Annotated in this window: 56 protein-coding genes (2 of these 56 only partly in view); 33 read left to right on the top strand and 23 right to left on the bottom strand. The window is 46.7% G+C overall.

Annotated features, from left to right (window positions below):
- On the bottom strand, window positions 1–1122 hold the beginning of the coding sequence (locus Q1A08_RS04780; protein ID WP_299770343.1) for a hypothetical protein. 1557 nt of this gene lie to the left of the window's left edge; only the first 1122 of its 2679 coding nucleotides appear in the window; it begins with the start codon at window positions 1120–1122; its stop codon lies off the left edge, out of view.
- A gap of 263 nt (window positions 1123–1385) precedes the next feature.
- Between Q1A08_RS04780 and Q1A08_RS04775 the strand changes: the two genes are divergently transcribed.
- Window positions 1386–3086, top strand: coding sequence for an MFS transporter (locus Q1A08_RS04775; protein WP_299770341.1), 1701 nt, complete (start codon window positions 1386–1388; stop codon window positions 3084–3086).
- Between the two features lie 13 nt (window positions 3087–3099).
- On the opposite strand, the gene Q1A08_RS04770 is transcribed toward Q1A08_RS04775, so the two are convergent.
- The 6 genes from Q1A08_RS04770 to Q1A08_RS04745 all read right to left on the bottom strand — a co-directional run bounded on the left by Q1A08_RS04770 (window position 3100) and on the right by Q1A08_RS04745 (window position 8142).
- Window positions 3100–3423 (bottom strand): hypothetical protein, encoded by a 324-nt coding sequence (locus Q1A08_RS04770; RefSeq protein ID WP_299770339.1) that lies wholly within the window; start codon window positions 3421–3423, stop codon window positions 3100–3102.
- Window positions 3424–3444: 21 nt separating this feature from the next.
- The gene (locus Q1A08_RS04765; protein WP_299770337.1) at window positions 3445–4125 is read right to left on the bottom strand and encodes a class I SAM-dependent methyltransferase; all 681 of its coding nucleotides are present in this window, start codon (window positions 4123–4125) and stop codon (window positions 3445–3447) included.
- Between the two features lie 233 nt (window positions 4126–4358).
- Window positions 4359–4622, bottom strand: coding sequence for a Rho-binding antiterminator (locus tag Q1A08_RS04760; RefSeq protein ID WP_299770335.1), 264 nt, complete (start codon window positions 4620–4622; stop codon window positions 4359–4361).
- Window positions 4623–4742: 120 nt separating this feature from the next.
- Window positions 4743–5399, bottom strand: a complete 657-nt coding sequence (locus tag Q1A08_RS04755) for a GntR family transcriptional regulator (RefSeq protein WP_299770334.1) — start codon at window positions 5397–5399, stop codon at window positions 4743–4745.
- Between the two features lie 176 nt (window positions 5400–5575).
- Window positions 5576–7081: an aldehyde dehydrogenase (NADP(+)) gene (locus Q1A08_RS04750; RefSeq protein WP_299770331.1), complete on the bottom strand. Its 1506-nt coding sequence runs from the start codon at window positions 7079–7081 to the stop codon at window positions 5576–5578.
- A gap of 59 nt (window positions 7082–7140) precedes the next feature.
- Complete coding sequence (locus Q1A08_RS04745; protein WP_299770329.1) at window positions 7141–8142, bottom strand: 4-hydroxyproline epimerase; 1002 nt, start codon at window positions 8140–8142, stop codon at window positions 7141–7143.
- A gap of 209 nt (window positions 8143–8351) precedes the next feature.
- Between Q1A08_RS04745 and Q1A08_RS04740 the strand changes: the two genes are divergently transcribed.
- The 7 genes from Q1A08_RS04740 (at window position 8352) to Q1A08_RS04710 (ending at window position 13527) form a co-directional block, all read left to right on the top strand.
- Complete coding sequence (locus Q1A08_RS04740; protein ID WP_299770327.1) at window positions 8352–9398, top strand: proline racemase family protein; 1047 nt, start codon at window positions 8352–8354, stop codon at window positions 9396–9398.
- A 10-nt stretch (window positions 9399–9408) separates the two neighbouring features.
- Complete coding sequence (locus tag Q1A08_RS04735) at window positions 9409–10683, top strand: FAD-dependent oxidoreductase (RefSeq protein WP_299770325.1); 1275 nt, start codon at window positions 9409–9411, stop codon at window positions 10681–10683.
- A gap of 79 nt (window positions 10684–10762) precedes the next feature.
- Window positions 10763–11179, top strand: coding sequence for a hypothetical protein (locus Q1A08_RS04730; protein ID WP_299770323.1), 417 nt, complete (start codon window positions 10763–10765; stop codon window positions 11177–11179).
- Window positions 11172–11684, top strand: a complete 513-nt coding sequence (locus Q1A08_RS04725) for a GNAT family N-acetyltransferase (protein WP_299770321.1) — start codon at window positions 11172–11174, stop codon at window positions 11682–11684. Before Q1A08_RS04730 ends, Q1A08_RS04725 begins: the two co-directional genes overlap by 8 nt.
- A 44-nt stretch (window positions 11685–11728) precedes the next feature.
- Complete coding sequence (locus tag Q1A08_RS04720) at window positions 11729–12139, top strand: DUF1801 domain-containing protein (RefSeq protein ID WP_299770319.1); 411 nt, start codon at window positions 11729–11731, stop codon at window positions 12137–12139.
- 3 nt (window positions 12140–12142) lie between these two features.
- Entirely contained in the window at window positions 12143–12802 is a 660-nt protein-coding gene (locus Q1A08_RS04715; RefSeq protein ID WP_299770317.1) for an NAD-dependent epimerase/dehydratase family protein, read from the top strand.
- Window positions 12803–12813: 11 nt separating this feature from the next.
- The gene (locus Q1A08_RS04710; RefSeq protein ID WP_299770315.1) at window positions 12814–13527 is read left to right on the top strand and encodes an SIMPL domain-containing protein; all 714 of its coding nucleotides are present in this window, start codon (window positions 12814–12816) and stop codon (window positions 13525–13527) included.
- A gap of 32 nt (window positions 13528–13559) precedes the next feature.
- Here the strand turns inward: Q1A08_RS04710 and Q1A08_RS04705 are convergent, their stop codons facing one another.
- Complete coding sequence (locus tag Q1A08_RS04705) at window positions 13560–14711, bottom strand: SRPBCC family protein (protein ID WP_299770313.1); 1152 nt, start codon at window positions 14709–14711, stop codon at window positions 13560–13562.
- Window positions 14712–14725: 14 nt separating this feature from the next.
- Window positions 14726–15412, bottom strand: a complete 687-nt coding sequence (locus Q1A08_RS04700; protein ID WP_299770312.1) for a TetR/AcrR family transcriptional regulator — start codon at window positions 15410–15412, stop codon at window positions 14726–14728.
- A gap of 233 nt (window positions 15413–15645) precedes the next feature.
- Between Q1A08_RS04700 and Q1A08_RS04695 the strand changes: the two genes are divergently transcribed.
- Entirely contained in the window at window positions 15646–15837 is a 192-nt protein-coding gene (locus tag Q1A08_RS04695; RefSeq protein WP_299770311.1) for a hypothetical protein, read from the top strand.
- Window positions 15838–15908: 71 nt separating this feature from the next.
- Here Q1A08_RS04695 and Q1A08_RS04690 read toward each other — a convergent pair whose 3' ends face one another.
- The 4 genes from Q1A08_RS04690 to Q1A08_RS04675 form a co-directional block, all read right to left on the bottom strand.
- Window positions 15909–17204, bottom strand: coding sequence for an aminopeptidase P N-terminal domain-containing protein (locus Q1A08_RS04690; RefSeq protein WP_299770310.1), 1296 nt, complete (start codon window positions 17202–17204; stop codon window positions 15909–15911).
- 40 nt (window positions 17205–17244) lie between these two features.
- Entirely contained in the window at window positions 17245–18186 is a 942-nt protein-coding gene (locus tag Q1A08_RS04685) for an ornithine cyclodeaminase family protein (RefSeq protein WP_299770309.1), read from the bottom strand.
- 155 nt (window positions 18187–18341) lie between these two features.
- Window positions 18342–18695 (bottom strand): VOC family protein, encoded by a 354-nt coding sequence (locus Q1A08_RS04680; RefSeq protein ID WP_299770308.1) that lies wholly within the window; start codon window positions 18693–18695, stop codon window positions 18342–18344.
- 75 nt (window positions 18696–18770) lie between these two features.
- Window positions 18771–19607 (bottom strand): MBL fold metallo-hydrolase, encoded by an 837-nt coding sequence (locus Q1A08_RS04675; protein ID WP_299770307.1) that lies wholly within the window; start codon window positions 19605–19607, stop codon window positions 18771–18773.
- A 276-nt stretch (window positions 19608–19883) separates the two neighbouring features.
- On the opposite strand from Q1A08_RS04675, the gene Q1A08_RS04670 reads away from it, so the two are divergent.
- Entirely contained in the window at window positions 19884–22139 is a 2256-nt protein-coding gene (locus Q1A08_RS04670) for a hypothetical protein (protein ID WP_299770306.1), read from the top strand.
- 329 nt (window positions 22140–22468) lie between these two features.
- Entirely contained in the window at window positions 22469–24730 is a 2262-nt protein-coding gene (locus Q1A08_RS04665; RefSeq protein WP_299770304.1) for a hypothetical protein, read from the top strand.
- 64 nt (window positions 24731–24794) lie between these two features.
- Here Q1A08_RS04665 and ilvD read toward each other — a convergent pair whose 3' ends face one another.
- Both ilvD and Q1A08_RS04655 read right to left on the bottom strand, forming a co-directional pair.
- A complete protein-coding gene (gene ilvD / locus Q1A08_RS04660) occupies window positions 24795–26630 on the bottom strand; it encodes a dihydroxy-acid dehydratase (RefSeq protein WP_299771100.1) in 1836 nt (611 codons plus the stop codon).
- A 203-nt stretch (window positions 26631–26833) separates the two neighbouring features.
- Complete coding sequence (locus Q1A08_RS04655; protein WP_299770303.1) at window positions 26834–27607, bottom strand: exodeoxyribonuclease III; 774 nt, start codon at window positions 27605–27607, stop codon at window positions 26834–26836.
- Window positions 27608–27781: 174 nt separating this feature from the next.
- On the opposite strand from Q1A08_RS04655, the gene pyrE reads away from it, so the two are divergent.
- Both pyrE and Q1A08_RS04645 read left to right on the top strand, forming a co-directional pair.
- The gene (gene pyrE / locus Q1A08_RS04650) at window positions 27782–28423 is read left to right on the top strand and encodes an orotate phosphoribosyltransferase (RefSeq protein ID WP_299770302.1); all 642 of its coding nucleotides are present in this window, start codon (window positions 27782–27784) and stop codon (window positions 28421–28423) included.
- Between the two features lie 52 nt (window positions 28424–28475).
- Complete coding sequence (locus Q1A08_RS04645; protein ID WP_299770301.1) at window positions 28476–29087, top strand: hypothetical protein; 612 nt, start codon at window positions 28476–28478, stop codon at window positions 29085–29087.
- Window positions 29088–29095: 8 nt separating this feature from the next.
- Here Q1A08_RS04645 and slmA read toward each other — a convergent pair whose 3' ends face one another.
- The 4 genes from slmA to coaBC form a co-directional block, all read right to left on the bottom strand.
- On the bottom strand, window positions 29096–29689 hold the full coding sequence (slmA, locus tag Q1A08_RS04640) for a nucleoid occlusion factor SlmA (protein ID WP_299770300.1): 594 nt from the start codon (window positions 29687–29689) through the stop codon (window positions 29096–29098).
- Between the two features lie 278 nt (window positions 29690–29967).
- Window positions 29968–30870 (bottom strand): acetylglutamate kinase, encoded by a 903-nt coding sequence (argB, locus tag Q1A08_RS04635; RefSeq protein ID WP_299770299.1) that lies wholly within the window; start codon window positions 30868–30870, stop codon window positions 29968–29970.
- A 57-nt stretch (window positions 30871–30927) separates the two neighbouring features.
- Window positions 30928–33369 carry a phosphomannomutase/phosphoglucomutase gene (locus Q1A08_RS04630; protein WP_299770298.1) on the bottom strand — a complete coding sequence of 814 codons (2442 nt, stop codon included), beginning with the start codon at window positions 33367–33369 and terminating at the stop codon, window positions 30928–30930.
- Between the two features lie 108 nt (window positions 33370–33477).
- Window positions 33478–34689, bottom strand: coding sequence for a bifunctional phosphopantothenoylcysteine decarboxylase/phosphopantothenate--cysteine ligase CoaBC (gene coaBC / locus Q1A08_RS04625; RefSeq protein WP_299770297.1), 1212 nt, complete (start codon window positions 34687–34689; stop codon window positions 33478–33480).
- A 145-nt stretch (window positions 34690–34834) separates the two neighbouring features.
- On the opposite strand from coaBC, the gene radC reads away from it, so the two are divergent.
- From radC to mutM, 9 genes are all read left to right on the top strand, one after another.
- Entirely contained in the window at window positions 34835–35518 is a 684-nt protein-coding gene (radC, locus tag Q1A08_RS04620) for a DNA repair protein RadC (RefSeq protein ID WP_299770295.1), read from the top strand.
- A 312-nt stretch (window positions 35519–35830) separates the two neighbouring features.
- The gene (rpmB, locus tag Q1A08_RS04615; protein ID WP_299770294.1) at window positions 35831–36067 is read left to right on the top strand and encodes a 50S ribosomal protein L28; all 237 of its coding nucleotides are present in this window, start codon (window positions 35831–35833) and stop codon (window positions 36065–36067) included.
- 29 nt (window positions 36068–36096) lie between these two features.
- Window positions 36097–36252, top strand: coding sequence for a 50S ribosomal protein L33 (rpmG, locus tag Q1A08_RS04610; RefSeq protein ID WP_299770293.1), 156 nt, complete (start codon window positions 36097–36099; stop codon window positions 36250–36252).
- A gap of 511 nt (window positions 36253–36763) precedes the next feature.
- The gene (locus Q1A08_RS04605; RefSeq protein ID WP_299770292.1) at window positions 36764–37351 is read left to right on the top strand and encodes a TetR/AcrR family transcriptional regulator; all 588 of its coding nucleotides are present in this window, start codon (window positions 36764–36766) and stop codon (window positions 37349–37351) included.
- A gap of 39 nt (window positions 37352–37390) precedes the next feature.
- Window positions 37391–38488, top strand: a complete 1098-nt coding sequence (locus tag Q1A08_RS04600; RefSeq protein ID WP_299770290.1) for a DUF2855 family protein — start codon at window positions 37391–37393, stop codon at window positions 38486–38488.
- Between the two features lie 32 nt (window positions 38489–38520).
- Complete coding sequence (locus Q1A08_RS04595) at window positions 38521–39444, top strand: nitronate monooxygenase (RefSeq protein WP_299770288.1); 924 nt, start codon at window positions 38521–38523, stop codon at window positions 39442–39444.
- 423 nt (window positions 39445–39867) lie between these two features.
- On the top strand, window positions 39868–42372 hold the full coding sequence (locus Q1A08_RS04590) for a TonB-dependent receptor (protein ID WP_299770286.1): 2505 nt from the start codon (window positions 39868–39870) through the stop codon (window positions 42370–42372).
- A gap of 156 nt (window positions 42373–42528) precedes the next feature.
- Window positions 42529–44496 (top strand): diguanylate cyclase, encoded by a 1968-nt coding sequence (locus Q1A08_RS04585; protein ID WP_299771098.1) that lies wholly within the window; start codon window positions 42529–42531, stop codon window positions 44494–44496.
- A 63-nt stretch (window positions 44497–44559) separates the two neighbouring features.
- Entirely contained in the window at window positions 44560–45375 is an 816-nt protein-coding gene (mutM, locus tag Q1A08_RS04580; RefSeq protein ID WP_299770284.1) for a bifunctional DNA-formamidopyrimidine glycosylase/DNA-(apurinic or apyrimidinic site) lyase, read from the top strand.
- Window positions 45376–45401: 26 nt separating this feature from the next.
- Here mutM and coaD read toward each other — a convergent pair whose 3' ends face one another.
- Complete coding sequence (gene coaD / locus Q1A08_RS04575) at window positions 45402–45881, bottom strand: pantetheine-phosphate adenylyltransferase (protein ID WP_299770282.1); 480 nt, start codon at window positions 45879–45881, stop codon at window positions 45402–45404.
- Between the two features lie 110 nt (window positions 45882–45991).
- Window positions 45992–46573, bottom strand: coding sequence for a 16S rRNA (guanine(966)-N(2))-methyltransferase RsmD (gene rsmD / locus Q1A08_RS04570; RefSeq protein ID WP_299770280.1), 582 nt, complete (start codon window positions 46571–46573; stop codon window positions 45992–45994).
- Window positions 46574–46724: 151 nt separating this feature from the next.
- Here rsmD and ftsY point away from each other — a divergent pair, with 151 nt between their 5' ends.
- The 10 genes from ftsY to Q1A08_RS04520 all read left to right on the top strand — a co-directional run bounded on the left by ftsY (window position 46725) and on the right by Q1A08_RS04520 (window position 55214).
- A complete protein-coding gene (gene ftsY / locus Q1A08_RS04565) occupies window positions 46725–47975 on the top strand; it encodes a signal recognition particle-docking protein FtsY (RefSeq protein WP_299770278.1) in 1251 nt (416 codons plus the stop codon).
- 21 nt (window positions 47976–47996) lie between these two features.
- On the top strand, window positions 47997–48680 hold the full coding sequence (ftsE, locus tag Q1A08_RS04560; RefSeq protein WP_299770277.1) for a cell division ATP-binding protein FtsE: 684 nt from the start codon (window positions 47997–47999) through the stop codon (window positions 48678–48680).
- A complete protein-coding gene (gene ftsX / locus Q1A08_RS04555) occupies window positions 48677–49669 on the top strand; it encodes a permease-like cell division protein FtsX (protein ID WP_299770275.1) in 993 nt (330 codons plus the stop codon). Before ftsE ends, ftsX begins: the two co-directional genes overlap by 4 nt.
- Before the next feature lie 126 nt (window positions 49670–49795).
- The gene (gene rpoH / locus Q1A08_RS04550) at window positions 49796–50650 is read left to right on the top strand and encodes an RNA polymerase sigma factor RpoH (RefSeq protein WP_299770273.1); all 855 of its coding nucleotides are present in this window, start codon (window positions 49796–49798) and stop codon (window positions 50648–50650) included.
- 154 nt (window positions 50651–50804) lie between these two features.
- Entirely contained in the window at window positions 50805–51188 is a 384-nt protein-coding gene (locus Q1A08_RS04545) for a DUF423 domain-containing protein (RefSeq protein WP_299770271.1), read from the top strand.
- Between the two features lie 2 nt (window positions 51189–51190).
- Window positions 51191–51892, top strand: a complete 702-nt coding sequence (trmB, locus tag Q1A08_RS04540) for a tRNA (guanosine(46)-N7)-methyltransferase TrmB (protein WP_299770269.1) — start codon at window positions 51191–51193, stop codon at window positions 51890–51892.
- Between the two features lie 169 nt (window positions 51893–52061).
- Entirely contained in the window at window positions 52062–52718 is a 657-nt protein-coding gene (locus Q1A08_RS04535; RefSeq protein WP_299770267.1) for a DUF2959 domain-containing protein, read from the top strand.
- A 32-nt stretch (window positions 52719–52750) separates the two neighbouring features.
- The gene (locus Q1A08_RS04530; RefSeq protein ID WP_299770265.1) at window positions 52751–53860 is read left to right on the top strand and encodes an OmpA family protein; all 1110 of its coding nucleotides are present in this window, start codon (window positions 52751–52753) and stop codon (window positions 53858–53860) included.
- A 159-nt stretch (window positions 53861–54019) separates the two neighbouring features.
- The gene (elbB, locus tag Q1A08_RS04525; protein ID WP_299770263.1) at window positions 54020–54676 is read left to right on the top strand and encodes an isoprenoid biosynthesis glyoxalase ElbB; all 657 of its coding nucleotides are present in this window, start codon (window positions 54020–54022) and stop codon (window positions 54674–54676) included.
- Window positions 54677–54725: 49 nt separating this feature from the next.
- Window positions 54726–55214 (top strand): LEA type 2 family protein, encoded by a 489-nt coding sequence (locus Q1A08_RS04520; RefSeq protein WP_299770261.1) that lies wholly within the window; start codon window positions 54726–54728, stop codon window positions 55212–55214.
- Window positions 55215–55228: 14 nt separating this feature from the next.
- Here the strand turns inward: Q1A08_RS04520 and Q1A08_RS04515 are convergent, their stop codons facing one another.
- Complete coding sequence (locus Q1A08_RS04515; RefSeq protein ID WP_299770259.1) at window positions 55229–55735, bottom strand: type II secretion system protein; 507 nt, start codon at window positions 55733–55735, stop codon at window positions 55229–55231.
- Window positions 55736–55920: 185 nt separating this feature from the next.
- Between Q1A08_RS04515 and Q1A08_RS04510 the strand changes: the two genes are divergently transcribed.
- Window positions 55921–56259, top strand: coding sequence for a hypothetical protein (locus Q1A08_RS04510; protein WP_299770257.1), 339 nt, complete (start codon window positions 55921–55923; stop codon window positions 56257–56259).
- Between the two features lie 12 nt (window positions 56260–56271).
- Here Q1A08_RS04510 and Q1A08_RS04505 read toward each other — a convergent pair whose 3' ends face one another.
- Window positions 56272–57120, bottom strand: the 3' end of a protein-coding gene (locus Q1A08_RS04505; RefSeq protein WP_299770256.1) for an ATP-binding cassette domain-containing protein. The gene runs 1050 nt beyond the window's last position; only the last 849 of its 1899 coding nucleotides appear in the window; its start codon lies beyond the right edge, outside the window; the stop codon is at window positions 56272–56274.

The raw sequence follows: 57120 nt of genomic DNA, 5'->3' as shown, positions 1-57120 counted from the left end.
TGCCGGCCAATCTGGAAATACTTCTTTCAGTAAGTGGTTCGCAGTGGGCAGGGTCGCTTCTGAGTGGGGGTTGGCTGCCATCAATTTATCGCGGAACCAGGCAAAATACTGGGCGCGCTCTGGGTCGCTTAGCAAGAAATGAATGATGAAGAAATTCAATCCTCGCTTCAGCGCTGGGTTGTCATTAATTTCTGCAATGCTGGGTTCGCCGCCTGCATAATATTGTTTTAAACCGCTAATCAAATAGCTCATTGGGGCGCGGTCACGCACCATCACGGCGAGCTGCTGGCGCTTAGGATAATAGACATGGCTGGCGATAGAATCGGCTAAGCCTTCAGTGATCCAGTTCGGCGCCCAGGTCGAGTGGCCACTTAAGGCCATATGGAAGGCATGCATGGTTTCATGGATGACGATATAGCGTTGGTGTTGCTCTCGGCTAGACGGGAAGCTATATCCGGCGCGGTTATAAAACATGGTTTCGCCACCTGCGTTTTTATGCACGCCGCGTCTAAAGCCATCATCCAGCATGGTGTTGCGGGTGCTAACACGGCTTTTGCCGTAGACAACAGCAATACGCTGGTTTTCGATATTCGCCGGTTCAGCGCCAAACAACTCTACATAATGGGGGTAGGACATCTCCAATAGCTCGAGATAGAGCTTAACCTTTTCCTCGGGTAAATCACTTTTGATGGCAAAGTGCTTACTTACCCACCATTCATAGCCTGGGCTATTGGCTATCTTGCCGGCGCTATAGGTATAGGGGATCTTGCGGCCGACCTTGCGAATATCCATCTCCAGCAGGGTCGATAGACGCCCCTCTACCTTCACCTTGGCGTTCATTTGATCCGGCCTAGGTATGATGGCACTTACTGAAGATTGGGCAACCTCTGGGCTTTGGCTATGCTCTTTGGTACTTGATTGCTGGGGGCTGCAGGAGCTTAGGCCAAACGCTGTCAGCAGGCAGGCTGCAGTTAGGCTAAGCCTCTTAAAATAATGACTGGGCTGCAGGTCTATAAGCCGAGGAGTCAACTGCGACTTGGGCTGCACATCAGTTTTTGAAATACGGTCGTCATTGTCTAGCGATTTAGGATTGGAGCTGATCTTATTGTTCTGAGTCGCCATAGCGAAACCTTGCTTGTTGACTGGATTGTATATTTTATACAATATGCCTGTTTGTAGAACAAGAGCTGAAGCTTGGAATTGTGGCCTAGGCGCTATGTTGGTCAATGCTATGTTGGTCAATGCTATGTTCGTAAGTGCTGTGTTAGTGAGTGCTGTATTAGTAGGAGCTAGCGTAGAAGGAATGCACAGCTTGAGCTTGTTCAGTCTGAAAGCTATGGTCTTCGGGCGAAATTAACAATAACAACAGATGATGGCGGCAATACATGTCAACAACAGTAGCTTCAGTGGCTAAAGCAGGTTTTCCGCGCTCTTTCTATGTCGCAAATGGCATGGAGATTTTCGAGCGGTTAGCCTGGTATGGCTTTTTCACCGTATCTTCTCTTTATATGACCACGCCAGTAGATCAAGGTGGTGTGGGCTTTAGTGAATCTCAACGCGGTGCCTTACAGGGAATTATTCCATTTTTTCTCTATATTTTACCGGTGATCACAGGGGCCCTGGCAGATCGATATGGCTTTAAGAAGATGTTCTTATTGTCCTTCGCCATTATGGCGCCCAGCTACTATTTGCTTGGGCAGGCCAGTAGCTTTGGTGGCTTCTTCTTGGCTTTCTTTGCTGTGGCTCTTGGCGCTGCCTGCTTTAAACCGGTGGTGCAAGGCACAATTTCGCTGACCACTAATGAAAGTAATCGTGGTTTGGGTTTCGGTATCTTTTATACCATGGTTAATGTGGGAGGATTCCTAGGTCCCTTTGTAGCCGGATACGTTAGGGCAATCAGTTGGGATGCTGTGTTTTTGATGTCGGCCCTTTGGATTTGTATCAATTTCTTTCCGGCCGCTTTTTTATATCGCGACCCAAGAGATGAAGAGCATACTCAACAGCAAGCGGATAAAAGCCTAAAAGAAGTTTTGCAAGAAGCGCAGCAGGTTTTAGGAAATGCGCGCTTTGCCATGATGATTTTTCCCTGCATTATTTTCTTGATGTGTGCGGGTGCCGATTGGCTGAGCTATCCAGTTTCCTTTATCGGTATTGTAGCTTGGTTATTGCTGAATGTTGTCTGGAACCGCGCAGTAAATGGAGGTGCCGAGTCATCTTGGTGGCAACAGAAAATCCATGTTAGCAACGTGCCTTTCGCGATCTACCTCGGTATTCTTTCGGGCTTCTGGGCAGTTTACAATCAATTGTTTTACACCCTGCCATTGTATCTACGAGATTATATTGATACTCGTGATGTGCTGGTTTTTATCAGCCTCTTTGGCCAGCAGGCGGTCGATTTCTTTGCCATCGTTAACGTAGAAGCATTGGCAGAAAAACTACAAAGCCTAGCGGTCGCTGATGTACAAGATAGTTTGGCGGCCCTGCGTTTAGAACTGGTTCATTTGAAGGTCATGGTGCCAGAAGCTGAAATAGCAACGGCTCTAGAATCTATTCGACAAGGGGGGTCCGCGCAATCGATCGCTGAGCAGTGGAAGCAATCTTATCGCCAGATAAATCCTGAGTATATCGTCAATATTGGTTTTGCGATGATTATCTTTGGGCAGATTGCGGTGAGCTATGTTTGTCAAAAATTCAAAGCGATTAACGTCATCATCGCTGGAGTTGTCATATTTATTCTAGGTCTATTGGTTGCATTGCTGTCCGGTAGCGTTGCACTGGGAGGCAGTGCGATTGTTATTGCGGTTGTGATGATGTCCTTTGGCGAAATGGTAACCGTGCCAAAGAGTCAGGAGTATGTCGCCAATATTGCCCCTAAAAATCAAGCAGCGCTTTATATGGGTTATTACTTTGTATCGATGGCTCTGGGCTTTTTGTTTGCTGGGCTTTTATCGGGCTGGGGCTACGGTACCGTTGCCAAAGAGTGGGGGCAGCCAGAGTTGATGTGGAGTATTTTTGCAGCCATTGGCCTGCTGACTTCCGCCGGATTGTGGTGGTTTAATCGTCGCTATGTTCGAGTGGCAGCTTAATAAAGCTCTGCGCCTACCAGTTCTTAGGTAGGCGCGGATCTTGAATTCGTTGCTGTTTCAAAGTCTTGCTACGCTCCTGTTGTTCTACCTCTCTTCGCTTCTGCTTATTAATTTTTGACCAAGAGGCATCTTCTTTCTTTATAAGTAGAGCTTGAAACAAATTATAAAGGCCAGTTCGCTCAAGCAATGGGCGCAGGCCAAGCCCTATTAAAATAAGTGCGGGAAAGTAAAATACGAGAACTTTAGGGTTGGTCCATACAAAAAACGGGCAAAACCACCAAGCTGCTGTATAGCAGCCTCGAGCAAAGGGGCCCCAGTAAAACTGTGCTTCCTTCATAAGCCCTTCCTAGTTTAAATTCTAAATGTCGACTTTTTGTGCCACAAAGATTATCGATACAGGCTTGTGTGTTTGTGGGTTAACCGGTTCTTTTATTTGGATTAACTTAAAGCCTGTGTCGGCAAATAATTTATGCCAGGATTCTAGGGTTCTAAAATACCAAGGCGCGGCCTCCTTGAAGCGCTCGCTGATACCCGTCCAGCTACCTTCACGCCAGCCGTCTTGGTATGGCTGTTCGCCGCAGCTGGTATGGGGGTGTAAGGTTTGCACTACAAAATGGCCACCATAATTCAACAGTGGTCGCAGACGCCTAAATGCCAGCTCAACTGATTGTCGCCCGAGCAATGAAAAGTTGGCCACCGCCAAATCGATAGTGCTTCCCACTGTGCGCCGACAAATGTGCTCATATCGGCAGAGTTTGAAATCGCCGCCACCTTTGGCTTTCGCTGTTTCTAGAAACATGGGCACGGCGTCGACACCGGTAACTTCCCTGCCTTCCGCGGCTAGAGCTCGGCTGAGCCAGCCTTCACCGCAGCCAAGATCTAGCACGGTATGGCTGGGTATATCTTGCAGTGTCTCTAAGATAGCTTGATTGGTAACCAGCTCGCGGCTACTGATCTCGCGAGCTTCTATGGCTTCAAGCCATGGTGAGGCGTTATGGTTCCAAGCCTGAAGAATCAGTTGTTCATTGAGCAAAGTCATAATACATTTTTAGCTAGTCGTGGACTGAGAAGCTGTTAAGCGTTCAATTTGAACCTGAATACGCTGCTTTTGATAGTCCTCCAAGTATAGATGCCAAACCCCAACGAGCAAAATACTAAAACTAAGTAATATAAAAGATAAATTTTTAAGCAGTTTCATCGTTAACCCCTTGTTTATAGTAGGGTTAAGAGTGTTAACGAGAAGCGAAAGTTCCCATTCGGGCCGTGAAGGAGTTAGCTGTCGCTAAAGATTACTCGGTCAAAGTACGGGTTTTTTACCAACGCTTCAATACTGTGAATTCTTGCAAGCTCTATATCTTGCGTGACTCTATTTAAGCCGGCGCTCAACTGAAGTCGAATACATTCCTCATTATTGGTATTGTTAACGAGGTTAATGGCGATGCCCTGAATAAGTTGACCATTACCGAGTTGGACTTTTATAGCAAGCTTGTAGATGCAGCAAAGCTCTAAGATGTCGTAGTGTTTACAAGAGAGCATGTGCTTGCCCTTCTGGCTGATGGGGTTTTGCTTGCTGTACTCTGTGAATGTTTAGAGTGTTGAGGGTTTTTAAAATATCCATGGCCCTATTAACTGCTTATCCTTAAGCGTGCTTCGAAATTAGTTTTCCATTTTCAAGAGCAGGGCCTTGATGTCGTCTTTAGCGTTTAAAATGTGCTGCTGTAAGAATTCGCAGGCCTGCTCGCGTTCTCCGGCTCGACATAGTTCTAGTATTTTGCGGTGTTCCTGTGCCGCGGTGGTAAAGCCGCCTGCCAACATCAAATGCATACGAACGTAGCGATCAGCACTTTTGTTTAAGGTTCTCACCATCTCCTGAGTTTGGGGACGTTTGGCCTTTTGATATAGATGTTGGTGGAAATCTAAGTTCAATTCACCACTGTGGCTCTGGGTATCTTCGTCATCTTGCTTGGCCAGCCTGTCAAGAATATGCTCTGCCTTCAGAAAGTCGTCTTCACTAAGATTTTCAAAAGCGTGCTTTAAAAGCTCGGCTTCTAACATTGCCCGAAGCTCGAAAAGCTCGTCAACTTGCTCCGCTGATACCTCGGTAGCTGTCGCGCCTTTGTGGGGCTCAAAGTGCACCAAGCCTTCTCCTTCGAGTTGTAAAAGAGCCTCTCGAACGGGAATTCGGCTGACATTTAGCTCTTCAGCGAGGGCAGCTTGACGCAGCGGTTCCCCAGACTTAATTTCACCGTTAAGGATTTTTTCGCGGATGGACTCTACCACCAGCTGGCTACGGGTTTTATGCACTATGGCCATTAGGCTTCTCAGTTGTTATGTGTCGCTATGACTTCTTTATAGTATACCGCTTAACGCTTCGGCAAAAAACAGCCCGCGCTGATCGCGGATGTCGCTGAACTTATTTAGCTGGCGAATAGGCGAAAAAAAGGCCAGACAAGCTGGCCAAACACTACAGGAATAAGATGGTTGTTACCCTAGCTCAATAGATGAGCTGGGGCGTTTTGGTAGCAAATCGGGCGCACAAAACGATGGTAGGCCTCAGTGCCCACTGATGTACTGCGAACGTCAGTGGACGAAGGGAAAGGTCCACCATGGTTCATTGAGTAGCAAACTTCTACGCCGGTTGGCATTTGATTGAAGATTAAGCGGCCCACTTTATGGGCCAATTGCTGGCTTAGAGCTTGGGCGGAAGCCAGGTCCTGCTCTAAGCCATGAATGCTGGCCGTTAGCTGACCTTCTAAAGATGAAATAATAGCCTTAAGCTCATCTTCATCACGGTAGCTCACCATTAATGCCGCAGGTCCAAAGACCTCTTCGTGTAGCTCTTGATTTGCTAGGAAGGCGCTGCCACTGGTGCTGAACAGTTTTGCCGCTGAAAAGTGTGGCTGCTCAGGTGCGCTACTAGCGAGCAACTCAACGTTTTCGGTTTGTGCCAATTTAATGGTGCTTGCGCTATAAGCTGCACTGATACCCTGAGTTAACAAGGCTGTTGTGCTGGCTTTGCTGATTGCCTCGCTGGCGACGCTGCGAAATTCATCAGCCGACTCGGGAACCAACCATAAACCAGGATTAGTACAAAATTGGCCGTTACCCATAACTAATGAATCGACGAGGCCCTGCGCTATACCTTGAGCGTTGTCGCTGGCCATTGCGGGCATAACAACTTGAGGGTTTACTGCGCCAAGCTCGCCGTAGAATGGAATATTTTGTTGGCGCTCCCAGCAGGCTTTTTGTAGTAACTGGCCAACCTTAATGGAGCCGGTAAATCCAACAGCTTGAATCGCGGGATGCTGTACCAGTTGCACACTCGCCTCTGGCTTACTGCTTTGTACTAGTGAGAATACGCCACTGTGTAGCTGACATTTATTGATCGCTTTTTCGATAGCTTGCGCAACTAGCTCTGAAGTACCTGGGTGTGCAGGGTGGCCTTTTACGACCACTGGGCAGCCGGCCGCAAGTGCAGAGGCAGTATCGCCGCCGGCAGTAGAGAACGCATAAGGGAAATTTGAAGCGCCGAATACGGCTACTGGGCCCAATGCAATGTGACGTAGGCGAGTTTCCGGTTTCGGTAAAGGTTCACGATTTGGATCGGCTTCATCAACGATTTCGTTACCGCTGCGCTCGCGAATAAATTGCGCGAATAAACGTAATTGGTTAACGGTACGCATACGCTCACCTTGTAGGCGCATCATGGGTAAACCGGTTTCTGCGGCGGTAGTGTCGAGCAGCACATCGCCTAGCTCTAGAATTTCCTCGGCGATAGTTTCGATAAAATCCGCTCGTTTTTCATTGCTTAGCCTGCTGTAGCTTGGAAAGGCTGCGGCGGCTTGCAGGGCAGCTTGATCGATATCAGCGCTGCTAGCGTTAAAATAGCTTTGTGAAATATTTTCACCGGCTAAAGGGTTATAGGCCTGAAATTGTCCTTCTGCTTCATTGCCAAGCCATACGCCTGCAACCAAGCTCTTACCAGTAATGCTCATAAAATTTTCCTGTGTGTAACTGTGCTTATACAGCTGTAAAGTTTTAAAAAAGGTTTAAATTATTTCACCTGAAAACCGAAGGCATATGGGTCGTCGTCATCTACCGTAATACAGTTTTTGCCGAAGACTTTTGCCCAGCCTTTAATGCTCGGCATCATCGCAGGCTTGCCAGCAATTTCGGTTGCCGCCTCCACTTTGCCAACGAACTGGCTACCAATAATGCTTTCGTGGGTAAATTCTTCACCGACAGATAACTCACCGCGGCTAAATAGCTGTGCCATTCTAGCGCTAGTACCAGTGCCGCAAGGAGAGCGATCGATAGCTTTGTCACCATAGAAAACTGCGTTGGCACCGTTTGATCCTTCTTGCTGCGGTTCACCGGTCCACAACAAATGTGAGGCGCCACAAACGCTTGGGTCTTCAGGGTGTACACATTCAACGGTGTCGTTGATGATATCTCGGATAATTGGGCTGAATTGTAAAACTTGCGCGGCCGACCAATTCTCTAGGCCAGGATAATTTTCCTGTGGCTCTACAATAATGTAGTAGTTACCACCATAGGAAATATCAACTTTAAGGTCACCTATGCCTGGAACATTAATTTGAATATCTTGGTGCGCTAAATAAGAGGCGATATTATAAATTTTTACCCATAACACTTTGCCGTCACGCTGTTCGTATTCGACGCGAATTTGGCCTGCGGGAACATCCAGTATTAATTGGCCCGGTGTTTTGGCTTGCAGCAATCCGGATTCAAGCGCTGCGGTTACGGTGCCGATGGTGCCGTGCCCGCACATAGGTAAGCAGCCTGAAGTTTCAATAAAAAGTATTGAGGCATCAGCGTTGTCGCTACAAGGTGGATAAAGAAACGAGCCAGACATCATGTCATGACCGCGTGGCTCAAACATTAATGACTCAAGAATCCAATAGTGATTGTTCAGGAAATCCTGACGCTTTTCACTCATGGTGTTACCCTGCAGATCAGGGTGGCCCGAAGTGACCAGTCGAACCGGGTTGCCGCAGGTGTGGGCATCTATGCAAAAAAACGTACCTTTGCGCATGAAAAGGGGCCTTCTCTCTAAAGCGAGTAAATGCTGGCCCTTGCTACATAACTAACGTAATTAAAGGCCGATATAAGTTTTAGCTCTGCTGGATTTGAGGCAGTAAAAATGCCGGGCAGGAGAAGCCCCCACCAGAGACAATGAATGAATTGAAATATAGTGTATATTGTATACAATAACAATCACTTTTCATTTCTGGCGTTCTTCTTATGAGCTTTAAGTTGTCTCTTAACGACGAGAAAATAAAACAATTTCAAACTCTTACAACAATTGATGCCCATACTGAGGGCGAGCCACTGCGAATCATCTTAGATGGTTATCCAGAAGTGCCAGGCGACAATATCCTAGCTAAGCGCCGCTATTTGCAGTCTGAGTTGGATCACCTACGCCAGGTATTGATGTATGAGCCAAGAGGCCATGCCGATATGTATGGCGCCCTGCTTACTGAGCCCACCACGGAAGACTCGGATTTTGGAATCCTGTTTATGCACAATGAGGGCTACTCGAGCATGTGTGGCCACGGCATTATCGCCGCTGTAACCATGGCCGCTGAATACGCCAACCTTGAAGTGCAGACGGGTCAGCGTCGCATTGTTGGTATCGATGCTCCTGCTGGAAAAATTACCGCCTACGCTGAGCGCAGCGAATCCGGCGAGCTGGCCGTTAGTTTCGATAATGTTGAATCCTTTGTAGAGGTTTGCGACCGTAAGGTGCAGGTTCCTGGTTTTGGTGAGGTGCAATATGATATCGCCTATGGTGGTGCTTATTATGCTTATGTGGATGCCGATGCAATTGGCGTTGAATGCAGCCCCAACAATTCTGAGCAACTTATCCAGCTGGGCCGTGATATTAAACACGCTGTAATGGCCGACTACCCCTTAGTACATCCTACCGAAGAAGATCTAGGCTTTTTGTATGGCACGATCTTCACTTCGAAAAAAACCGACGATGAGAACAGTCATTCACGTCATGTTTGTATCTTTGCTGATGGTGAAGTGGATCGGTCTCCTACAGGTACGGGCGTTAGTGCGCGCATTGCTTTGTTACATCACCGTGGAGAGGTGGCTGATCAAGAGCGAATCAAGATTGAAAGTATTATTGGCAGCTCAATGCAGGTTGAAATCGCTAGTAAGTTGGACTTCGCCGGCAAGCAGGCAGTTATTCCGCGTGTATTCGGTACCGCCTTTATTACCGGAGTAAATCAGTTCCTGGTTGATAGCAATGACCCGCTCAAGCATGGCTTTCTGATTCGTTAGTGGTGTTGTAATGGCTGTAAAAAGAGTAGCGGTTGTTGGCGCTGGGATCATTGGGATTTGCTCGGCGATTGAATTGCAGCGTAGAGGCTTTGAGGTTTGCCTGCTAGACCCCAATGGGCTTGCTACACAGGCTTCTTCGGGCAATGCGGGGCATTTCGCGACGGAGCAGGTCTTTCCTTTGGCGGACCCTTCTCTACTTCCTGCCTTGCCGAAAATTCTGCTAGATCCCAAGGGGCCTTTTCGAGTAAAGCCGAGTTACTTTTTTAAGGCGCTGCCTTGGTTTTTCCGTTTCTTACATAATATGTTGCCCTCGCGAGCACGGCATAATGGCAAGCTAATTCGACAATTAAATGACGCGGCTATTGCAGCTTATCAAGAGCTACTGTCGAGTTGCGAATTAGAATCTGAATTGCAGTTGTCGGGTAGTTTGTTAGCTTTTGAGAGTACCAACGAGGCTGAAATCAAGAAGCAGCAAGCGGCTTATTTAGAGCAAGGTGTGGCCGTTGAATATCTAAATCGTGAAGAGGCCTTAGAGCTTGAGCCTGCTCTGGCCGATAGCGTGAGCGCCTGCCTGTATTTTACTGAGGTGGGTCACAGCACAGATCCCGCTCGCTTGTGCAATAAACTTGCTGATTATTTTTTGGCCCAAGGCGGTGAATTTAAAGCTCTGCGGGTATTAAATGTTGCGGAGCAAGATAACGCAGTTAGTTTGTCGGTGCAGCGAGAGGACGAGAGCAGGGCTGAATCTCAGTTACTGTTTGATAATGTGCTTATTAGTAGCGGTGCCTGGTCAAAGCCCTTTGCTAATCAACTCGGCTATAAAGTGCCTCTTGATACCGAGCGTGGCTATCATCTGATGCTGCCAGCGCAAAAGCTATTGAGCCGCCCGGTGGCTTCGGCAGAGCGTAAATTTATCATGACACCGATGTCAGCGGGTTTGCGATTGGCTGGCACTGTAGAGTTTGCCGGCTTAAAGGCCGAGCCAAATTACCAGCGAGCGGAAATGTTGTTACCCCACGCAAAGGCTCTGTTAAACGCTGATGATGTGCAGAATTTTGAAATTGGAGCAGACACTGTCCGCTGGATGGGGTTTAGACCATCATTGCCAGATTCTTTACCCGTGATGGGAGTCGCTCCAAAGCACCAGCGAGTATTCTTTAACTTTGGGCACCAGCACCTGGGTTTAACCTGGGGGGCAATCGCAGGGCGCTTAATTGCTCAGCATATAGCCGGAGAAACAACCGACTTAGATTTGGCGCCCTATTCCATCTCTCGATTCAATTAAAAGCTTTAAAACTTGGGCTCTCAGCCGTTGTAAGTGTATAGCGGACGCTATAAGCTGGAGAAAAAAAGAGAGCCCAAATATGAGCACAGCAGTCCCCTTACTTAGTCACCTTAAAACCCCATTAGCCTATCAGTTTAATTATCTGATGCTTTGTATTGCCTGGAATGTAGCTGGCTTAATCTTATTAGCTAACGGTGAGCAGGCTTTAGGGCCAACGGCATCGACAAGTACCATTGCTATTTTGGCGGGATTTGGGGTGGCGCTGTTTATTGGTGCTTGGCGATTGCCCTATTTGTATTTATTGGCAAGCGTACTATTGCTGTTAATCGCCAGCTCGGCGGTATTGCCAGCCTATACCAAAGATCCAAGTTTATGGCCTTCTGATTACTGGCGTTATGGTGGCGCCTTGCTCAATGGCCTGGGTGCTTTTGTTTGCGCGCGTGGTATCTTTGCCTTTTGGCAATGGCATAAGCTTAATGGAAAGACTGGTGACTAAACTCTCTAGCAATGAAGAGCAGGTTGTTGAAATTCAGGCTGGTGACTTAAGTGCCGATCACTGGTCCTTGTTGCTGAGCGCTGATCCAGAGCGCGAAAAAATACTGGATTACTTACCATCCTGTCGTATCTTCTGCATTGAGCGGCAAGCTCAAGTCATCGCTATTGCCCTGCTTCAATATGTTGCAGAGAAAGATGTCGCTGAAGATTCAGCGTCTCCAGAAAAATGTGAATTAATTAATATCGCTGTGGCGGAAGATTTTCAAGGTCAAGGATTAGCCAAGCGTTTGATTCAGCACTGCATAGATATTGCGAAGGGCCTTGCCTGCCAGGAGATATGGATTGGTACGGGAAATTCTAGTTTGTCGCAGCTGGCTTTGTATCAAAAAATGGGCTTCCGTATTGTTGAGATTGTCCCAGATTTCTTTTCGGCTTATAGCCCTAAAATTATTGAGAATGGTATTGTTTGCCAAGATATGCTGCGCTTAAAACGTAGTCTTCTTTGAGACGTGAGACGTGAGACGTGAGCGGAGAGTGCTAGAGGTGAGATATGGGTGAATTGAAAACCAAGGCCAATCAAATAAGCTTGGCCGAATTTATGGCTCAGGTCCCTGAGAAAAAATTGGACGATAGCAAGCGACTTATTGCTTTGATGCAGGATATTACTGGTCTTAAACCTGTTGTTTGGGGTTCAGCAATTGTCGGTTTTGGTGCCTATGAATACCAAAATACCGGCGCTGGTGGCCGTTGGTTTAAAACGGGATTCTCGCCGCGCAAACAAAACTTCTCTATTTATATCATGAATGGTTTCTCCGAATACTCTAAGTTATTGGAAAAACTTGGAAAGCATAAGTTGGGAAAATCTTGTTTATATATCAGCTCGCTAAAGGCCGTTGACGAAGCAATACTTGTAGAGCTTATTTCTGCCTCCTATGAGGCCATGACTAAAAAGTACGGATAAGATATGGCTGAGACAGGGCTCTCTGCAGTGATTATTGGAGCATCAGGGCTGGTTGGTTCAGCATTGTTAACCATGCTGAACCAAAGTGAGAGCTTTTCCAAGGTAACTGCAATTACCCGAAGATCTCTTAATGATTGCCCTGAGGGCGTGGTAAACGCGGTTATAGATTTTGAGCGACTAGAAGATTATCCAGAGCTCTTTAAAGCCGATTGTTTTTTTAGTTGCTTGGGAACGACACGTAAACAAGCGGGTTCGATTGCGGCTCAACGCAGGGTAGATTTTGATTATCAACTGCAAGCTGCAAAAATGGCTAAATCCGCGAGCGTTGAGCATATGTTGTTAGTGTCTTCTTCGGGTGCCAATGCTGCTAGTGGCAGTGCTTACCTTAAAATGAAAGGTGAATTGGAAATCGAAGTGAGACAGCTCGAGTTTAATCGCTTAGCGATATTACAGCCCTCGCTGTTGCGCGGAACTCGAAAAGATAAGCGTATGGGTGAGAGTGTTGGCGATGTATTTCTGTCAGCACTCAATGGGGTTGGCTTGCTAAAGCACTATAGGCCTATTGAAGGAAGAGAGGTCGCTCAGGCTTTAATTCATTTAGCATTGAATCAAAGCAACCCTGATGTGGTCTATCGTTTAGATGAACTATTCAATCTGCAATAGAGGATTTCACTATGGCAAATCGTCGCAGTAGTGCGCTAATACTGGGTGCCCTATTATGCTTGGGCTTTGTAGCGCTAGGCTTCTTACTGGGTCAGTCAGCGGTCAAGGTTAAAGAATACGAAAGGGTGGTGAGAGTTAAGGGCTTAGCTGAAAGAGAATTGCCAGCGAATGTTGTTATCTGGCCAATTCAGTATTCTTCGGCGAGCAATAGCTTAGAAGATTTATACCGCAAACTAGAAGCCAATGCTGAAGTAGTACAGAAGTTTCTCATTGAAAAAGGCGTAGCCGCCGAAGAGATGAGTATTTCCGCTCCTGCCGTCACTGATAAATCGGCGCAGCAATATGGTAATCAAAGTTCACCGTTTAGATTTGTGGGCTGGCAAACAGTTACCGTTTACAGTGAGCGAGTAAAAAGAGTTCGTTCTATTATGGGGAATGTCGGCGAGCTAGGTAAGCAAGGTGTGGTATTAAAGGGTGATAACTATGATGGTCGCCCAGAGTACATTTTTAATCAGCTTAATGAAATTAAGCCGGCAATGGTGGAGGAATCCACCAAAAATGCTCGCCAAGTTGCAGAAAAGTTTGCCGCGGATTCCAATAGCCGTTTAGGGAAAATCAAGCGTGCAAGTCAAGGCCAGTTCTCAATACAAGATCGTGACCGAAATAATCCGCATATTAAAAATGTCCGCGTGGTCTCCACGGTTGAGTACTACCTATCAGACTAAAGCTGCCTTTGGCAGCTTTAAGTTTTTACCGCTCAAGCCTGTTTGGTTTTGAGCTGTTGTTTCAAAATGTCATGAAACACCTGTAAGCCAGCCTCGTGACCACCTACTAGAAAGGTATCGTTGGCACCAGTCAGCATGCCTTTTTGAGCTTGCTCACAGACAAAGAAGTCTTCAGCTTCAAATACCCCATTTTCAATAATATTGAATGCCCGCTCATAGTGGGCTAGCTCCGCTTCATCTTTGGGCTCATTCGGTGTTAGGCAGATATGGCTGACGAGTGTTTCATCGGGCGCTACTGGATAAACAGAAAGTATGCTGCTGTAATCGGGGTGAAAGATTAATATAGTGTTAGGGAAGATAAGATAGGCAAAGGTGCAGTGGTGACGATAGTCCCACTTTTCACGTTCAAGCTCAAAGGCCTCGTGTAATTCATTTCGGCCGACTACTGAGCGTATATGAACGCCGCAACCCTTGGTGACTGCGGCGCAATCGATAAAGAACGGCCCAACGGTATTTTTATGCAATCGCTTAACGTGGTAGCCATCTAGAAACGCATCGATGATAAGCTTCCAGTTGGTTTTTTTTCGCTTTAAAGATTGCTTAAAAAATACTTCGTTTTCAATTCCAAAGGCTTCAAGGTCTTGGTTGATTTCCCCAAGATAGGAAGCAAGATCCAGTTCGCCTCCAGGGTTAGGGTTTACCCAAATAAAGCCGTGGCGTACTTCGCAAGGAAGTGACTTTAGGCTGCGACAGCTTTTATCTAAATTTGGAAAGGACTCTTCGAGTGGTACGGCGATCAACTTGCCATCCATACCATAAGCCCAGTTGTGATATGGACAAACCATGCTGGGACGACGCTTCACCTCATGGCCATCCACTAGGCGTACGCCTCGATGTCGACAGGCATTCAAAAAAGCACGAATTTTGCCATCTTTTGCACGAGTTAAAATAATGGGCTGCCCCAGATGGTCAAAGGCCATATGGTCGCCAGATTGTTTCAACATGGTCTCATGCCCGACGATAAATGCACTATCTTTGAAAATACTTTCCTGTTCTTCTTTCAAAACATCTTCGCAGTGGTAGATTTTGGTCTCAATCTCTCCGTATTCATCAATAATACCAAGATCGCCTTCCTTGGTTTTTACGATTAATTCAGCAAAAATCTCTTCTCTAGGGTCTGTCATCGTGGGCTCCCTTATCAGGCATCGAGCTTTTTAATTATTTGATCTAGTTTTTGTTCAATATTATTTTGTTCAGCGGCTTTGGATTCTCGGCTAAGAATTCCGCGGAATAGCAATTGCCATAGTTGATCTAAGAATTGTTGGCTGTCGTGGTTTTTACCGGTATTAAAATTGGCAATGGCAAAATGCTCTATGCCTCCGAACAAGGCGTCTCTGAATACCTGGCTTGGAATATCACAGTCGACTTCTTGCTGTTTTATTTCGTCTAGGGCATCAATAAAAAATTGGGTATAGCGTCGGTTGTGGCGACGTAGGGATTGTTGAGTGAGTTCGTCGCCATAGCGAGCATGAGTGCTAACTACCAGCCTTGCCAATGGCCACTGTGCTTCCAGCTGCTCAATATAGTCTTGCGCCATGGCCTTTAAGCGTTGTTTAGGGCATGAGTGGGCCTGATGGATCTCGGCGATATTGCCATGCATGGTGACAAAGAAGTCGTCCACTAGGGCCCGCAGTAGCCCCTGTTTGTTTTCAAAGTGGAGAAAGACCGTGCCTTCAGCCACGCCTGCTCGCTTGGCTATGGTGCCGGTTTTGCTATTGACGAAGTCTTCTTCCGCCATAATCTCTTTGCAGGCCTGCAAGATGGCCGTTCGTGTGGCTTCCCGGCGTTGGGACTGGCTGCGTTTTTCTGACTGAGCTGAACTCATATTGTTTGGCCGGTATTCAGTATGTTGGCGCCATAATGGGCGCATTAATAGATATATAATGAGTATCGCTCATTAAAATTAAGCTCACAAGCAGAATTGCTGCCATATATCGGTCTGTTTGTGACATTTAATAGAGTTGAGCTCAGTTTTTACGTTGAGTGGCCGTTACGCTTGATGGGGCAATATGGAGCCCAGAAGGCCGATTAACAGCGGCGTCGAATAGGAAATGGAAGATGAACTACAAGCTAAGACTGCTGCTTTTACTGACTTTGTCGGCTTTGGCTGTTGTGAGCCTAATGTTGGGCTTTCGCCAGGGACTGCTTTTATTGCTGATGATTGGGCTTGTGGTGGAACTGTTGACCTGGTTGGGGCGAGTTGAATCTGACTATGAGCCGAATGTTAACTCTAACTCAGCTAACCGCTAAAGACTGGTATTTTGTCTTTAGCAGTCTTTGCGTTTTTAGCCGGATCCACTCAATAGTCCGCTAAACCTCTTTTAAGAAGCCATCCAAGCTTCAATATCTTCGACAGTTCGCGGTGCGCCCGCCGATAAATTTTCGTAACCATTTTGGGTGACTAGGATGTCATCTTCAATTCGAATCCCCATGCCACGAAACTCTGGCGCTACACTTTCATCATTGGCCTCAAAATATAAACCAGGCTCGATAGTGAACACCATATTTGGCTCAAGTGTTTTCCACTCTTGGCCATTCTTATAGCGACCCACATCGTGAACATCTAGGCCGAGCCAATGGCCTGTTTTATGAACGCTGTAGCGTTTATAAAGCTCTTTTTCCATGGCTTCTTGATGACTGCACTGTAGGATTCCCAGATCAATTAGGCCCCGCGCCAAAGTACTCATGGCAGTTTCATATAGCTTGTTCCAGGGAGTGCCAGGTTTTACCAGCGCTATAGCATTATCTAAAGCAGCGAGCACTACTTCATAAACGGCTTTTTGAGTGTCGTTAAACGTACCATTTACAGGGAAGCTGCGGGTTATGTCGGCCGTGTAGTATTGGTAATCGCCACCAGCATCTATCAGTAGAATTTGTCCGTCTTGCAGTTCGTCATTGTTCTCGGTGTAGTGCAGGCAAATGGCATTGTTGCCGCTGGCCATAATGGTTGGGTAACCTACATCTTGGCAGCCAAACTCTGATACCTTGCCAAAAAAAGCCCCCGTTAGCTGTTGCTCATTAATTCCAGAGGCGGCAACTTTCATTACGGTTTTATGGCCTGCTACCGATGCGTTGACGGCTTTACGAATGCGCTCAAGCTCACTCTCGTCTTTAACGATTCGTCGCTCATGAATAAAAGGCAAAACTGAATGTAAGCTGCGAAATATTTTTGCTTCATCGAATTTGGCACTGCGGCGCTGCTGATGTAGCCAATCGAAAATACGATGGGAAAAGCGACCGAGTTCGTCGGATAGGTAAATATGTTGGCGTTGCTCTAATAGTTCAGGCAAACGCTCTTCTAGCTCTGCAATATCGTAGGCTGCATCGCAAGCTACAAGTTCGCCTGCCATTTTTTGACCACAGCGGTGGCCAAAGCTGACTTCGGCTGCTTCATCTTTGGGTAAATTAAACAGTACAAATGGCTGCTCTGAATTTGGTCGTAAAAGCGCAACAGCATCAGGCTCAGAAAAGCCGGTAAGATAGTAAAAGTCGTTATCTTGGCGAAAATTGTAAGTAATATTTTTATTGCGAACTTTTTCAGTATTACCCACCAAAATTACAGCAGAATCTTGTTCTAGTTCTTGAAGTAGGAGTTCGCGACGTTGTTGGTAATTCATTCTTTACTTACCTTTTTAATGTATCTTTTTATTTGACCTATTAAGCTAAACTTTTAACAACCAGTTGTGCTGCTGCTAGGTCTTCCAGCGCATGCCCAACGGATTTAAATAGAGTGATGTCATCTGCCGAGCGAAGAAAGTGTTTTTCTTTGCGGCAAAGCTCAAAGAGATCTGCACATAAATCTTCTTTTTTCAAAATACCATCAGCAATCGGAGTCGCAATATCGCCCGTTTCTTTGCAGGCGCCAGCGTAGTTATCAACAACTATACGGCTGCGACGGATGCATTCGTCATCAGCTTCACGCATATCAGGGCGATAGGCACCCACAAGATCTAGGTGCTGGCCAGCTTTTAGCCAGTCGCCCATAATCAATGGCTCTTTGCTCATCGTGGCCACAGAAATAATATCGACTTCAGCTACCGCTTCGGCAAGATCTTCAGTCACGCTAATATTAAATTCCGCCAAGCTTTCCAGCTCGGCTATCGCTTGGGCTTTGTCTGGACTACGTCCCCAAATAATCACCTCTTCAATAGGACGCACACTGGCATGAGCTCTGATCAATTGGCTGGATAGGGTTCCAGTGCCCACCATTAATAATTTACGACTATCTGGGCGAGACATAAACCGGCTAGCTAACGCCGAGGCGGCCGCGGTGCGTTTGGCGGTTAGGGCAGGTGCATCCATAGTGGCTTTCACACAGCCGCGTACAGCATCAAAAAGTACATAGGTACCTTGAATCGAGGGCAAATCGTACTTGTAGCTCTCTGGGGTTACGGTGACCAACTTAATACCGATATCGCTGCCAGCCTGCCAGGAGGGCATCATTAGCAAAGTGGTTTCGCGGCTGCTTTGGGGGTTTGGGATATCGTAATGGTTACGCAGAGGGGTTTCGATGTCGCTGGCAAAGGCCTGTTGCAGGGCGTCGACTAAACCGGCAAAAGGAAGGGCGCGATCGATGGTCTGCTGGTCGATAAAATCCATGGGTAACTCTCGTACAGGTAAAATTGTATACAGTATACAAGAGTTGTTGCTGGAGGAGCTAGAGTTATGCGGTGAGTCATTTTAGGGGCAGCACAGCGAAGCTTTGTCAGTCTCGGATTACGTTTATGTGCTGTGGGGCCCCTAGATGCTTTGACCTAGGTTTTGGTCCAAATCGCAAACTCGTTGCCCGCGGGTTCGCGAAAATGGAAACGACGTCCACCGGGGAAGTCAAAGGTCGCCTTGCTAATCTCGCCACCCGCCGCCAAAACAGCGGCTTCGCTGGCCAGCAGGTCGTTGCTGTATAGCACCACCAAAGCGCTGCCTTGGCTTTGGTTCATGGCGGAATCAACTCGGTAGAAGCCGCCAGCTATGCCTTCTTGTTGAAAGTCACAATAGTCCGGGCCGTAATCGGTAAGGCTCCAGCCAAAGGCATCTTGAAAGAAAGCCTTGCTTTGCTCTAAATCGCGGCTGGGCATTTCGATATAGTTTATTTGATGATGCGTATCCATGTTTGCCCCTTAGCTATCTCTAAACATAAGTCTAAGGGACATGGTAACGAGAAGATTGGCTTACTAATAGTGTAATTAGCGGAAGAAACCTAAGTCTACTGACAGGGCCTGTCGTACAAGATTGGCCTTACTAAAGTTACCGCGGCTAATTTTATCCATCATTTCCGGTTTGCCTAACAAGGCGATAGTGCTTTCCTCGACAGATAAGCCTTGTTGTTCATTGGCTTTGGCTTTTTCACATAGCTCAATCAGATAATTGAGTTTGTCCTGCATGCCTGTCTTACCATTCTCATCGATACCTCGGTGTGGGCAGAACACGACATCAATATCAAGCTCTAAGACTGCTTTTAAACTCTGCATCAGCTCCATGAGATTTTCATCAGCGCGCATATATTTTAAGGCACGAGCTAGGTAAAGATCACCGCTGAAGAACCATTTCTGTTTGGGTAAATAAAAACAGGTGAGATCTTTGGCGTGGCCTGGGGTGTGGATGCTGCTTGCCTTATCGCCGTTTTCCAGAAGCATGGTTTTAGCAAGCGGCATAGTGATAACACGCTGGGGCTTACCCCAAGTCATTTGTTGTATGGCGGGAATCCGAAAGCCCTTGGCAAGTTTTTCTTGGGCTTGAACGGGAGCATTTGGTGTGAGTTTATATTTGCGAGCCACCCGTGATGCATTGCCGCTGTGATCCTCATGGTGATGAGTTAGCCAAAGTTGTTTGATCTCTGGCCCAGATTCTAAAAACGCTTTGACATGCCGCCACTGGTTGCTTGGCCCACAGTCAATCAGCACGCTGCCAATGCGATAGACAATAAAGTTTGAGGTGATGCCACCATTTAAGCGGCCGACTTTAACCCCTTCTACTGCGGTTCCGTCTTGGTGCTGATATTGATATTGCTGGCGAATTGGCATTATGTGACCTCATGTATAAGTAAGTTTATTGTAATCATTGCCAGCAATTACCAAAGTGTGAAATCAGTCCATTTTATAGGCATAAACTTACACTTATCATTTATACTTAAGGTATAATTATTAGCTGCTATCTCCATAGCTGAAAGGACCAGCGATTGCCAAGGATTCGGTTAAAGGACTACCTCTGTCATTTCTGCCCCTACCTGAGCAAGCCGTTTTTCCGCATTGATATCAAGCTTTTAGCTAGTAAGACTGATGGATTTTAAGGGTGTTGTAATGCGATTTGTTTTTGGCCTGCTGGCCATACTTTTTGCCCAGCTTGTATCTGCTAACTCTGCAATTGATAGTGTGTGTGAGCATTCCGACCTTAATATCGATCGGGGGGACTGTCGTGCCCTAGTAGATTTCTACTACTCATTTAATGTTTCTGCGACTGATCTTGAAGATTCATGGGGCAGTGCTGATGTTTCGAGGTGGAAAGGAATCAAAATAGAGGCAAATAGAGTACACGCAATTAATTTACCTACTTCCGAAAGCGAGTCGTTGTCAGGTGAGTTTTTAGAGAGTTTTAAAAACTTATCTGAACTGCGTGAACTTAACATTAGAGGCGCAATTTATAGAGCGGCATTACCCGATTTTTGGAGCTATCTAGAAAACCTTGAAACCCTAATGCTGACGGCTAGAAAATCTGATGTAGTCAACACCTTTCCTGAGTCTATTCAAAGCCTTAAAAGACTGAAAATATTAGAATTAGGCAATCTTAAGATTAGAAGTCGTTTTCCCACTATATGGGGCGGTCTACCAAACTTAGAGCAGTTGAGATTGCACTCTAATCTTTTTTATGGAGAGGTGGATTCGTCTATCGTAGAGTTAAAGAAGTTGAATAGGCTTGTTCTCAGTCGAAACAAGTTTCTCTGGGGTGAGTTTCCATTTGAAATTCTAAAAAATGATCTTATCGAAGGTGTCTTTGTTTTTGAGTCAGGATTTTGGGGGGAAATACCAGAATTTGTTTTAGATGGAGAGTCTAGAGTTTCTTCACGCTCTTATGTGGCGATCAATAATAATCACTTTTCAAATGCGCCAGAAGAAAATATTAGCATTCAATCTGAGGAAGGCCGTTATTTTCTTGATGTTTTCTGGCAGTCCTTATCCGAGAATCAGGAAGATCACGCAGTAAATATTGAGATAGAACTCGGTGAAAATGGAAGTGTAGCCTTGGCCCCAAAAATTGTTGGCGAGCGGAGCAAGATCTTTATAGTTCCGGATGAGGGATATAAAGCCAATGCGATTATGGGGTGCAAGGGAGAGCTATTAAATGGAGTATTTTCGATCGACCCTAATCAAACTAACTGCGTAGCTGAAATTAGCTTTTCACGATGTCAAGGCGAAGATTGTGTTGTTGATCTAGGGGCTACCAATAATATAAGCAACATTAGTGTCGAATCTCCATCAAGTAAATTCCCATTATCTGGGGTTGCTCAGCTCAGGGGTTGGATGAACACCCCTGATTGGGATAATAAATTTAATCAGTTTGGATACTTCGGAGAAAGAGCTACTTTTTCGATTAGCATTGACGGTGGAGAGCGACAGTATTATAGCCATCTAGATTCAAGGTCTGATGTGCGTGACGCAATGGGCGAGCAGTGGGAGGTTGGGAAGCAAGATCTGGGGTGGAGTGTTCCTGTCTATAGTGGAAATTTAGATAATGGTCTTCACACCATAGATATATTTAATGCCATTGGATTACATGTGGCGAGTAGGGTATTCCAAGTTTTTAATCCAAAGACTAATGGTAAAGTGGAGTACATTCACAATGTAGAAAGGGCCCTTAGCATTGAGAATTTTCCTGTTCTTGGGCATACCTCGGAGATAGCCTTTAATATCGCGGAACAAAAGTTCTCAGTGATTAATCAGTTTGATGGAAGTGGAAATTCACTTCGTAGTGAGGAGAGGCATTCGAGAAGTGAAGAGGAACGATATTCGAATTCATACTTGCGCCAGAAGTCTTCACGTGCGGGTGATCGACAAGTTGCTAATATAGAAAATCCTTCGAAAGGCATGATTCTATCTGGAGTGCAAAGCCTACGAGGTTGGTTTGTCGGTACTGTGGAAAATATCGTTCAAGATAATCGTTACTTTTACTATAGTGGAAAATCTATTGAGGTGGATTTGGGCGGTGATTCACAGATATTACCGCTTCATTTCCATGAACGTAAAGATGTTAACGACGCATTTTCTGCGAAAGGCTCCAATGGCTGGAGTATTCTGTGGTATTCGGGCCTGTTGAAAAACGGCTGGCATACCATTGATATTGGCGCGTATGAATATGCCTATACGCGTACGCGGTACGTGATCCAAGAAGTTGATTTTTTATCTTTTACCCCGCTAAATGAAAACGGCGAGCAATTCTACGTAAGGTCCTACGATAGAGATGTTTTAGTAGAAGATTTTCCCTATCAAGGCAGCGATGTAACTTTGCGTTTTGATCCGGCGGGGCAAAATTTTGTGATAGTTGATCAGATAATCCATTAAAACGTTTAGGGGGCTACGTAAATTTTTGCTAGCCAAAAATGCTTAATGTCATATTTTCTAAAGGTTTTAGATGATCCGGAATAGCAAGGCTGTAAAGCTATTTTATGGAGTCTATCTATCTCATAGGTGGAAAATTGCATTTATCGATTTTGATTAGATTATACTTGCTGTAAGTTATCCCCTAATTTAAAGGACCAGCGATTACCAAGGATTTGGTTAAGGTTTATCCCCACTATTTTATAACCCTTCCTTGATATACGGCGGCTGTTTTCCAATATTGCTGATTAAGTTGTTGAGCTTAAAAGCTAGTAAATTCCATAGGTGTTGTAATGCGATTAATTATCGGTCTAGTGGCCACTTTCCTTTCTCAGCTCGTGCTTTCTAACCCTCAAATTAACACTGTCTGTGAAAGCAAACGGCTAAATATTCTGAAAGAAGACTGCTTAGCTCTTGTTGATTTTTATCACTCTTTTTCAGTTGTGGATTATGACGTCTTTGATACTTGGGGGGCTTATGATGTATCGACTTGGGATGGTGTCAAAATCGAGCAAGGTCGCGTTACCTCGATTATGTTGCCTGGAGAATATCAAAATGTATTTCTGAAAGGGTTCTTCGAAAACAGTTTTTCAAATCTGTCCGAACTAGAATATTTAGATCTCAGGTATACGCATTATACTGGTCCGCTTCCTGATTTTTGGGGAAAACTCGGAAATCTTGAAACTCTAAGGTTGACGGCTAGAAAATCAGATGTAATCAACACTTTTCCTGAGTCCGTTAAAAATCTTAATAAACTGAAAATATTAGATTTAGGTAATCTTAAAATTAGAAGTTATTTTCCTGATATATGGGGCGAACTTCCAAGCTTAAGGGAGTTGAGGTTGCATTCAAATCTATTCTATGGGGAAGTGGGTCCGTCTATTGTGGATCTGAAAAAATTGTCTAGGCTTGCTCTCGACAGAAACCAGTTTCTTTGGGGGGAGTTTCCTTTTGAAGTTCTTAACAATGGCCCTAGCCATCATGTTTCAATTGATAACTCGGGTTTTTGGGGGGAGATACCGGAATTTGTGCTGTATCGTGATTCTCAAGTCGCTGGTCGAACTTTTGTCTTTTTGGGTTCGAATCATTTTGTAAATCCGCCGGCAGAAGTTATTAGTGTTCAAACTAATGAGAACGACTATTTGTTGGATGGCTCATGGCAAACTCTATCAAAAGGCCAAGAAGATTACCAAATCAATATTGATATAGAGCTAGCAGAAAATGGTAGCGCTGCTCTAGCCCCAAAGATAGCCGGTGAACGTGGAAGAATTTTTATAGTTCCTGACCCTGGGTATAAAGCCAATAAAGTAAAAGGTTGCGCGGGCGAGCTTGTAAATAGTGTATTTTTCATTGATGACAACCAAGATAGCTGTGTTGCGCAAATTAGTTTTTCTCAATGTATAGGCGTAGAGTGCGTGGTCGATCTTGGAGTCACCAATACTGTAAGCAATGCCAGTATCGAATCACCATCTAGTCGACTTCCTCTTTCAGGAGTGTCGCAGCTAAGGGGCTGGATAAATGCGCCTGACTGGGAGAATAAATTCAGTCTATATGGTTACTATGGCGTAAGCTCTACTTTTTCTATTAGTCTTGATGGTGGGGAGAGGCAGTATTATAAGCATATGGATTCGCGATCGGACGTTCGTGATGCAATGGGTGAAAAATGGGAAATCGGGAAACCATATCTGGGGTGGAGTGTTCCAGTTTATAGTGGCAATTTAAATAATGGTATCCACACACTGGATGTTTTTAATGCTATTGGTTTGCATGTCGCAAGCCGGACATTCAGAGTTTTTAACCCTGAGGCTAATGGCAGCGTACAGTATATCCATAATGTGGAAAGAACAATTAGGGTTGAAGATTTTCCAATTCATGGGCACGCATCGGAGTTGGCGTTTAATACCGCAGAGCAAAAATTTTCTGTGACTAATCAGTTTGATGCAGATGAAAATTCACTTCGTAGTGAAGAGCGGCATTCGATAACTGGGGAACAGCGATATTCAAGTTCTTCCCGAAGAAAGAAGTCTTCACTCGCAGGGGAGCGCAGGGTGGCAAATATAGAAAATCCGTCGAGTAACACGGTTCTATCGGGTGTCCAAAGTCTACGAGGTTGGTTTGTAGGGGATGGAGAGTACGATTCCGAATTGGATCGTTATATTGATTATGGATGGAAGTCTATCGCGATTGATTTAGCTGATTTTGATCAGGTAAGGACACTTAGTTTTCATGAGCGGAGAGACGTAAATGAGTCCTTTGGTTTAAATGGTAACTACGGCTGGACTACTCTATGGTATTCGGGGTTGTTAAAGAACGGCTGGCATACTATTGATATAGGTGCGTATGATTATGACCTCTATCCGAGTTCGAGATATGTAATTCAAGAAATTGATTTTTTATCTTTCACTCCGCTAAACGAAAACGGCGAGCAATTCTACGTAAGGTCCTACGATAGAGACATTTTAGTAGAAGATTTTCCCTATCAAGGCAGCGATGTAACTCTACGCTTTGACCCAGCTGGGCAAAACTTTGTGATAGTTGATCAAGTGATTCACTGAGAACAGCCAAAATTAAAAGCCCCGCTAATGCGGGGCTCTTAATCAGATTTGCATGGCTTGATCATTAATCCAGCTGAGACAAATCCCTAACCGCACCTTTATCGGCACTAGTTGCCAACATGGCATAGGCTTTCAATGCAGCGCTCACTTTTCGTGGGCGAGCTTCGACAGGCTTCCAGCCTTTTTCGTCTTGTACTTTACGACGCTCAGCCAATTCTTCATCACTTAACAATACATCGATTGAGCGATTGGGAATATCGATTTTAATTCGATCGCCATTTTGAACGAGGCCAATGGCACCGCCGGCAGCAGCTTCTGGAGAAACGTGACCGATACTTAAACCTGAGGTGCCGCCAGAGAAACGGCCATCGGTTAGTAGTGCGCAGTCTTTACCCAAACCTTTGGATTTAATGTAAGAGGTTGGATACAGCATTTCCTGCATGCCAGGGCCGCCGCGTGGCCCTTCGTAGCGCACGATAACCACATCGCCTGCTTTTACCTTATCAGCCAAGATATCGGCTACCGCTTGATCTTGTGATTCAGTGACGTAAGCATTGCCTTCAAAAACCAGAATGGAATCATCAACACCGGCGGTTTTTACAACGCAGCCATCTTCTGCAATATTGCCTGTCAGAACGGCTAGACCGCCTTCTAAACTAAAAGCGTTTTCCAGTGAGCGAATGCAACCGTTAGCGCGGTCGGCATCAAGTGTTGGCCAGCGTGTGCTTTGGCTAAAGGCTTGCTGGGTTGGAATACCAGCAGGGCCGGCTTTATAAAACTCCATCACCTCGCTGCTGGGGCTGCGCATGATGTCCCACTTATCTAAAGCTTCTTTCATACTGCTACTGTGCACAGTTGGTAAATCGCTATGCAGTACACCGGCACGATCTAGCTCGCCTAAGATGGCCATTATGCCACCCGCGCGGTGAACATCTTCGATGTGATATTCGGGGGTGTTCGGTGCTACCTTACACAGTTGCGGAACGGTTTTGGAAAGACGGTTAATGTCTTCCATGGTGAAATTGACTTCGGCTTCTTGGGCGATCGCTAACAAATGCAAAATGGTATTAGTGGAGCCGCCCATCGCGATATCTAGAGTGATACAGTTTTCGAAGGCTTTAAAGTTGCCGATACTGCGGGGTAACACATTGTAGTCATCATTTTCATAATGACGCTTGGTGATTTCCACAATTTTGCGGCCGGCTTCTAAAAACAACTCTTCGCGATCGGCGTGGGTGGCCACTACAGTGCCATTGCCAGGCAAACTTAGGCCTAAGGCTTCGGTTAAGCAGTTCATGGAGTTGGCAGTAAACATACCAGAGCAAGAGCCGCAGGTTGGACATGCGCTGCGTTCAATTTCGGCGACATGCTCATCGCTTACTGTGTCATCGGCGGCAATCACCATGGCATCAACCAAGTCTAATTTATGCTCGCTTAGCTTGGTTTTACCGGCTTCCATTGGGCCGCCAGAAACAAAGATAACGGGAATGTTCAGACGCATTGCGGCCATTAACATTCCAGGAGTAATTTTGTCGCAGTTGGAAATACACACTAGTGCATCTGCACAGTGAGCATTGACCATATATTCAACACTGTCAGCAATGATGTCGCGGCTGGGCAGGCTGTACAGCATGCCATCGTGGCCCATGGCGATGCCATCATCTACAGCAATGGTATTAAACTCTTTGGCGACGCCGCCGGCTTTTTCAATTTCACGAGCGACCAGTTGACCCATATCTTTTAGGTGAACATGGCCAGGTACAAATTGAGTGAATGAGTTGGCGACGGCGATAATCGGCTTGTGAAAGTCTTCATCTTTCATGCCAGTTGCGCGCCAAAGCGCGCGGGCACCAGCCATATTGCGGCCAGCGGTAGAGGTTTTGGAGCGATACTCGGGCATAACATCCTCGGTTGTACTATTGCTTGGTTTGCGAATGGGCTCGAAGCCCTGCTGCGCTTGTGGGATCTTCTTTGAGATCGAGTTTGCTCGCGGGCGATGGGCGAGCTTTATGTTGGGCAGCATGCCACCTTGTGGGTGTCAGGAGGGGGATTGTAACAGATGATCGGGCGCGGCTATATGCCACGCTCAATAGGGTTTTAGCCTTACAGCTCGATGTCGTAATCCATAATCAATGGCAGGTGGCTGGAAAAGAGTTTGTGCTTGTTAATGGCGCCGTATTCAATACGGTGCTTAAGGTCATCGGAAATGATCTGTAAATCAGTTCGCCAGCCGTCTCTTTCACCTACAGTGCCTGATGGCCACCAGCTGTATTCATCAGCATCGGCGTTCACCCTGCGAAAAGCGTCGACGTAATCCAGCTCATCGACTAATTGGCGCATCCATTGCTGCTCATGGGGGCGGAAGCCATCGTCATCTTCGTGATTCTGCCAATTTTGTACATCAGCACGATCGCGGGCCATGGCCCAGTTACCACAAAAGATAAAGTCACGACGCTTGTTAGAGATCTTGTGCAAATGGGCTTGTAGGTCGTCAAAGAAGCCGACTTTCTCTTCTAGTTGCTGCTCATTGCCAGCTTCGGCTTGAGGCGCTAAAAACGATCCAATGCTGAGTTTTTCAAAATCCAACTGCAGATAGCGGCCTTGCATATCCAAACCGCTGGCAAACCCAAAGCCGTAAATAAGTGCTTTGGGCATATGTCGAGTGTAGATTGCAACGCCATTGGTATGGGCAATACCAGAATCGAAAAAATAAGCAAAATAGCCTTCTGGGTGAAAGGTGTCGTGATCCAGCTCGTATTCTTGCGCGCGCAGGTCTTGTAAGCAGACGATATCGGCGTCTTGCTCGGCTAGCCAATCATACAATCCACGCTGAGCTGCCTGGTGGATGCCGTCGACACTTAAACTGATAATGCGCATTAATAGCCCCTTGATACTGGACTGTGTATGATACCGAGCTTTGCAAATATTGGTAGTTTATTTGGCCCCAATGGACGCTGTAGCGGCTGATCTGGCCAAACTTTGAGCGTAACGGTACTAAGGTGCTGCTTCTCTTCGAGGTAGAGTGGGGCTAAAAATGAAGTGGAGAAAACTATGAAAGACTTTCAGCGTGAATTCATCAAGCTTGCGATACAACATGAAGTACTTTGTTTCGGTGAGTTTACCTTGAAGTCAGGGCGCGTCAGTCCCTACTTTTTTAATGCCGGTCGTTTCCAGACTGGGGCAGCATTAGCCGCTCTTGGGCGCTTCTATGCCGCCGCGATTGTTGATGCGGGCCTGCAGTTTGATGTGTTATTTGGCCCAGCCTATAAAGGCATTCCTTTGGCCGCTACAACAGCGGTAGCCTTGGCTGACGAACATCAAAGGGATGTGCCCTACTGCTTCAACCGCAAAGAAGCAAAAGCTCATGGTGAGGGCGGCACCTTGGTTGGGGCGCCATTAAATGGCAAGATTGCTATCGTTGATGATGTCATTACTGCGGGTACCGCGGTGCGCGAAGTTATGGATATTATTGAGCAACAGCAAGCGGCGCCAGCTGCGGTTATCATTGGCTTGAATCGCCAAGAACGCGGTAAAGGTGAATTGTCCGCCATTGGTGAGGTAGAGCAGCAGTTCAATATTCCCGTGATTAGCATCGTTAATCTCGAAGATATTGTCACTTATCTTGAAGAAACTGGCGGTATGCCCGAAACAGTAGCTAAAATAGAAGAATACCGTAAACAGTATGGGGTCTAATAGAGCGCCTCTTTTACTATTTATCGAAGCCGCCTAAGAAAAGGAAAAAACGGTGTTGATAACAGCCCTAATTGCAAGATTGTCTCGAGTATCCATCGCCAGTTTAGCCCTGGTTATGGCGTCTCCTGTTGCCCTCGGGGAGACTGTGTTTTATCGCTATGTCGATAAAAACGGCGTGCCGGTCATCAATTCCACCGTGCCCCCTGAATATGCGCAAAATGGTTATGAGGTAGTTAGCCCTAGCGGAAGGGTGATTAGGGTCGTTAAACCCGCCCCCTCCGATGCTGAGAAAGCGAATATGAAATCTAAAGCTGAGCTGGCTAAGTGGGACGCTGAATTGCGCCGTCGCTACAGCTCGGTGAAAGAAATAGAGCGTGCCAAGAAGCGTAAATTGGAAAGTATTGACGGCAACATTCAAATATTAAAAGGGAATATTGGCGGAATCGATACTCGAATTCACCAAAAACGTATGGAGGCTGCAAACCTAGAGCGTGCAGGCCGCACTGTCGGTGATGCTCTATTGGAGCAGCTTGATGAGCTAAAGCTCAAGCGTGAGGTAACCGAGGCGCGCATAGAAAAGCGTCAAGCAGAGCGTAAAGCGCTGATCGAGAAATTCGATGAGGATATTGCGCGCTTTAGTGAAATTACCGGAAAAACCAGCTAATCAAAGGCTTATCTGAAAAAGCCTTGGGTTAGCACCATCCATTGATCCTGCCAATTCTCGGTAGGTGATCGCTTAAACTCACTACGTACAAATTGTGCGATACGCCCTTCTGCTGTGGCCATTAGTAAATTGGCTGCAGCTCCAACGGTAATGCTTGGGCGCAGCCCCTCGCGAACCTCAGCTTCACGCAAAACTTGTTTTAGTTGGGTCTCTAAGCGGTCATAGAGCTGTGCTACGCGCGCCCTCAGACGGTCTGTCTCCCCTGCTAAGGCGTCGCCAGTAAGAATGCGAGTAATGCCTGGATTACGCTCGGTAAAGGTTAGCAATAGATAAAGAATCTTGTCACAGGCAGCTAAAGCATTAGGTTGCTCACTAAGAATCAAATTGATCCGGCTAAACAAGGTTTCTTCGATAAACTCAATTAAGCCTTCAAACATCTTGGATTTGCTGGGGAAGTGCCTGTACAAGGCTGCTTCAGAAACGCCGACCTCGCGAGCCAAAGCGGCTGTGGTGATTCGGGCTCCAGGACTAGCTTCCAGCATATGAGCTAAAGCTTGCAAGATTTGTTGGCGACGAGATGTTTTATTGTTGCTTTTAGTCATAGATGCAATTGAGGCAAATCCAATATTTGCGCTAAGTTCCAAAGTCGGTGGAGAAAGTACATCAGTTAACGCGGCCGAAGGCGACTGTCATCCTAACGGCAAGCGCAGCAAGCTGCAATTGCTGTGGCGTAAAAATTGTCAGTTTGCTCGCAAAATAGACAGCTAATGCGGCGTACATTGATGTACATCACGAGGCCATTAAACTGCCAAGCCCTTGCCATTCTATGGGGCAATTATGGCGGTTTAATGGCACTCCTGTCGAACTTTATAGAGTTTGTTTAGCTTTTCTGGTTGGTAATCAGTGTGCCAACACCGGTATCGGTGAAAATCTCTAGCAATACCGCATGGGCTACTCGACCATCAATAATGTGTGCGCTGGTCACACCGGCTTTAACGGCATCTAGCGCGCAGTTAATTTTCGGTAACATGCCGCCATAAATGGTGCCATCTTCAATCAGCGCGTCCACCTGCTCGGTGCTAAGGCCGGTCAAAACTTCGCCTTCTTTGTCTTGTAAGCCCGACACATTGGTCAGCAGCATAAGCTTTTCGGCTTTCATAACTTCCGCCAGCTTTCCGGCGACCAAATCTGCGTTGATGTTATGACTCTGGCCGTCTTCGCCAACGCCGATTGGAGCAATTACCGGAATAAAGTCGCTGTCGATTAGCATATCGATAACGTCTGTATTAATGCTTTTAACTTCACCAACATGGCCGATATCAATAATTTCGGAAGCTTTCATGGCTGGGTTGTAGCGGCTGACAGAAAGCTTTTTAGAGTTGATCAAGTGGCCGTCTTTACCGGTAATACCAATAGCTTGACCGCCATTGCGATTAATTAAGCTGACAATTTGCTTATTGACGGTGCCCCCTAAAACCATCTCGACTACGTCCATCGTGGCGCTGTCGGTAACTCGCATGCCGTCAACAAACTCGCTGTGGATGCTGAGCTTTTCTAACAGTTTGCCAATTTGCGGGCCGCCGCCATGAACCACGATGGGGTTCATACCGACTAGTTTCATTAGCACGATATCGCGGGCAAAACTGTTTTGTAATTCTTCGTCTACCATGGCGTTGCCGCCAAACTTTACGACGACGGTTTTATTGGTAAAACGCTGGATATAGGGAAGTGCTTCAGTAAGCACTTCGGCGATTTTCATCGCCTTCTTTTGTGATAAAGACATAGGGACACCTGTGCATGTAGGCCCCGATGCTATGGTGTGAAGTGCCTACAATGCTATTTAAAAGCTTATGGAAGGCGCTATTTTAGCGATTTCCGCCCTAAAATGCTCCTGAATATCTTCCAATTGCTCTTCGCTATTGGCTTCAAAGCGTAATGTTAATGCGGGTGAGGTGTTGGAGGCGCGGACCAGTCCCCAGCCATGGGCAAAATCTACCCTTAAGCCATCGATAGTGGTTAGGCGGCCATCTTCAAAGTGCCCATGGGAAATCAAATCTTCGATGATTTGGAATTTTACGCTTTCCTCGACCGCGACTTTAATCTCTGGTGTTGCTGGTAGCTCTGGGAAGCTAGAGAAAATGGTGTCCAAATCTTGATCGCGCAAGCTCATAATTTCCATCAGGCGAGCCGCAGAATACATGCCGTCATCAAAGCCAAACCAGCGTTCTTTGAAGAATATATGGCCGGATAATTCGCCACCTAAAAGCGCGCCAGTTTCAGCCATTTTGGCTTTCATTAGCGAGTGCCCTGTTTTCCACATGATCGGGCGTCCGCCGTAACTGCTGACCAAACTGTTTAGCTGGCGAGTACACTTCACATCGAAGAGAACGTCGGTGCCGGGATTACGCGAAACAATATCTTTGGCAAATAACATTAACTGGCGGTCGGGCCAGATAATCTTGCCTTGTGGTGTAACTACGCCCAAGCGGTCGCCATCGCCATCAAAAGCGATGCCTAAATCGGCGCGGTGTTTTTTAACGGCTTTAATCAAGTCGCGCATATTACGTTCGCGACTAGGATCAGCTGCGTGGTTCGGGAAGCGGCCATCAAATTCGCAGTGTAATGGGATCACTTTACAGCCCAGTTCTTCGAATAAGCGCGGAGCAACTTCAGAGGTTGCTCCGTTACCAGCATCGATAACCACAGTAATATCGCCAGCCAATGCAATATCAGAGAAGATCTGTTCGATATATTCCGCGCTGATATCTTGCTGGCTAACAGAACCTGCTTTGTCAGAGCTAGCAAAGGCTTCCTGTTGCATTCTTTGCTTAATGTACTGAATGCCTTGATCACTAATGGTGTTGCGATTGAACACCATTTTGAAACCGTTGTGCTTTGGCCCGTTATGGCTAGCGGTAACCACAACCCCGCTGTTACTGTTAGAAATCATGTGACAGGCAAAGTACAACATTGGAGTTGGCACGATGCCCAGATCTAGCACATGGCAGCCGGTGCTGGTAATACCCGCAATCAATTGTTCGCATATTGCAGGGCTGTGTGTGCGACAGTCACGAGCGACAATTAGTGTGTCTTCCCCTTGATCAATGGCTTCGCTGCCCAGCGCTTTTCCAAGCCTATCAACAAACTCAGGGCTTAAATAAGGATCCGCTAAGCCTCGTATGTCGTAGGCACGAAATACTTCGGCGGGGATAAGTTCATTGCTTAGCGTTGCTGCTGGCTCGTCATTGTCGTCTTCAAGTTGATCAAGTTCTGATAGTGTGTCCACAGGCTCAGTTTGTTGGTATCCGCCACCGAGCAAATCTTCATCATCGGCACTCACTTCAATATCGAGGATGTCCTCCACGCGTCGGCCATTGCTGAGTTGATGCTCTCGCACTTTTTGATCGAATTCACGCACGGTCCTAGTGCCACTATTGCTAGCAGAGAGTTGGCGTCGACAGAGCTGAAATGCGCCACTTAAGACAAGCGCTGTTGTTAAAAACCAAATGCTCAAAAAAGGTAGTAGGCTGGTATTGGCAGCATCCACCGTGCTTTGTGACGGTGAAAAACGCAGCTTCCACAAAGTATTGGGAATCTCCTTGGTCAGGCTTTCCTGGCTGCTGGCGTCACCTTTAGACAAGATGAGTTGTGCTGGGTGGCGGCCAAATTGTTGTAGTAATTCAAATTTACCGCTGTCTGGGCTGGCATCACGTAACAGCTCGGCAATTGCATTTTGATTGAGAGTTACCATCAATGTTGCTACGGGGGTTTGGTTGGTATCCTGAGGAATCGGGGATACCAAATTAAATTGCCAGCGATTTTTAATTTTTGCGGCTTCGACAGTAATCGGCTGATGGTTTTCTGCACGAGTAATCATGTCGAGCTCAGCAAAACGAATAGGGGCATTATGCTCGCGGTCGATCTCGGCTGTACCTCGAGGAATAATGCGTATCGCGACAGCCTTGGGGAAGGCCTTTTCTAAGCTCGACATAAAGCTGCGAACAGTTACCGGCTCTTGCTGCTGGATAGCTTTACTTAAGGCATCCCGGCTGGTGAAGCGCTGTAAATCTTGATTGAGTGAGCCTATATGGTGACCGATTGCATCAACTTGGGTGCTTGCCATGCTGTCAATAGCTTGGCTTAGCGCTTGCTCGGATTGGCTTACTACGTAGCGTTGATAGTACCAAGCTCCCGCTGCTAGACAGATGATTAACAATCCACAGAGAATCCCCGCGGTTTGCTTTTCTGCCTTACCCCAGTTTTTAATATTGGCTATTCGCATATAAAGTCGGACTTAATATTGAGTTTTCCAATTTTAACAATAGCTTAGGGTAAGCCCAAGCGTAAATTCCCTATTCAATGAAAACCCCTTTCTTGAGGAGTTGTGTCGCTACGGTGCAGATTTGTTATAGCGCTTACTGATTTCTTCAACTAGACGGCGAGCGAGGGCTGTTTTGCTTAGCTTCTCGATGGCGCTGCTACTCTCATGGTCGACAACAAGAACTTGGTTGTCATCGCTATTAAAGCCAATACCCTGTTGTGAGACGTCATTGGCAATAACCATCGCTAGGTTCTTCTTTTCCAGTTTGCTGCGAGCATAGTGTTCCACGTCCTGAGTTTCGGCGGCAAAGCCAACACAAAACGGTGCATGTTCTGAACTTGCGACGTCGGCGAGAATATCGGGATTCTTCACCATTTCTATTATCATAGTATCGCTATCGGCCTGCTTTTTAATTTTTTGATCAGCTGAGTGCACGGGGCGAAAATCGGCCACAGCGGCGGTAGCTATGAATATATCGCAGTCATTTGAGCGACTCATGGCGGCTGCATGCATCTCGAGTGCGCTTTCCACGTCCTGTCGCTGGCAGTGTGGTGGAGTAGCAAGCTGTGTGGGGCCACTGATAAGTTCGCAAATGGCCCCTGCTTCAACACAGGCTTGTGCTAGGGCATAACCCATTTTTCCAGAGGAGTGGTTGCTGATATAGCGCACAGGGTCAATGGCTTCCCTAGTTGGCCCTGCAGTAATAACAACTCGCTTACCAGCCAATAGACCAGATTGAAATTGAGCTGCAGCCTTATCGACCAGTTCATCAACTTCCAGCATGCGCCCTGGTCCAACATCACCACAGGCCTGCGAGCCCACAGCAGGGCCCCATATAGCAATATCTCGCTGCTCGAGCAGGCTAAGGTTGTCTTGCGTACTGCTGTTGGCATACATGGCTTGGTTCATAGCAGGGGCAATGGCCAGTTTGCTGCGACGGGCAAGACACAGTGTGCTCAAGAGGTCGTTACCCTGGCCTTGTGCCAAGCGCGCAATGAAGTCGGCGCTTGCTGGTGCGACAATCAGTAGATCCCCCCAACGGGCCAATTCAATATGGCCCATGCCGGCTTCAGCTTCAGGGTCTAGTAACTCAGTGTGGACAGGGTTGCCCGATAGCGCTTGCAGTGTCAGCGGAGTAATGAACTCCATAGCGGCTTTGGTCATCACTACACGAACTTCTGCTCCTTGATCTTGCAGGCGGCGCACTAACTCTGCGCTCTTGTAGGCGGCAATTCCACCGGTAATACCCACCAGAATCTGTTTGTTTTGTAAGGAGCTCATTCATACAGCCTTATGCCTAGACGGCAAATTTGGGATCTTTGGCCGACTTAGGGCCATAAACAAAAGCGCTAAGATAACCTTTCTTGTGAGCCGGCGGCAATGACTGCGGCACTTTTTGCAGCTGTTATAAAGGTTATGCAATAGAATGAGCATTAGAGATTGGCCAGAGTCTGAACGACCAAGAGAAAAGATGCGACAGCGTGGCCCTGGGGCGCTTTCAGATGCTGAGTTGTTAGCTCTCTTCTTACGTACCGGAATAGCTGGGGCCACGGCTGTTGATTTGGCCCGAGAGGTGTTGCAGCATTTTGGTGGTTGGCGTGCAGTCTTAGAGAGCCGGGAAGAAGAATTCTGTGCTTTACCGGGTTTAGGGCAGGCTTCGTTTAGCTTGTTGCAGGCTGGGCAGGAGATTAACCGCCGACATCTACGAGAGACGCTTGAGCGAGAGCAGGTCTTCTCCAACCCAGAATCAGTGCGCTGTTTTCTAAGGTCTAATCTAAGGCATCGTGATAGAGAGGTCTTCGTGGCTTTGCTGATGGACAGCCAGCATCGCCTAATCCACTACGATGAGCTGTTTTTGGGCACTGTGGATAGCGCCAGCGTATTTCCTCGAGAGCTGGTCAAGTTGGTGTTACAACACAATGCAGCGGCAATCATAGTGGCCCACAATCACCCCTCTGGTATCAATGAGCCTAGTCAGGCCGACTGCCTAATCACTGAGCGTATCCAGCAAGCTTTGGCTTTGGTTGGTGTACGTCTGCTTGATCACCTGATTGTAGGTAGTGGAGAAGAGGTTTCTTTGGCTGAGCGGGGCTTGTTAAAGAGTAATTAATAGAGCTGCGCCAATTGCTACCCTAGGGCTTATGGATGCCCTTTGGCGCTAAATGTCCATGATAAGTGCCTTTTTGAATAAAAAATGGCCGCAAAAGTTGAATGTGGGGGGCTGTTCTGGTATAAAACGCCGCTCTCTGCGGCCGGGGTCTGCCCCGCCTGATGTGAATTGAGGTCAATAAGACCTATGTCGGGCTCCCGCAGGCCCAAAATGAGTCGAATTTTTTAAGTAGCGATTCGCTGTATTTCCAGCTATCTGCCAGTTAGGCAATAAGCGGTTATGGCAGTGATGATACAAGGTAGAGGCCACAAGATGTCTAAGGTATGTCAGGTTACCGGCAAGCGCCCAGTAACTGGTAATAATGTTTCTCACGCAAAAAACCACACTAAGCGTCGTTTTTTGCCTAACTTGCACACCCACCGTTTCTGGGTTGAGTCAGAAAAGCGTTTCGTTAAGCTACGCGTTTCTGCCAAGGGTATGCGTATCATTGATAAGAAAGGCATCGAGACGGTTCTAGCCGAAGTTCGTGCCAATGGCGTTAAAGTTTAATCGCTTAAGCAAAGAACAGGAGAAATCTCATGCGCGATAAGATTCGTTTGAATTCAAGTGCTGGTACTGGTCACTTCTACACCACTGACAAGAACAAGCGTACCATGCCTGAAAAAATGGAAATCAAAAAGTACGATCCCGTTGTTCGTAAGCACGTGATGTACAAAGAAGGCAAAATCAAGTAATTCTTGCTTGTCTCTTTGATTTCTAAAAACCCGGCCTAGGCCGGGTTTTTTGTGCTCTTTACCTACTGTTTTACTCAAAACTCCTGTTTTGAGTAAAACGTCGCCCGCTTCGGGCTGGCGCCGTTTGCGAAACGGCTTGCCCTCTCGGGCTCGCGCAACAGCGAACGCTTAGGCGCTCTCAGTTGCGCCGTGCTCCTGCACGGGCTATGTGTGCTTTTTACCTACTGTTGCTCTCAAAACTCCTATTTTGAGAGCAACGTCGTCCGCTTCGGGCTGGCGCCGTTTGCGAAACGGCTTGCCCTTGCGGGCTTTCTTCCTGCTGTTGCTCTTAAAACGCTTGCTTGGGGTGCAACGTCGCCTGCTCGGTTGGGCTGGCAAGAGTATGATCGCCATATGCCCTCTTTTAGTTACTTCTTTCAAAGCCACCTTAAAATTGTCTCTTTTAACCTTGGTTATTTTTTGGTTTTGTAGTGATCATTACAAAACTAGCGAGTGATAAGGTTTTTCCACTATGTCCAGACCCCAGTCCGTCAGTAATGAACAGCTATTGAAGGCTGCGATGACGCAGTTTTGGCAGTTTGGTTATCAAGGCAGTGGCATGCAGGATCTTCAGCAGGCGACTGGTCTGCCGGCAAGCAGCATTTACAGCCGTTTTGGGAGCAAGGCAGGCTTATTCGAAGCCACACTTGAAATGTATGTCGATAAAATCGTGAGAGGTCGCTGTGATAAATATCTTGGCGCAGATAAGGGCTTGCTCGGAATCCAACAATATGCTGCTAGTGCTCTAGAGGACCCTAATAGTCATTGGGGCTGTTTGCTAGTCAATAGTCAGGCGCAGATCTCGGCGCTTCCTGCCGCGAGTCATTCAGCGATGCGACGTGGGGGTGAGCTGGTTTGCGAGGCTCTTTATAAAGCGATTGTGAAGGCTGAGGAAATGGCTGAGATCCGCCCCGGTCAGAACGCTAAGTTGTTAGCGGAGCAATTAGCTATTTTCATTCAAGGGCTGTTAGTCCAGAGCGGTCTTGCTCAAGTTCTCCCGGCGCCAGACAAAGTTTCTGCAATGATTGCGCAGCAGCTCGGTGCGACAAGCTCGTGTTAACAGGCCCCGGATCTTAAACAAAAATAAAGGAGTGCGCAGATGAGCACAATAATCGGTAATCAATTTTGGGTTAATCGATCTCAGATTTTAGATACTCAGTGGCGGCAACAGGCCAGTCGAGAATTGGCGGAAGGTGAAGTTGAGCTTGCGATTAAAGAGTACGCCTTCACAGCGAATAATGTTACCTATGCGGTAATGGGTGATATGTTGCAGTACTGGTCATTTTTTCCGGCTGCTGAAAACTACGGGATGGTTCCGGTTTGGGGTTTTGCCGAGGTGAGTCGCTCGCGCAACTCTGCCATTAAAGAGGGGGAGAAGTTGTACGGTTACCTACCGATGGCGGAATCTTTGATTGTACAACCAGGCCACATTAGTGAAGGCAGCTTTATCGACGATATTCCGCACCGCCAAGCTTTACCGGTAATTTACAATCAGTATATCCGCTGTGCGCAAGACCCCTTGTATAGCGAAGAAACTGAAGCTCTACAAATGTTGCTGCGCCCTTTGTTTACCACCTCATTTCTATTGCAAGACTTCTTTGCTGAGCGTGATTACTGTTCAGCTGAACAAGTCGTTATGAGTAGCGCATCTAGCAAAACGTCGATCGGCACAGCGTTTGCGTTTTGGCAACAAAGAGAACTAAACGGTTCTGGTCCAAAAATTATTGGTCTTAGTTCAAAAGCCAATGTGGAATTTGTGCGGGGATTAAATCTATATGATGAAGTTTATAGTTACGACGATCTTGCGGAAATAAAAAGAACACCTTCAATATTTATTGATTTCGCAGGCAATGCGCCTATGAAAGCAAGTATCCATAACCACCTAGACGATCAGCTGAAGTACAGTTGTATTGTAGGTGCTTCCCATTGGGACCAAACCGCAGTAGAAGCCGGAAAACTTGCTGGCCCGGAGCCGGAATTATTTTTTGCACCTACCCAAGCACAAAAGCGAATGCAGGAATGGGGTCCAAAAGGCTTTGCCGAGAAATTGGCCGTGGTATGGCAGAGCTTTATCAAGCACAGTGAGACTTGGCTAAATGTTGAATATGTAATCGGCCAGGATGAAATCAAAGCATCTTATGAGGATATGGTTGAAGGCAAAGTGAAGCCGGTCCAAGGACTTATTTACAAACTCTAATAGTAAACAAGAGAAGAAAGCGGAGCAGTAACGTGAATCGATTTTTAGAACATAGCGGAGCAAAGTACCCGATTATTCAAGCCCCTATGGGTTGGATGGCTAGATCGCAATTGGCGTCAGCAGTTTCCAATGCGGGTGGCTTAGGTATTATCGAAACTTCCTCTGGTGAAACCGATAATTGTAAAGCCGAAATTCAAAAGATGGCTGAACTAACAGATAAGCCCTTTGGTGTGAATCTACCTATTATGTTTTTGCATGATGATTCAATGCTAAAGTTTATTTGTGAATCGGGAGTGCGTTTTGTAACTACCTCAGCAGGTAGTCCTAAAAAGTTTTTGGCACCATTAAAAGAAGCCGGCATTGTTGTGTATCACGCTGTACCAACTGTTGAGGCTGCGCTCAAGTGCGCGGAAGCTGGAGTAGATGGTCTGGTGGTTGAAGGTGGTGAGGGCGGCGGCTTTAAAAACCCTGAAGAAGTTTCAACCTTAGTGCTGTTGCAAGCTATTGCAGAGCAGGTTGATCTGCCCTTGGTAGCAGCGGGTGGTATCTGTGATGGCCGGGGAATGGCGGCGGCTTTTGCCTTGGGCGCCGAAGCGGTACAAATGGGAACTCGTTTTGTGGCTTGTTCCGAAAATCCTGCGCACAATAATTATAAGCAAGCGATTGTTGATGCAGCGACAGACGGCACTTATATGTTAAACAAAACTTCGAGCCCTTGTGTGCGCGCGTTGAAGACGGAGCGTTCAGCTGAGTACTTTAATAATGGCAAAATGCCAATGGAAGCCTTTATGACTATCAAGGATTTGTACTTTGGTGGAGATATGGAGGCAAGCGTCGCTTTGGCAGGCCAAACAGCCGGTTTGATCAACGAGGTGAAAAGCGCTGAAGATATTATTAACGAGACTATTTCATCTTATAATGCGATATGTAGTCGCATGGCATCCTCGACCTTCTAATAGAGTTTCTCTTTTGGGGCGGTAGTTAATTCTGTCGCCTTTTTCATTTATGGCGCTCGCAAAATCAAACAATAAGATAATGAAATATATTTTTTCATTCTAATTGCTTTTGATTATTTAGGCGTGAAAACCAAAGCATTCTTTGGTTTTTTTCATATCTCGTGCTACGTTTATGCTGTGTATTGTTGGTAGAGCTGGTGTTAATAATCAGTTTTGATATTTGCAGTACAAAAAAACAATAAAAATAAAAGTTAATTCACGGGTACGATTTTGCTGATAGAGTCGTGAGCTTGCCGTCTGTAGTCATCAGTTTCAAGAACATAAAGGTTAGGCAATAGCCAGTACTTTTGTGTCTGCCAAAAAGCTAAACCGCTCATAAGCGGGTATAAGAAAGACTATAAAAATAATTGCGAGGAGAGCTCTATGAAACTGTTTCCATCCAGTGCCTTGTCTTTGGCTGTTGCTTTGTCAGCAGCTGGAACAGCTCAATATACTCAAGCCCAATCCCAGTCGGCTGAGGATGAGCTGGAAGAGGTGGTTGTTACCGGGTCGCGGCGAGCGCCGAGATCAGTATTCGATTCAGCGGTGCCAATCGACGTCGTTGGCGGAGATGACTTTGCGAACCAAGGCGATTCAGATCTTAGTACCTTACTGAGAAATGTTGTGCCTTCTTACAATGTTAATTCGCAACCCATTAGTGATGCCGCGACGATAGTTCGACCTGCAAATATGCGAGGCTTGGCGCCAGATCACACGTTGGTATTAGTAAATGGTAAGCGCCGACATCGCGCTGCGGTCATTTATTGGTTGGGTAATGGAGTCGCAGATGGCGCACAAGGCGCTGATATTTCTCCAATTCCAGCTATTGCCCTAAAACAAGTGGAAGTGCTACGCGATGGGGCTGCAGCTCAGTACGGCTCTGATGCAATCGCTGGTGTCATGAACTTTATTTTAAAAGACGATCCTGAAGGCGGCAGTATCGAAGTCAAATATGGAGAGTTCAAAGAAGGTGATGGTGAAAATGTAACGGTTGCCGGAAACGTTGGTATGCCCTTTACCGATAATGGCTTTGTTAATGTCAGCTTCGAATACGGTAACACAGATCCTACTGACCGAAGTCAGCAAAGAGCTGACGCGCAAGCGCTAATTGATGCGGGTAACACCGCTGTTGCTAACCCAGCTCAGATTTGGGGCACACCTGAAATTAAAGATGATCTAAAGCTCATGGCTAACTTGGGCTTGGAATTGGGCGGTGGTAAAGAGTTCTTTGCGTTCGCAAACTACGCGACTAAGGAAGTCGAAGGCGGTTTCTTCTTCCGTAACCCAGATACCCGCGGCGGAGTATTCAGTAACGATGGCGGCGTCACGAGACTAGTGGCAGATCTTACTCCTGATGATGGCGTGGCCTGCCCAACAGTCAATGTTGGCGATGCGGCGGCCTTGCAACAAGTTGTGGATGACCCCAACTGTTTTGTCTTCAATGAAATGTTTCCTGGAGGCTTTACCCCAAGATTCGGCGGCAAAGTTCACGATGCCGCTCTGACTGCGGGTGTGCGAGGCACAACGGCAAGTGATTTGAATTGGGAGTTAAGCGCCAGCTATGGCCGAAATGATGTCGACTTCTTTATTAAGAACACAGTCAATGCTTCGCTGGGGCCTTTGACCCCTACGGCATTTGATCCGGGTGATTATACTCAGCAGGATATTAACTTTAACGCTGATGTTTCATATGCCGTGCCGGTTGATGCTTTTGAATCGGATTTAAATATTGCGGCGGGTGTCGAATGGCGAGAAGAAACCTTTGAAATTACTGTAGGGGATCAAGCATCGTTTGAAATTGGGCCTTATGCTTCGCAAGGTTTCTCAGCCGCTTCAAATGGTTTTCCAGGTTTCAGTCCACTGGCCGGTGGCAGCTTCGCTCGCAAAAATATTGCTGCCTACGTAGATTTAGAAGCGGATGTTACTGATCGTTTGTTAGTCGGTATGGCGATTCGTTGGGAAGACTTCAGCGATTTTGGTACCACAACCAATGGTAAAATTTCCGCTAATTTTGAAATTACCGAAAACTTTTCATTGCGCGGTAGTGCGAGTACTGGCTTTAGGGCGCCTACACCCGGTCAGTCGAATGCCTTTAATGTTTCTACTGAATTTGATGCAGCAACTGGCGACCTAGTAAATAACGGTACCATTCCTTCGACTAATCCTGTGGCTGTTCTTCGTGGTGGTAAGCCCTTGGACCCTGAGGAATCAGAGAGCTATACCTTGGGTGCGATTTTGCAATTAGGGGAGGTTAGCGTAACTATTGATTACTTTAATATTGAGCTAACGGACCGCATTAGTGTCTCGCAAAACTTTAGTCTCACCCAGCAGGAAATTGATGATTTGGTGGCCTCTGGTGTAACCAGCGCCCAAAACTTGCAGAATTTCCGTTTCTTCACCAATGACTTTGATACCACAACCTCTGGTTTTGATTTAGTGGCAACTTATGGTTTGGATATGTTAGGTGGCAGTACGGAGTTCTCGCTGGCTTATAACTACACCGAAACAGAAGTGGATAGCTTTTCGCCAGATGTTATCGACGCGACTCGTATCAGGGAACTGCAAGAGGGTTTGCCTGAGTCACGATGGAATCTTGCGATGACCCATAACCTAGAAGATTGGCGATTCCTACTGCGAATGAGTTATTTCAACGAGTTCTATGACTCGGAAGATGATCGCTCCTATGGCGACGAGTATATTTTCGATGCAGAGGCTGAATACAATATCAATGATAGCTACTCGGTGACGCTGGGAGCACAGAATCTATTGGATGAATATCCTGATGAGAACCCAAGTGGCGCTCAGCAGTCTGGGCGACGTTATAGTCAGTTCTCTCCAACAGGATTCAATGGTGGCTATTACTATGCGCGGGTGCGCTATAGTTTTTAGTTTTTTCTGGTGAGCAAAGCTAAGCCGCCTACGGGCGGTTTTTTTGTATTGGATAGCTGATGTTGATTTGCGGAACGGGTAAGGAGGCTTTATCAAATAAATTTTTACAGCTTGGCACTTATGTATTACCTTTAAAGGGAATAATGATGCCTTGTGATGATTGATGTGCCAACTATTCAGCCTGCCAGCTTTGATCAATTAGACTTGGACGCCCTTAAAAGTGCGGTCTGGGTCTACGATGTTCACAATTACCGAATTCATTGGGCGAACGCTGCTGCTCTTCGTTTATGGGAGTCTAAGGATCTAGCTGAATTAACCTCAAGGGATTTCAGGCCTGGTTCTTCTGCCGCTGTGCAACAGACCTTGTGTTCCTATTTAGATGAATTTAAGCGTGGCCGCGTAATTGATCGTTGGTGGCAGATTTCCCCTAATAATATTGATAAACGTGTTCATTGCCGTTTTTCCGGTGTCTTTACGGCGCCAGGCCATATGTCGATGCTAGTGGAAGGTCTTCACTCGGAGTTACTACAAGGTAATCACAGCGATTATGGGGCCGTGATGATTTGCCTGTTTGATGAAAGTGGTGCGATAAAAAGTGCTAACCCGCCCTTTGAGCAGCAGTTTGGTATCTCTGTTCCAAATCTTCATTCAATTGTTAATGACGAATTTGAGCTGTCCACTTTATTAAACATTGAATGCGGAGCTAATCAAGAATTTCTGCTCGGGACTCAAACTGGGCCGCGTTGGCACAGCGTTGAATTACGAAAACATAGTGATGCAGAGCTCGATCATAATAGTCAAGCGAGTTACAGTTTAACCCTATTGGATATTCATGACAGGAAACTCGTAGAGTTAAAAAACGCTGCTGCTGCAGAAACAGATGCTTTGACTGGCTTATATAATCGACGTGGGATTATTCGTAAGTTGGCCTCTAGAGTTGATAAGGGCTGTATAATATTTTTTATCGACCTGGATGATTTTAAGCCCATCAATGATACTTACGGGCATGCGGTAGGCGATGAAGTTCTTTGCCAAGTGGCTAAGGTTTTGCGTTATGAAATTCATCAGTCTGCGATATGTGCCAGGCTGGGCGGGGATGAATTTATTTTGGCGGTACCAGGGGCACAAAGCGGTATCGATCCTTCTGCTATAGCTGAGTTGATAATTCAGCAGCTTACCAAACCCTTTATTGGGAGTAAGCAGCGTAGCTTGCAAGTAACCGCTAGTGTTGGAAGTGCAACGATGCCTGGGCATGCTGAAAATATTGATACTTTATTGCAGAAGGCTGATGCTGCGATGTATCTGGCAAAGCAACGGGGGCGAAATCGTCATGTGCATTACTCTGATACAGTAAAAGATCAGCTGAGGAGAGGACAAAGAATTCTTCAGCAAGTCGATGAGCAGATTTGTGCGGAGAAGTCCTTGTTTGATTATCAGGCCGTTGTTTCCTCCTTGACCAGAAAGCCCTTCATTTTTGAAGCGCATATCCATTGGTCTGGTCAGCTGCTCGGGAGGCTCTGCTCTTTTGAAATTAGTGAAGCCCTTAGAAAGGCAAATCACCAAGAGATTGTTGAGCAAGAACTAGCTCGAATGATTGCGGCTGATCTTAAGCAGTTGCGTGCGCAGTACGTCGATAATAGTTTAAGGATTTCAATAGGACTTCCCTCTGGCCACCTATTGGATGTAGGTTTTTTTAAGCGCATGGCGAGATGCTTCTCGCTCAATCAATTAAATAAAACCGATGTGGTATTTGAGTTGACTGAGCGCGCTTTGAAGCGTGTTCTTGATCAGCAAGAAAATTTTCTTATCGATGCGAGTACGCAAGGTTTTCAGTTTGCGCTAGCTGGTTTTGGATCTGGCTGCTCGCCATTGATGAATTTGCCAAGCTTACCACTACAGTATATCAAGCTCGCCCCTGAGTTCTCTTCAGGCATGCAGGCAAAATCTTCGATATTGAAATTTATCATCAAACTTTGCGAGGACTTGCAGGTAAGTTGTATTGCGACTGGAGTGAATGATCAAGCCCTTAGTGATCACTGGGCAGAATGTTCTGTTTATCTGCAGCAAGGGCAATACCTAGGCTCGGTCGACCTCCATGTAAGCTCAGATGCAGAGTTTGTCTAATAGGTTTGCTAAGTTTAAATCTCGCTGCTATGGTGCCTAAAACTTTTCAGTGAGAGCTCAGCATTGCCAGAATTACCTGAAGTAGAAACAAGTTGCCGGGGTATTGCGCCGCATATTGTTGGTCGAACCCTAAAGCAAGTTATTGTTAGAAATAATCAGCTACGCTGGCCAATTGATGAGCGCCTGGCAGAAATCTTAGAAGCTAGGAAGCTGCTTGAATTGAGTCGCCGTGGAAAGTACATGCTGTTTCGTTTTAAGCATGGCCACTTGTTAATGCACTTGGGGATGTCTGGTAGTGTAAGAGTTGTAGAAGCTGCAACTGAGCCCGAAAAGCATGATCATGTCGATTTTGTTTTTGGCTTGGATACCGTGCTGAGATTTACTGATCCTCGCCGATTTGGTGCCATCGTTTGGACTGATCAACCCACCGAAGAACATAAGCTAATTCAACACTTGGGGCCTGAACCTTTATCTGAGGAATTCTCAGCGGATTATCTTTATCAGCAAACACGTAAGCGAAAACAAGCCATTAAAGTTCTAATTATGGATAGCAAGGTGGTGGTGGGCGTAGGAAATATTTATGCCAACGAATCTTTGTTTATGAGTGGAATTCGCCCCGGCCGTGCTGCTGGGCGAGTAACCCGTGCGGAGATAGAGCTTTTACTGCTAAATATTAAAAAGGTTCTAAAAAAAGCTATCGCGCAAGGTGGGACAACTTTAAAAGATTTTGTCGGTGGCGATGGCAAGCCTGGCTATTTCAAACAGGAGCTAAATGTTTACGGCCGTGATGGGGAGCCATGCTTGAGCTGTGGCACTGTACTTAAAAGCCAGCGCCATGTACAGAGGGCCAGCGTTTACTGCCCCGTCTGCCAAAAATAAGAAAAGAGATTTGTGGCAGCTAAATATTAGCTGCCGAACTTTTTCTTCAGGTCTTGTTCGATGATGGGGTGAACAAACTTGCTTACATCACCGCCGAGCGAAGCAATTTCGCGTACCAATGATGAAGAGATGTACGATAGGTGTTCGGCTGGAGTCAAGAACAAACTCTCCATTTCTGGAGATAAAGCTCGGTTCATGTTGGCCAACTGAAACTCATATTCAAAGTCAGATACCGCTCGCAAGCCGCGCACTACTGCTTGGGCTTTTTTCTGTTTTACTAAGTCCGCTAGTAATACATTGAAGCCACAAATTTCTACATTCGGTATGTGGGCTAAAACTTGTTCAGCTTGTGCAACCCTTTCTTCTAAAGTGAATAGAGGGTTCTTTTTGGTGCTAGCAGCGATGGCCAATACGACACTGTCAAACAGATTGCAGGCTCGCTCTACCAAGTCAATATGACCATTAGTAATTGGGTCAAATGTTCCAGGGTATACCACGCGCTTCATATTAGTTTCCACGTCAGGTTTCTCGATCGGGCGCAGATGGTAAACAATTTGGCGCCTCAGTACAAAACTTAATCGGCAAAATGCAGGTAAAAAAGCAAATTATTTGGTTTTTAGCGTGCAATATAGAGTTGGTAGCAAACCTGTCCGGTGTTTTTGCAGCGCCAATTACGCCAATTTTCAGGCAGCTTTGGCAGCTGGTTTTTGGGGCTCTCTATATAGATTAGGCTGTCAGGGTGCAGCCAATTGTTTTGCTCTAATAGCTCAGCGGCAGTTTCCCATAAATTAGCAGCGAATGGCGGGTCCATAAAAATGATATCAAAGGGGGCACCCTCATTGTGCTGAGCAAGCTTTATTAAGCTGTCACCATGGCTGAGTTGGGCTTCTTGTTCACCTAATTGTGACTGCAATGTTTTGATATGGTTTTGCAGTTGCTGGCAGGCTGCTCTATTCGCTTCCCACAGTTCAACATGCGCCGCTCCACGGGATAGAGCTTCTAAAGCCAAGGCTCCAGAGCCGGCAAATAAATCCAGGCAGCGCGCCCCATGAATGTCTGAACTTAACCAGTTGAAAAGCGTTTCGCGTATTCTATCTCCGGTTGGGCGCAGCCCATCCGCGCTGGGGAAATTAAACTTCCGGCCGCGCCACTGACCACCGATGATCCGTAATTGCTGAGTAGAGTTTACTTTTGACATGCATGGCCTCGTCCAATTAGCCGGCCATTGTAGCCATCTCAAGGGGCTGTGTTAAGGCTGCGACAGCAGGCCTATAGAGTGCTAGAATGCGGCACTTTCTCGGGTTCACCTTGAGCCCCCTTTATCCGATCAGTAATAGAATTTAGACACCATGGTTTTTGGCTTTTTTAAGAAATCCCCAAAAGGTGAGGCTGACAAGGCTAATACCGAAGAGCAGCCCTCAGCGATCGAGCAATCTCCAGAGCAAGAAGATCTTGAATCTGAAGAGACTAGCCCGCAAGCGATTGATACGGAAGTGGCGCCTGAGGCCGCAGTTGGTGACGTAAGCACTGTTGAGCAGCAGCCAGATGAACCCCCCGTAAAGACTGAGCCTTCTACACAAGAGGCCCCTTCGCAAGAGTCGACAGCAGAGGCAACGCAAGAAGTGTTTATGGCGCCGGCCGGCTATGGTGAACCCGCCGAAGAGAAAAAGCGCGGCTTATTCGCCCGTATGCGTGCTGGCTTGGCCAAAACCGGCGGTAACTTTACTGAAGGCCTAGGCAATATCTTTATGGGCCTGAAAGAGATCGATGAAGATCTCTTAGAAGAGCTCGAAACCCAGTTGCTGATGGCGGATGTTGGAATTGAAGCAACCGAAGAGATCATGGAAAAGCTGTCTGAGCAGGTTGCCCGTAAAGAGCTTGCCGATACCGAGGCCTTATATAAGGCTTTGCAAGCCGCTTTGGCAGAGCTTTTAATCCCAGTACAAAAACCTTTGCTGTTAGATACTCAAAAGAAACCCTTCGTGATTCTGGTCGTTGGTGTGAATGGCGTTGGTAAAACTACCACCATTGGCAAGCTGGCTAAGGGCTTTCAGAATCAAGGCAAGCAGGTGATGCTGGCTGCCGGTGATACCTTCCGTGCTGCTGCAGTAGAGCAGTTGCAGGTTTGGGGTGAGCGAAATAATGTCCCGGTTGTGGCCCAGCATACCGGTGCCGACAGTGCTTCGGTGGTTTTTGATGCTCTTCAATCCGCCAAATCTCGTGATGTAGATATTCTGATTGCTGATACCGCAGGCCGCTTGCACAATAAAGACAATTTAATGGATGAGCTTGCTAAGGTTAAGCGGGTGATGGCCAAGTTGGATGATTCCGCGCCACATGAAGTACTGTTAGTGCTAGACGCAGGTACTGGCCAAAATGCCATCAATCAAGCAGAGCAGTTCAGCCAGTCAGCGGGTGTTACTGGGCTCGCGCTAACCAAGTTGGATGGTACCGCCAAAGGTGGCGTTATCTTTGCACTGGCTAAGCAGCTTGGCTTGCCGGTACGGTTTATTGGTGTGGGTGAAGGCATTGATGACTTGCAGCCGTTCGAGGCCAAAAGCTTTGTGCGTGCTTTGTTTGACCAAGGCCAGGCCGAATAAATAGGACGTCTATTCTAAGCCATGATTCAATTTCTCAATGTGAGCAAACGCTACCCAGGTGGTTTCGATGCGCTTAGTAATCTAAGCTTAAACATCGATGCCGGCGAGATGGTTTTTCTAACCGGCCACTCTGGTGCGGGTAAATCGACATTATTGAAATTGATTATGTTAATGGAGCGGGCTACACGCGGCCAGATGGTTGTAGGTGGCCAGAATCTCAATAAGATGCCGCGCCGCCAAATTCCATTTTTGCGCCGCCAGATTGGTGTGGTGTTCCAAAATCATCAGCTTTTATTTGATCGCACGGTATTCGATAACGTGGCATTGCCGCTGATGATTGCGGGTTTTGAGCCGCGAGACATTGGTCGCCGCGTAAGGGCTGCGCTAGATAAAGTGGGTCTTTTGAGCAAAGAAAAGCTCAACCCAGTTGCGCTTTCTGGTGGTGAGCAGCAGCGTGTGGGTATTGCTCGCGCCGTGGTCAATAAGCCCCCTTTGCTACTGGCGGATGAGCCAACAGGAAACCTAGACCCTGAGTTGTCCGCAGAGATTATGAAGCTGCTGCAGCAGTTTAATGATGTGGGTGTTACGGTACTGATTGCCAGCCACGATTTAACGTTAATTGAACGAATGGGTAAGCGCAAACTAACCCTGGAAGGCGGACAGTTAGTGGCAGATGTTCCTGGTTTAGGAGGAGAAGCTGCGTGAGCCAGGAATCTCAAAAAGCTTTGCCCGACGCGCTTAGCCGAGGTGCCAGCTTAAAACAGCTAAGCTTACTGAATTTGTGGCGCTCATATTGTCGTCATCATGTCAGTAGCGCACGCGATAGTTTAAATCGCTTGTTGCGACAGCCCTTATCAAGCCTAATGACCTGTTTGGTGGTGGCCATTGCCTTGGCTTTGCCCCAGGTGCTTTCAGTGGCGGTTAGTAATATCGATCAGCTTGGGCAGAGTTGGCAGGGGCGCCCTAGCCTATCGGTTTACCTTCATCACAATGTTAAGCAGCCGGTTGCGGAGAAATTGCTAATAGAGTTAGAGCAGCAAGAGTCGGTTGCAGAAGGAATATATATAAGCCCGAGTGAAGCCTTGCAAGAATTTGAGGCGCACTCTGGTTTTGCTGATGTCCTTGGTCAGCTTGAGCGTAACCCTTTGCCCCCCTTGTTGCAGCTTAGTTTAGTTGAGCAACTCAGTTTGGAGCAGGTGCAGTCCCTACAGGCCAATCTGCAAGCTAGACCTGAAGTTGAGCAAGTCGATGTGGATTTGCAATGGTTGCAAAGATTGCAGCAAATACTGGCCCTTGGCCGCACCTTAATCTGGTTGTTATCAGGTTTATTGGCCTTAGGTGTACTGCTTATCGTTGGCAATACCATTCGCTTGGCCATTGCGGCTCGCAAGGACGAAATTCTAGTCACCAAAACTCTGGGTGGTACCAACGCCTTTGTGCGTCGCCCCTTCTTATATACAGGTTTGTGGTATGGCTTGCTGGGGGGCGCCTTAGCGTTGTTACTCACGGAGCTGTGCCTGTTTGCTCTAGCAGGTCCCGTGGCCAAGCTGGCTGGCTCCTATGGCAGCGATTTCCTGTTGATGGGTATAAGTTGGTTCGATGCAGGCTTTTTGCTTTTGGCCAGTTCGGTATTGGGCTGGCTGGGTGCGGCCTTAGCCGTTGGCCGTCACTTGGCCGCAATCGAGCCTAAATAGCTGATTAAAACCCGATCAGTTTCTCTACTTTACAAGACTTAAAGGTCTTTTGGGCGAACCCGCGCTAGTATTAGCAGTCAAACCCGATAGCTGCTAGTATTAAGGGTCGAGTAACGGAGAATATATATGAGTACAGCCATTCAGCCAGTAGGTATGCTATCCCCAGGGGCCAATCTGGGCGCGTATATGCAGGCGGTTAATGGTATCAGTGTACTGTCAGCCGAAGAAGAGAAGAGCCTGGCGGAAGATCTGTATTACCACGAAAACCTAGATGCTGCCCGCCAGTTGGTAATGGCTCATCTGCGCTTTGTCGTGCATATCGCCAAGTCTTATTCGGGTTATGGTTTATCCCAGGCTGATCTGATCCAGGAAGGTAATGTTGGCCTGATGAAGGCTGTAAAGCGTTTCAATCCAGAGCGAGGCGTGCGCCTTGTATCCTTTGCGGTACACTGGATTAAGGCCGAAATGCATGAGTTTATCTTGCGCAACTGGCGTATCGTTAAGGTCGCTACCACCAAGGCTCAGCGTAAACTGTTCTTTAATCTTCGCAGTGCTAAAAAGCGCCTTGCTTGGTTAAACAACGAAGAAGCTGAAGCGGTTGCTAAAGATCTGAATGTCGATGTCAATCATGTGCGTGAAATGGAAGGCCGTCTGGCGGCCAGCGATATGGGCTTCGATGCCGGCGCAGACGATGATGATGAAAGTGCATTTCAAGCACCGGCAAACTTCTTAGAAGATCGCGCTGCAGATCCGGCTTTAGCTTTGGAGCATTTGGACTCAACACAGCAAAGCTTGGCGAGCTTAAGTGCCGCACTTGAGCAACTGGATGATCGCAGTCGCGACATTTTGCAGCAGCGCTGGTTGGGCGAAGAAAAGGCCACTTTGCATGAGTTGGCTGATCAATACGGTGTCTCAGCTGAGCGCATTCGCCAACTAGAAAAGAATGCGATGAAAAAGATAAAGGCCAATATTGAAGCTTAATGCCAACAATATTGGTAAAAAAGCCGCCTAGTGCGGCTTTTTTTATGCTTAGGCTGGTCGTGTTATTTGAATTGCTAAACAGATGACCCGCAAAAAGCTTGATGAAAGTTGCTGTGCTAATCGTAGCATTAACTGAGTTTGTACTGGGGTGCGAATGTACCGAACAATTCTCGCCATCGCGGCAATTAATGGTTTGATCGCGGTAGTCTTAGGTGCTTATGGGGCCCATGGGCTTAAACCCGAGTTGAGTGCGAAGCTTTGGTCCGCTTATAGCACCGCCAATCAATACCATTTTTACCACAGCTTGGCTTTATTGGCTTTGGCTGCATTCGCCGCCGTGAAGGCTTGGCCTAAGTTAATGTGGATAGCTTGGGGTTGGCAGTTAGGAATACTGCTGTTTAGCGGCAGCATCTATGCATTAGCCCTTGGTGCGCCAAGCTGGGTGGGGCCAATAACTCCTTTGGGTGGCCTTACCCTGATGATGGCTTGGGGTCTGTTAATACAGCAGGCTTTCAGTAATAAAGATGTAAAGAATTAGTTATGCAAGACTCTATTTTTAAACCCGAATACAAAGATAAATCGATTCGTAGCTTTGTGATTCGGGCCGGCCGTATGACCGATGGCCAGCGCAAAGCTTTTGAGCAGTGGTGGCCTAAATATGGCTTAAGCCTCTATTCTGGTAGCCAAAACTTCGATGAAGTATTTGGTCGCCAGGCTCCAAAGGTGCTTGAAGTGGGTTTTGGGATGGGGGATTCCCTGCTCGAGATGGCGAAAGCCGAACCTGAAAAAGATTTCATCGGAATCGAAGTGCACCCGCCAGGGGTTGGGCGTCTAATTAATAACGCCGGCAATGAAGGTGTCGAAAACCTACGTGTCTATATGGCTGATGCCAATGATGTTCTAGAAGATTGTGTCGCTGACGATAGTCTTGATCGCTTTCAGTTGTACTTTCCCGATCCTTGGCACAAAAAAAAGCATAATAAGCGCCGAATTGTGAATTCAGGCTTTATTCAGAAGATAGCTGGCAAACTTAATACTGCTGGTATCTGCCATATGGCAACCGATTGGGAGCCATATGCCGAGCACATGATGGAAACCATGAGCGCAGCTGAGCAGTTTGAAAACACCCAAGGTGAATACCTGTTTGCTAAAAGACCGGAATTTCGCCCAATAACTAAATTTGAACGTCGTGGCGATCGTCTTGGTCATGGCGTTTGGGATTTACTGTTCAAAAAGCGCTAGTGACTGTCGCTTCAGTACACTTGCCTCTTGCTACCCGCACTTGACGCCTAAAACGTGATCCTTTTCACGTTTGTGGGAATGTCGTTAAAAATACGCTAGAATGCCGCCCAATTAGCAGCGGGATGCTGTTTGGGGCATTCTTCAGCGTATCTTAAGACCGGGAAGCTTTATGATTCGACTGCCACATACCTTGCATAAGCTGACGCTTATTGCCCTATTATCCCTTGGCCTGATGGCCTGCCAATCGGCCTACTATTCCGCTATGGAATCCGTAGGTATGCATAAACGCGATATCTTAACGAGTCGGATCGAAGGTGTTCGTGACGCTCAAGTCGACGCTAAAGAGCAGTTTAGAGATGCTTTAGATCGTTTTAGCCAAGAGCTTGGTTACAACGGTGGCGAGCTGCAAAGTGTTTATGAAAATCTACGCGATGCTTACGAAGATAGTCAGCAAGAAGCTGACAATGTTAGTCGTCGAATTGATGAAGTTGAAGACGTAGCGGAAGCATTATTCGCAGAATGGGAAGACGAACTAGAGCAATACTCAAGCGCGAGTTTGCGCAGAGAAAGCCAATCCCAATTAAGAGATACGCGCAAACAGTACAAAAATATGCTGGTAACAATGCGCAGCGCTGAATCTAAAATGGCACCAGTGTTGAAGACGTTTAATGATCAGGTTTTGTATTTAAAGCACAACTTGAATGCTCGAGCGATAGGTTCGCTTAAGGCTGAATTCGGCGGTTTGCGCCGAGATATAAATACTTTGATTGCGCGTATGGAAGAGTCCATCGCGGAGTCAGACAAATTCATAAAAAATTTAAAGTAATACGCTTAAATCAATAATAGGAGTTCATGTTAATGAAAAACTTCCACAAACACGCATTAGTGGTAGCTCTGGGTGTGGCTGCTAGTGTTAGCTCTGTGAGCAGCCTGGCTGATGGCCATAGTGCCAGCAACCATAAGTACGAGGCATACTTAGGTGCCGCTCGCCAATTTATCGATGGCAAGCGCGGTATCGACAATGACACTGGTGTCGTTGTTGGCTTGGGTTATGTTCTGAATGAGAACTGGACCCTAGAAGGTGTTTTCAATGGTTTTGCTGCTGACACTGAAATTGGCGGAATCGATGTAGATGGCCGTCACTATCGTCTAGACGCTGTTTACAATATGGCTCGTAATGGTGCGTGGCAGCCATTCTTGGTAGGTGGTGCTGGCGATCAAGGTTTTGATGTTGATGGCGGTGACAATCACCGAGAGACCGCTCTTAACTTTGGTGGTGGTGCAAAATATTTCTTAAACGATCAGTGGGCTCTGCGTGGTGACTTGCGTGCTATCCACTCATTGGATGAAGAGGCTACTGACTACGCTTTGGGCTTAGGTGTGGCTTACTTAATGGGTGCTACCGCTGCTCCTCAAAAGCTAGATAGTGACGGTGATACTGTTGAAGATAGCCTGGATCAATGTCCAAATACTCCAGCTGGTGTAGCGGTTGACGGTAAGGGTTGTGCGCTAGATAGTGACCGTGATGGTGTTTTCGATTACGGCGATCTTTGTCCGAATACTCCAATGGGTACCAAGGTTGATAAAGATGGTTGTCCTGAAAAGATTGCTAAGACAGTTTCTATTGAGCTGGAAGTAAATTTTGATACTGACAGTGCCACTGTTAAACCACAGTACATCTCTGAAATCAAAGATGTTGCTGAATTCATGAAGCAGTACAACAAAACCAATGTTGAGCTAGCGGGCCACACTGACTCAACCGCTTCTGAAGCATACAACCAAGCCCTTTCTAACCGTCGTGCCAATGCGGTAGCTAAAGTGTTGGTTGAAACTTTCGACGTGGAAGCTGGCCGTGTAACCGCTACGGGTTACGGCGAGTCTCGCCCTGTTGCTGATAACAATACCGCTGAAGGTCGCGCTGCGAACCGTCGTGTAGTTGCTGAAATTAGCACAGAAACTGTAGAGTAAAATCTAACAGTTAGCATAAGAACCCGGCTTAGTCCGGGTTTTTTTATGCCTGAAATTCGAGAGTCGCGAAAGAATTTTTAAATCATGATTTTTATACGCTAGCTGGTAACATAGTAGCCATATAGCCAATTTGATTTAGTAAACCTAGAGGAGTTAGCAATGGCTAAAAAAGTAGCGGTAGTTTTGGCGGGCTGTGGTGTATTCGATGGGGCTGAGATTCACGAGTCAGTGTTAACTTTATTACGCTTGGATCAGCTGGGCGCACAGGTGACTTGCCTTGCCCCGAATATTGATCAAATGCATGTGGTCAATCATTTCATTGGTGAACCAGCAGAAGGGGAAACTCGTAACGTTTTGGTCGAAGCAGCGCGCATCGCTCGTGGAGATATCAAAGATATAGCCGCCGTTAATGCTGAAGATTTTGATGCAGTCATTGTACCTGGTGGCTTTGGAGCTGCAAAAAATCTATGTACTTTTGCTGTTGATGGCCCAGCAATGACAGTGAATGCAGATTTTGAGGCTTTTATTAAAGCAGCAAGAGCCGCAGGAAAAATTATTGGTTTGATGTGTATTGCTCCTGCGATGTCTGCCAAACTATTTGGTGCGAATGTTGTCTGTACTATAGGCAATGATGCAGAAACTGCTGCTGCCGTCGAGCAGAGCGGCGCTAATCATGAAAACTGCTCCGTTGATAATATTGTGATCGATGAACCCAATAAATTGGTGACTACACCAGCGTATATGCTGGCATCTTCTATCAGTGAAGCTGCGTTGGGTATTAATGCATTGGTAGAGAAAGTTATCGAATTAAGTTAGAGCTACCTAAATTTTAATAATTGGCCCCGCCGCGAAAAGTGAGGATTTAATGAACAAGGTGAGAGTAAGACAACTTTTTACACGGGGCTTCATTCTATTAAGTCTTGTTTGGCTGGGGGCTTGTAGCCACCTACCTAATGCCTTCGAGCAGCCCCGTCTCAATGTATTAAATATTCAAATGCTACCCGGGGACAATCTGGCGCCTTCTTTCAAGATAAAACTCAAAGTAGATAACCCTAACCGTTTCGACCTAGATCTTGTGGGGGCCTCTTACAGTGTCGAAATAGAAGGCTTTGAGTTAATACACGGCGTAGCAAAAGATATCCCAACTATTGCGGCCTATGATAGCCAGGAGCTGGATGTAAAAGCTCAGGCGAGTATGGTACAAGGGGTAAGGCTATTGAATAAATTGATGAAGAGTCAGGCCAAGCCACTGAATTACAAAATGACACTTAAGCTAGATACCGGTAATTTTCTATCGTCGATAAAAATAGAAGACAGTGGCCAAATCGATTTGGACGCTAGCAGCACACGCTGAGCAACTCCGCCTTATTAGCAATCGTTATCTACCACAGTAACGGTGCAATTGGGTGAGCCGAAAGAATCATAGATCACGTAACAGCCGCTGCCGCTTGGCGCAGAGCTGGGTATATCAAAACCAACAAAGGTATATTGATTGGTGACGCGGCTATCCATGCCACCACTTAAATTAATAAAGTCCACCATAGTAAAACGACTACCCAATTCAGCACGGCTTTCTGGACAGAGGTTTCGCCAATCCAGCTCTGAACTGCCTCCTGCAACATTGACTAAAAACTGTGATTGACCGCTAGGTGGGTTGCTACTGGCAGGCTCAATGCCTTGAGCCAAAGCCGCGGCTTTGGTCATTTGAGCCGTAGAGCGCATGGTTCCGGCAACGCCTTCTAGGGCGGCGACTTTGGCAGCTGAGGAAAGATCAACAAACTTTGGTGCTGCAACTGCGGCTAAGACGCCCAAAATCACAATAACTGCGATTAGCTCTATTAGGGTAAAGCCGCTGGCCTTAGTTTGTCCCGCCATGAAAGTTACTCTAGGTCCGTGTGTAGACAATTATAGACTATATAATTAACTCTTATGGCTAGCTGATAAGTGGTTGTTTTGAGGGTATATTAGTCAGGTTTTCTAGGTATCTGTATAAATGCCTAAAAACCTAGAACTGAGGTAAAAAGAGAACAAGAGACCAGTTAAGGAACGGAAAGAATCGTATGAATATCTCCAGGGAAGAACTAGCCGCTTTAGAAGAATTGAGGGGGCTAAACGAATTCGATCAGTTTAGATCTTTTGAAGAAGCTCGCTATGCCTGCTTTTTGACTCCGGGCATGAATAGCCGCTGGCTTAAGACCCAGCTGTTGCTAGTGTCGTCGATGCTAGTGTTTGCTGCACTGATCTTTATAGTTCTTCTGCGGCTTGGTTTAGGCGTAGAGTTATTCCTGCTGATGATTGCTGTTTTAATGGCTGCTCAGTATGGCTTGCGAAAATACTCACGTAGAAAGTACGTTGCATTAGTACGGCCCTTTTTAAAAAAGGACCAGCGAACGCAGTGATGAGTTGAACAGCTACTCACCGAGTGATTCCAGCTCCTCATTGAGCTCGAACCACTGCTCTTCCATATCATCAAGGTTTTTGCGCAGCTCTGCTTGTTCCTGCAAGAGCTGATTGAGCTCTTTGCTATCACCCTCATAAAGAGCGCTATCTGCCAGCCTGTTCTCAACTTTCTCAAGGCGCTCTTGAGAAGACTCCATTGAGCGATCGAGTTTTTTAATTTGATTACGAATAGGCTGTAGTTTTTGCCTTAGCGCAGCAGCAGATTGACGTTGCTCTTTTTTATCGTTTTTCGTTGGATTGACGGGGCTATTGCTGGCATCTTCGGCCTTGCTGCTTTGTTGAGATAGCCAAGCTTGATAATCCTCCAAGGTGCCATTGAATTCTTCCGCACGTTTGCTATCCACTAAGATGAATTGTTCAACTGTATTCTTCAGGAGGTGACGATCGTGGGATACCAATACGATAGCGCCTTCATAGGCTTGTAGAGCTATAGTTAATGCGTGTCGCATTTCTAAATCAAGGTGGTTAGTAGGCTCATCAAGCAGTAACACATTGGGTTTTTGCCAAGCAATAATGGCTAGCGCCAAGCGTGCTTTCTCGCCGCCTGAAAAATGCTCGATAGTTTCAAAAGCTCGGTCCCCTTGAAAGCCGAAGCTGCCTAAAAAGTTCCTAACTTCCTGCTCGCTGGCATTTGGGCTTAGGCGTTGAATATGCAATGCCGCAGAAGCTTGCATGTCCAAAGCTTCTAATTGGTGCTGCGCAAAATAACCGATGGCCAGATGTTCAGATTCGCTGATTTCACCTGCCTGCACAGCGAGGTTCCCGGCCAGGGCCTTCATTAAAGTGGATTTACCTGCGCC

The sequence above is a fragment of the uncultured Pseudoteredinibacter sp. genome, from assembly GCF_947500695.1.
Taxonomy (GTDB): domain Bacteria; phylum Pseudomonadota; class Gammaproteobacteria; order Pseudomonadales; family Cellvibrionaceae; genus Pseudoteredinibacter.
This window is presented reverse-complemented; position numbering and strand designations above follow the sequence as displayed.

Bases quoted from the DNA above. Each gene is read 5' to 3' on its own strand.
- Q1A08_RS04775 (WP_299770341.1), top strand. From the start codon at position 1,386: ATGTCAACAACAGTAGCTTCAGTGGCTAAAGCAGGTTTTCCGCGCTCT.
- Q1A08_RS04770 (WP_299770339.1), bottom strand. From the start codon at position 3,423: ATGAAGGAAGCACAGTTTTACTGGGGCCCCTTTGCTCGAGGCTGCTAT.
- Q1A08_RS04765 (WP_299770337.1), bottom strand. From the start codon at position 4,125: ATGACTTTGCTCAATGAACAACTGATTCTTCAGGCTTGGAACCATAAC.
- Q1A08_RS04760 (WP_299770335.1), bottom strand. From the start codon at position 4,622: ATGCTCTCTTGTAAACACTACGACATCTTAGAGCTTTGCTGCATCTAC.
- Q1A08_RS04755 (WP_299770334.1), bottom strand. From the start codon at position 5,399: ATGGCCATAGTGCATAAAACCCGTAGCCAGCTGGTGGTAGAGTCCATC.
- Q1A08_RS04750 (WP_299770331.1), bottom strand. From the start codon at position 7,081: ATGAGCATTACTGGTAAGAGCTTGGTTGCAGGCGTATGGCTTGGCAAT.
- Q1A08_RS04745 (WP_299770329.1), bottom strand. From the start codon at position 8,142: ATGCGCAAAGGTACGTTTTTTTGCATAGATGCCCACACCTGCGGCAAC.
- Q1A08_RS04740 (WP_299770327.1), top strand. From the start codon at position 8,352: ATGAGCTTTAAGTTGTCTCTTAACGACGAGAAAATAAAACAATTTCAA.
- Q1A08_RS04735 (WP_299770325.1), top strand. From the start codon at position 9,409: ATGGCTGTAAAAAGAGTAGCGGTTGTTGGCGCTGGGATCATTGGGATT.
- Q1A08_RS04730 (WP_299770323.1), top strand. From the start codon at position 10,763: ATGAGCACAGCAGTCCCCTTACTTAGTCACCTTAAAACCCCATTAGCC.
- Q1A08_RS04720 (WP_299770319.1), top strand. From the start codon at position 11,729: ATGGGTGAATTGAAAACCAAGGCCAATCAAATAAGCTTGGCCGAATTT.
- Q1A08_RS04715 (WP_299770317.1), top strand. From the start codon at position 12,143: ATGGCTGAGACAGGGCTCTCTGCAGTGATTATTGGAGCATCAGGGCTG.
- Q1A08_RS04710 (WP_299770315.1), top strand. From the start codon at position 12,814: ATGGCAAATCGTCGCAGTAGTGCGCTAATACTGGGTGCCCTATTATGC.
- Q1A08_RS04705 (WP_299770313.1), bottom strand. From the start codon at position 14,711: ATGACAGACCCTAGAGAAGAGATTTTTGCTGAATTAATCGTAAAAACC.
- Q1A08_RS04700 (WP_299770312.1), bottom strand. From the start codon at position 15,412: ATGAGTTCAGCTCAGTCAGAAAAACGCAGCCAGTCCCAACGCCGGGAA.
- Q1A08_RS04695 (WP_299770311.1), top strand. From the start codon at position 15,646: ATGAACTACAAGCTAAGACTGCTGCTTTTACTGACTTTGTCGGCTTTG.
- Q1A08_RS04690 (WP_299770310.1), bottom strand. From the start codon at position 17,204: ATGAATTACCAACAACGTCGCGAACTCCTACTTCAAGAACTAGAACAA.
- Q1A08_RS04685 (WP_299770309.1), bottom strand. From the start codon at position 18,186: ATGGATTTTATCGACCAGCAGACCATCGATCGCGCCCTTCCTTTTGCC.
- Q1A08_RS04680 (WP_299770308.1), bottom strand. From the start codon at position 18,695: ATGGATACGCATCATCAAATAAACTATATCGAAATGCCCAGCCGCGAT.
- Q1A08_RS04675 (WP_299770307.1), bottom strand. From the start codon at position 19,607: ATGCCAATTCGCCAGCAATATCAATATCAGCACCAAGACGGAACCGCA.
- Q1A08_RS04670 (WP_299770306.1), top strand. From the start codon at position 19,884: ATGCGATTTGTTTTTGGCCTGCTGGCCATACTTTTTGCCCAGCTTGTA.
- Q1A08_RS04665 (WP_299770304.1), top strand. From the start codon at position 22,469: ATGCGATTAATTATCGGTCTAGTGGCCACTTTCCTTTCTCAGCTCGTG.
- ilvD (WP_299771100.1), bottom strand. From the start codon at position 26,630: ATGCCCGAGTATCGCTCCAAAACCTCTACCGCTGGCCGCAATATGGCT.
- Q1A08_RS04655 (WP_299770303.1), bottom strand. From the start codon at position 27,607: ATGCGCATTATCAGTTTAAGTGTCGACGGCATCCACCAGGCAGCTCAG.
- pyrE (WP_299770302.1), top strand. From the start codon at position 27,782: ATGAAAGACTTTCAGCGTGAATTCATCAAGCTTGCGATACAACATGAA.
- slmA (WP_299770300.1), bottom strand. From the start codon at position 29,689: ATGACTAAAAGCAACAATAAAACATCTCGTCGCCAACAAATCTTGCAA.
- argB (WP_299770299.1), bottom strand. From the start codon at position 30,870: ATGTCTTTATCACAAAAGAAGGCGATGAAAATCGCCGAAGTGCTTACT.
- Q1A08_RS04630 (WP_299770298.1), bottom strand. From the start codon at position 33,369: ATGCGAATAGCCAATATTAAAAACTGGGGTAAGGCAGAAAAGCAAACC.
- coaBC (WP_299770297.1), bottom strand. From the start codon at position 34,689: ATGAGCTCCTTACAAAACAAACAGATTCTGGTGGGTATTACCGGTGGA.
- radC (WP_299770295.1), top strand. From the start codon at position 34,835: ATGAGCATTAGAGATTGGCCAGAGTCTGAACGACCAAGAGAAAAGATG.
- rpmB (WP_299770294.1), top strand. From the start codon at position 35,831: ATGTCTAAGGTATGTCAGGTTACCGGCAAGCGCCCAGTAACTGGTAAT.
- rpmG (WP_299770293.1), top strand. From the start codon at position 36,097: ATGCGCGATAAGATTCGTTTGAATTCAAGTGCTGGTACTGGTCACTTC.
- Q1A08_RS04605 (WP_299770292.1), top strand. From the start codon at position 36,764: ATGTCCAGACCCCAGTCCGTCAGTAATGAACAGCTATTGAAGGCTGCG.
- Q1A08_RS04600 (WP_299770290.1), top strand. From the start codon at position 37,391: ATGAGCACAATAATCGGTAATCAATTTTGGGTTAATCGATCTCAGATT.
- Q1A08_RS04590 (WP_299770286.1), top strand. From the start codon at position 39,868: ATGAAACTGTTTCCATCCAGTGCCTTGTCTTTGGCTGTTGCTTTGTCA.
- Q1A08_RS04585 (WP_299771098.1), top strand. From the start codon at position 42,529: ATGATTGATGTGCCAACTATTCAGCCTGCCAGCTTTGATCAATTAGAC.
- coaD (WP_299770282.1), bottom strand. From the start codon at position 45,881: ATGAAGCGCGTGGTATACCCTGGAACATTTGACCCAATTACTAATGGT.
- rsmD (WP_299770280.1), bottom strand. From the start codon at position 46,573: ATGTCAAAAGTAAACTCTACTCAGCAATTACGGATCATCGGTGGTCAG.
- ftsY (WP_299770278.1), top strand. From the start codon at position 46,725: ATGGTTTTTGGCTTTTTTAAGAAATCCCCAAAAGGTGAGGCTGACAAG.
- ftsE (WP_299770277.1), top strand. From the start codon at position 47,997: ATGATTCAATTTCTCAATGTGAGCAAACGCTACCCAGGTGGTTTCGAT.
- rpoH (WP_299770273.1), top strand. From the start codon at position 49,796: ATGAGTACAGCCATTCAGCCAGTAGGTATGCTATCCCCAGGGGCCAAT.
- Q1A08_RS04545 (WP_299770271.1), top strand. From the start codon at position 50,805: ATGTACCGAACAATTCTCGCCATCGCGGCAATTAATGGTTTGATCGCG.
- trmB (WP_299770269.1), top strand. From the start codon at position 51,191: ATGCAAGACTCTATTTTTAAACCCGAATACAAAGATAAATCGATTCGT.
- Q1A08_RS04535 (WP_299770267.1), top strand. From the start codon at position 52,062: ATGATTCGACTGCCACATACCTTGCATAAGCTGACGCTTATTGCCCTA.
- Q1A08_RS04530 (WP_299770265.1), top strand. From the start codon at position 52,751: ATGAAAAACTTCCACAAACACGCATTAGTGGTAGCTCTGGGTGTGGCT.
- elbB (WP_299770263.1), top strand. From the start codon at position 54,020: ATGGCTAAAAAAGTAGCGGTAGTTTTGGCGGGCTGTGGTGTATTCGAT.
- Q1A08_RS04520 (WP_299770261.1), top strand. From the start codon at position 54,726: ATGAACAAGGTGAGAGTAAGACAACTTTTTACACGGGGCTTCATTCTA.
- Q1A08_RS04515 (WP_299770259.1), bottom strand. From the start codon at position 55,735: ATGGCGGGACAAACTAAGGCCAGCGGCTTTACCCTAATAGAGCTAATC.
- Q1A08_RS04510 (WP_299770257.1), top strand. From the start codon at position 55,921: ATGAATATCTCCAGGGAAGAACTAGCCGCTTTAGAAGAATTGAGGGGG.